Annotated in this window: 56 protein-coding genes and 3 pseudogenes; 28 read left to right on the plus strand and 31 right to left on the minus strand. The window is 53.7% G+C overall.

The features are described from left to right. Positions 1–248: 248 nt before the first annotated feature. Both CUC55_RS23020 and CUC55_RS00345 read left to right on the plus strand, forming a co-directional pair. Positions 249–734 (plus strand): annotated as a pseudogene (locus CUC55_RS23020) (IS5 family transposase); the annotation flags it as partial. Between the two features lie 159 nt (positions 735–893). Continuing rightward, complete coding sequence (locus CUC55_RS00345) at positions 894–1,904, plus strand: sensor histidine kinase (RefSeq protein ID WP_103086643.1); 1,011 nt, start codon at positions 894–896, stop codon at positions 1,902–1,904. A 27-nt stretch (positions 1,905–1,931) separates the two neighbouring features. Here CUC55_RS00345 and CUC55_RS00350 read toward each other — a convergent pair whose 3' ends face one another. Together CUC55_RS00350 and CUC55_RS00355 are read right to left on the minus strand one after the other, a co-directional pair. Further along, positions 1,932–2,258 carry a hypothetical protein gene (locus CUC55_RS00350; protein ID WP_067653827.1) on the minus strand — a complete coding sequence of 109 codons (327 nt, stop codon included), beginning with the start codon at positions 2,256–2,258 and terminating at the stop codon, positions 1,932–1,934. Between the two features lie 190 nt (positions 2,259–2,448). Beyond that, complete coding sequence (locus CUC55_RS00355; RefSeq protein WP_103086644.1) at positions 2,449–3,240, minus strand: PRC-barrel domain-containing protein; 792 nt, start codon at positions 3,238–3,240, stop codon at positions 2,449–2,451. 365 nt (positions 3,241–3,605) lie between these two features. Between CUC55_RS00355 and CUC55_RS00360 the strand changes: the two genes are divergently transcribed. Both CUC55_RS00360 and arsK read left to right on the plus strand, forming a co-directional pair. Beyond that, the gene (locus CUC55_RS00360) at positions 3,606–3,974 is read left to right on the plus strand and encodes an ArsR/SmtB family transcription factor (RefSeq protein WP_103086645.1); all 369 of its coding nucleotides are present in this window, start codon (positions 3,606–3,608) and stop codon (positions 3,972–3,974) included. Beyond that, positions 3,937–5,175: an arsenite efflux MFS transporter ArsK gene (gene arsK, locus CUC55_RS00365; RefSeq protein WP_103086646.1), complete on the plus strand. Its 1,239-nt coding sequence runs from the start codon at positions 3,937–3,939 to the stop codon at positions 5,173–5,175. The genes CUC55_RS00360 and arsK overlap by 38 nt, the downstream gene beginning before the upstream one ends. 4 nt (positions 5,176–5,179) lie before the next feature. On the opposite strand, the gene arsH is transcribed toward arsK, so the two are convergent. The 6 genes from arsH to CUC55_RS00395 form a co-directional block, all read right to left on the minus strand. Further along, positions 5,180–5,890, minus strand: a complete 711-nt coding sequence (gene arsH, locus CUC55_RS00370) for an arsenical resistance protein ArsH (protein WP_280940038.1) — start codon at positions 5,888–5,890, stop codon at positions 5,180–5,182. Continuing rightward, positions 5,883–6,308: an arsenate reductase (glutaredoxin) gene (gene arsC, locus CUC55_RS00375; protein WP_067653835.1), complete on the minus strand. Its 426-nt coding sequence runs from the start codon at positions 6,306–6,308 to the stop codon at positions 5,883–5,885. Before arsC ends, arsH begins: the two co-directional genes overlap by 8 nt. A gap of 3 nt (positions 6,309–6,311) precedes the next feature. Then, complete coding sequence (gene arsB, locus CUC55_RS00380; RefSeq protein ID WP_103086647.1) at positions 6,312–7,370, minus strand: ACR3 family arsenite efflux transporter; 1,059 nt, start codon at positions 7,368–7,370, stop codon at positions 6,312–6,314. Then, positions 7,370–7,897, minus strand: coding sequence for an arsenate reductase ArsC (locus CUC55_RS00385; RefSeq protein ID WP_067653839.1), 528 nt, complete (start codon positions 7,895–7,897; stop codon positions 7,370–7,372). Before CUC55_RS00385 ends, arsB begins: the two co-directional genes overlap by 1 nt. A 16-nt stretch (positions 7,898–7,913) precedes the next feature. Continuing rightward, a complete protein-coding gene (arsN2, locus tag CUC55_RS00390) occupies positions 7,914–8,354 on the minus strand; it encodes an arsenic resistance N-acetyltransferase ArsN2 (protein ID WP_103086648.1) in 441 nt (146 codons plus the stop codon). Continuing rightward, positions 8,351–8,710, minus strand: a complete 360-nt coding sequence (locus tag CUC55_RS00395; protein WP_067653843.1) for an ArsR/SmtB family transcription factor — start codon at positions 8,708–8,710, stop codon at positions 8,351–8,353. The genes arsN2 and CUC55_RS00395 overlap by 4 nt, the downstream gene beginning before the upstream one ends. Between CUC55_RS00395 and CUC55_RS00400 the strand changes: the two genes are divergently transcribed. Next, the gene (locus CUC55_RS00400; protein ID WP_157940878.1) at positions 8,692–8,967 is read left to right on the plus strand and encodes a hypothetical protein; all 276 of its coding nucleotides are present in this window, start codon (positions 8,692–8,694) and stop codon (positions 8,965–8,967) included. The genes CUC55_RS00395 and CUC55_RS00400 overlap by 19 nt on opposite strands. Before the next feature lie 277 nt (positions 8,968–9,244). On the opposite strand, the gene CUC55_RS00405 is transcribed toward CUC55_RS00400, so the two are convergent. Then, a complete protein-coding gene (locus tag CUC55_RS00405; protein WP_103086649.1) occupies positions 9,245–10,018 on the minus strand; it encodes a DUF3108 domain-containing protein in 774 nt (257 codons plus the stop codon). Between the two features lie 252 nt (positions 10,019–10,270). Between CUC55_RS00405 and rpmB the strand changes: the two genes are divergently transcribed. The 9 genes and pseudogenes from rpmB to CUC55_RS00455 all read left to right on the plus strand — a co-directional run bounded on the left by rpmB (position 10,271) and on the right by CUC55_RS00455 (position 15,814). Then, positions 10,271–10,573: a 50S ribosomal protein L28 gene (rpmB, locus tag CUC55_RS00410; RefSeq protein ID WP_067653849.1), complete on the plus strand. Its 303-nt coding sequence runs from the start codon at positions 10,271–10,273 to the stop codon at positions 10,571–10,573. A 110-nt stretch (positions 10,574–10,683) separates the two neighbouring features. Next, on the plus strand, positions 10,684–11,319 hold the full coding sequence (locus tag CUC55_RS00415; RefSeq protein WP_103086650.1) for a VUT family protein: 636 nt from the start codon (positions 10,684–10,686) through the stop codon (positions 11,317–11,319). A 208-nt stretch (positions 11,320–11,527) separates the two neighbouring features. Then, the gene (locus CUC55_RS00420) at positions 11,528–11,962 is read left to right on the plus strand and encodes a helix-turn-helix domain-containing protein (protein WP_103086651.1); all 435 of its coding nucleotides are present in this window, start codon (positions 11,528–11,530) and stop codon (positions 11,960–11,962) included. A 5-nt stretch (positions 11,963–11,967) separates the two neighbouring features. Then, complete coding sequence (locus CUC55_RS00425; RefSeq protein WP_067653855.1) at positions 11,968–12,273, plus strand: AfsR/SARP family transcriptional regulator; 306 nt, start codon at positions 11,968–11,970, stop codon at positions 12,271–12,273. Positions 12,274–12,729: 456 nt separating this feature from the next. Then, positions 12,730–12,900: pseudogene (locus tag CUC55_RS23025) on the plus strand (Lrp/AsnC ligand binding domain-containing protein); the annotation flags it as partial. A gap of 140 nt (positions 12,901–13,040) precedes the next feature. Then, the gene (locus tag CUC55_RS00440; RefSeq protein ID WP_103086652.1) at positions 13,041–14,543 is read left to right on the plus strand and encodes a helix-turn-helix transcriptional regulator; all 1,503 of its coding nucleotides are present in this window, start codon (positions 13,041–13,043) and stop codon (positions 14,541–14,543) included. 174 nt (positions 14,544–14,717) lie between these two features. Next, positions 14,718–14,897, plus strand: a complete 180-nt coding sequence (locus CUC55_RS00445) for a CsbD family protein (protein WP_067653874.1) — start codon at positions 14,718–14,720, stop codon at positions 14,895–14,897. Between the two features lie 63 nt (positions 14,898–14,960). Continuing rightward, positions 14,961–15,302: a BON domain-containing protein gene (locus CUC55_RS00450; protein ID WP_067653875.1), complete on the plus strand. Its 342-nt coding sequence runs from the start codon at positions 14,961–14,963 to the stop codon at positions 15,300–15,302. Next, on the plus strand, positions 15,299–15,814 hold the full coding sequence (locus CUC55_RS00455) for a DUF992 domain-containing protein (RefSeq protein WP_067653876.1): 516 nt from the start codon (positions 15,299–15,301) through the stop codon (positions 15,812–15,814). The genes CUC55_RS00450 and CUC55_RS00455 overlap by 4 nt, the downstream gene beginning before the upstream one ends. Positions 15,815–16,058: 244 nt before the next feature. Here the strand turns inward: CUC55_RS00455 and CUC55_RS23030 are convergent, their stop codons facing one another. The 15 genes and pseudogenes from CUC55_RS23030 to repA form a co-directional block, all read right to left on the minus strand. Then, complete coding sequence (locus CUC55_RS23030) at positions 16,059–16,256, minus strand: hypothetical protein (protein ID WP_082760384.1); 198 nt, start codon at positions 16,254–16,256, stop codon at positions 16,059–16,061. A 77-nt stretch (positions 16,257–16,333) separates the two neighbouring features. Next, a pseudogene (locus CUC55_RS23460) lies at positions 16,334–16,775 on the minus strand (response regulator); the annotation flags it as partial. 113 nt (positions 16,776–16,888) lie between these two features. Further along, on the minus strand, positions 16,889–17,584 hold the full coding sequence (locus tag CUC55_RS00470) for a glycosyltransferase family protein (protein WP_067653880.1): 696 nt from the start codon (positions 17,582–17,584) through the stop codon (positions 16,889–16,891). Between the two features lie 5 nt (positions 17,585–17,589). After that, positions 17,590–19,074 carry a glycosyltransferase family 2 protein gene (locus tag CUC55_RS00475; protein WP_067653882.1) on the minus strand — a complete coding sequence of 495 codons (1,485 nt, stop codon included), beginning with the start codon at positions 19,072–19,074 and terminating at the stop codon, positions 17,590–17,592. Next, positions 19,071–19,742: an HAD family hydrolase gene (locus tag CUC55_RS00480; RefSeq protein WP_425352694.1), complete on the minus strand. Its 672-nt coding sequence runs from the start codon at positions 19,740–19,742 to the stop codon at positions 19,071–19,073. The genes CUC55_RS00475 and CUC55_RS00480 overlap by 4 nt, the downstream gene beginning before the upstream one ends. A 1,998-nt stretch (positions 19,743–21,740) precedes the next feature. Continuing rightward, positions 21,741–22,265 (minus strand): flavin reductase, encoded by a 525-nt coding sequence (locus CUC55_RS00495; RefSeq protein WP_103086655.1) that lies wholly within the window; start codon positions 22,263–22,265, stop codon positions 21,741–21,743. Positions 22,266–22,288: 23 nt separating this feature from the next. Continuing rightward, complete coding sequence (rutD, locus tag CUC55_RS00500) at positions 22,289–23,083, minus strand: pyrimidine utilization protein D (RefSeq protein WP_103086656.1); 795 nt, start codon at positions 23,081–23,083, stop codon at positions 22,289–22,291. Between the two features lie 6 nt (positions 23,084–23,089). Next, positions 23,090–23,479, minus strand: a complete 390-nt coding sequence (gene rutC / locus CUC55_RS00505; protein WP_067653891.1) for a pyrimidine utilization protein C — start codon at positions 23,477–23,479, stop codon at positions 23,090–23,092. A gap of 27 nt (positions 23,480–23,506) precedes the next feature. Next, complete coding sequence (gene rutB / locus CUC55_RS00510) at positions 23,507–24,247, minus strand: pyrimidine utilization protein B (RefSeq protein WP_067653892.1); 741 nt, start codon at positions 24,245–24,247, stop codon at positions 23,507–23,509. Then, a complete protein-coding gene (rutA, locus tag CUC55_RS00515) occupies positions 24,244–25,335 on the minus strand; it encodes a pyrimidine utilization protein A (RefSeq protein WP_103086657.1) in 1,092 nt (363 codons plus the stop codon). The genes rutB and rutA overlap by 4 nt, the downstream gene beginning before the upstream one ends. Before the next feature lie 332 nt (positions 25,336–25,667). Then, positions 25,668–26,657, minus strand: coding sequence for a Bug family tripartite tricarboxylate transporter substrate binding protein (locus CUC55_RS00520; RefSeq protein ID WP_103086658.1), 990 nt, complete (start codon positions 26,655–26,657; stop codon positions 25,668–25,670). Positions 26,658–26,767: 110 nt separating this feature from the next. Further along, complete coding sequence (locus tag CUC55_RS00525) at positions 26,768–27,382, minus strand: biliverdin-producing heme oxygenase (RefSeq protein WP_103086659.1); 615 nt, start codon at positions 27,380–27,382, stop codon at positions 26,768–26,770. A 94-nt stretch (positions 27,383–27,476) separates the two neighbouring features. Continuing rightward, on the minus strand, positions 27,477–28,751 hold the full coding sequence (repC, locus tag CUC55_RS00530; RefSeq protein WP_103086660.1) for a plasmid replication protein RepC: 1,275 nt from the start codon (positions 28,749–28,751) through the stop codon (positions 27,477–27,479). A gap of 193 nt (positions 28,752–28,944) precedes the next feature. Next, positions 28,945–29,958 (minus strand): plasmid partitioning protein RepB, encoded by a 1,014-nt coding sequence (repB, locus tag CUC55_RS00535; RefSeq protein WP_103086661.1) that lies wholly within the window; start codon positions 29,956–29,958, stop codon positions 28,945–28,947. Continuing rightward, a complete protein-coding gene (repA, locus tag CUC55_RS00540) occupies positions 29,955–31,169 on the minus strand; it encodes a plasmid partitioning protein RepA (RefSeq protein WP_103086662.1) in 1,215 nt (404 codons plus the stop codon). The genes repB and repA overlap by 4 nt, the downstream gene beginning before the upstream one ends. A gap of 334 nt (positions 31,170–31,503) precedes the next feature. On the opposite strand from repA, the gene CUC55_RS00545 reads away from it, so the two are divergent. After that, entirely contained in the window at positions 31,504–32,916 is a 1,413-nt protein-coding gene (locus CUC55_RS00545; protein WP_425352695.1) for an FAD/NAD(P)-binding protein, read from the plus strand. Positions 32,917–33,072: 156 nt separating this feature from the next. Here the strand turns inward: CUC55_RS00545 and aptA are convergent, their stop codons facing one another. Then, complete coding sequence (gene aptA, locus CUC55_RS00550) at positions 33,073–34,407, minus strand: omega-aminotransferase AptA (RefSeq protein WP_103086664.1); 1,335 nt, start codon at positions 34,405–34,407, stop codon at positions 33,073–33,075. Positions 34,408–34,555: 148 nt separating this feature from the next. Between aptA and CUC55_RS00555 the strand changes: the two genes are divergently transcribed. The 4 genes from CUC55_RS00555 to CUC55_RS00570 all read left to right on the plus strand — a co-directional run bounded on the left by CUC55_RS00555 (position 34,556) and on the right by CUC55_RS00570 (position 39,826). Next, positions 34,556–35,104 carry a cupin domain-containing protein gene (locus CUC55_RS00555; protein ID WP_067653908.1) on the plus strand — a complete coding sequence of 183 codons (549 nt, stop codon included), beginning with the start codon at positions 34,556–34,558 and terminating at the stop codon, positions 35,102–35,104. Positions 35,105–35,497: 393 nt separating this feature from the next. Next, positions 35,498–37,567, plus strand: a complete 2,070-nt coding sequence (locus tag CUC55_RS00560) for an exopolysaccharide transport family protein (RefSeq protein WP_170063791.1) — start codon at positions 35,498–35,500, stop codon at positions 37,565–37,567. A 36-nt stretch (positions 37,568–37,603) separates the two neighbouring features. Further along, positions 37,604–38,869, plus strand: a complete 1,266-nt coding sequence (locus tag CUC55_RS00565) for a lipopolysaccharide biosynthesis protein (protein WP_103086666.1) — start codon at positions 37,604–37,606, stop codon at positions 38,867–38,869. Positions 38,870–38,911: 42 nt separating this feature from the next. Further along, on the plus strand, positions 38,912–39,826 hold the full coding sequence (locus CUC55_RS00570; protein ID WP_103086667.1) for an ATP-grasp fold amidoligase family protein: 915 nt from the start codon (positions 38,912–38,914) through the stop codon (positions 39,824–39,826). 1 nt (position 39,827) lies between these two features. Here the strand turns inward: CUC55_RS00570 and CUC55_RS00575 are convergent, their stop codons facing one another. Together CUC55_RS00575 and CUC55_RS00580 are read right to left on the minus strand one after the other, a co-directional pair. Further along, entirely contained in the window at positions 39,828–41,126 is a 1,299-nt protein-coding gene (locus CUC55_RS00575; RefSeq protein WP_067653918.1) for an O-antigen polymerase, read from the minus strand. A gap of 106 nt (positions 41,127–41,232) precedes the next feature. After that, positions 41,233–42,468, minus strand: a complete 1,236-nt coding sequence (locus CUC55_RS00580) for a glycosyltransferase (protein WP_103086668.1) — start codon at positions 42,466–42,468, stop codon at positions 41,233–41,235. Positions 42,469–42,806: 338 nt separating this feature from the next. Here CUC55_RS00580 and CUC55_RS00585 point away from each other — a divergent pair, with 338 nt between their 5' ends. From CUC55_RS00585 to CUC55_RS00600, 4 genes are all read left to right on the plus strand, one after another. Further along, positions 42,807–43,886: a glycosyltransferase gene (locus CUC55_RS00585; protein WP_425352696.1), complete on the plus strand. Its 1,080-nt coding sequence runs from the start codon at positions 42,807–42,809 to the stop codon at positions 43,884–43,886. Positions 43,887–44,377: 491 nt separating this feature from the next. Continuing rightward, positions 44,378–44,950, plus strand: a complete 573-nt coding sequence (locus CUC55_RS23465; RefSeq protein WP_425352697.1) for a glycosyltransferase — start codon at positions 44,378–44,380, stop codon at positions 44,948–44,950. Between the two features lie 92 nt (positions 44,951–45,042). After that, complete coding sequence (locus CUC55_RS00595) at positions 45,043–46,290, plus strand: glycosyltransferase (RefSeq protein ID WP_103086671.1); 1,248 nt, start codon at positions 45,043–45,045, stop codon at positions 46,288–46,290. Positions 46,291–46,414: 124 nt separating this feature from the next. Beyond that, the gene (locus CUC55_RS00600; RefSeq protein ID WP_157940879.1) at positions 46,415–48,244 is read left to right on the plus strand and encodes an alpha/beta fold hydrolase; all 1,830 of its coding nucleotides are present in this window, start codon (positions 46,415–46,417) and stop codon (positions 48,242–48,244) included. A gap of 115 nt (positions 48,245–48,359) precedes the next feature. Here the strand turns inward: CUC55_RS00600 and CUC55_RS00605 are convergent, their stop codons facing one another. The 4 genes from CUC55_RS00605 to CUC55_RS00620 all read right to left on the minus strand — a co-directional run bounded on the left by CUC55_RS00605 (position 48,360) and on the right by CUC55_RS00620 (position 50,804). After that, complete coding sequence (locus CUC55_RS00605) at positions 48,360–48,596, minus strand: hypothetical protein (RefSeq protein WP_067653926.1); 237 nt, start codon at positions 48,594–48,596, stop codon at positions 48,360–48,362. 122 nt (positions 48,597–48,718) lie between these two features. After that, positions 48,719–49,408 (minus strand): TfuA-like protein, encoded by a 690-nt coding sequence (locus CUC55_RS00610; protein WP_103086673.1) that lies wholly within the window; start codon positions 49,406–49,408, stop codon positions 48,719–48,721. Continuing rightward, the gene (locus tag CUC55_RS00615) at positions 49,408–50,577 is read right to left on the minus strand and encodes a YcaO-like family protein (RefSeq protein WP_103086674.1); all 1,170 of its coding nucleotides are present in this window, start codon (positions 50,575–50,577) and stop codon (positions 49,408–49,410) included. Before CUC55_RS00615 ends, CUC55_RS00610 begins: the two co-directional genes overlap by 1 nt. 2 nt (positions 50,578–50,579) lie before the next feature. Next, a complete protein-coding gene (locus CUC55_RS00620) occupies positions 50,580–50,804 on the minus strand; it encodes a hypothetical protein (RefSeq protein ID WP_067653932.1) in 225 nt (74 codons plus the stop codon). A gap of 251 nt (positions 50,805–51,055) precedes the next feature. On the opposite strand from CUC55_RS00620, the gene CUC55_RS00625 reads away from it, so the two are divergent. From CUC55_RS00625 to CUC55_RS00645, 5 genes are all read left to right on the plus strand, one after another. Continuing rightward, positions 51,056–51,295, plus strand: a complete 240-nt coding sequence (locus CUC55_RS00625) for a Rossmann-fold NAD(P)-binding domain-containing protein (RefSeq protein ID WP_067653934.1) — start codon at positions 51,056–51,058, stop codon at positions 51,293–51,295. Further along, positions 51,256–51,789 carry a YbaK/EbsC family protein gene (locus tag CUC55_RS00630; protein WP_157940880.1) on the plus strand — a complete coding sequence of 178 codons (534 nt, stop codon included), beginning with the start codon at positions 51,256–51,258 and terminating at the stop codon, positions 51,787–51,789. Before CUC55_RS00625 ends, CUC55_RS00630 begins: the two co-directional genes overlap by 40 nt. Positions 51,790–51,912: 123 nt before the next feature. Then, the gene (locus CUC55_RS00635; RefSeq protein WP_103086675.1) at positions 51,913–52,674 is read left to right on the plus strand and encodes an isocitrate lyase/PEP mutase family protein; all 762 of its coding nucleotides are present in this window, start codon (positions 51,913–51,915) and stop codon (positions 52,672–52,674) included. Positions 52,675–52,778: 104 nt separating this feature from the next. Then, positions 52,779–53,513: a helix-turn-helix transcriptional regulator gene (locus CUC55_RS00640; protein ID WP_103086676.1), complete on the plus strand. Its 735-nt coding sequence runs from the start codon at positions 52,779–52,781 to the stop codon at positions 53,511–53,513. After that, positions 53,513–54,565, plus strand: coding sequence for a bifunctional transcriptional activator/DNA repair enzyme AdaA (locus tag CUC55_RS00645; RefSeq protein ID WP_067653942.1), 1,053 nt, complete (start codon positions 53,513–53,515; stop codon positions 54,563–54,565). Before CUC55_RS00640 ends, CUC55_RS00645 begins: the two co-directional genes overlap by 1 nt. Positions 54,566–54,645: the final 80 nt, after the last annotated feature.

Genomic DNA, 54,645 nt, shown 5'->3' on the forward strand with positions numbered 1-54,645 from the left:
ACGCTGACAATCATCCGGCCAAGCCCGGAATACGCCGTGGATGTCATAAGCTACACCACGCTGCGGGACACGATCTGTCTTATCCCATGGCGCCAGCTATGCATCATGAGTTATCGTGAACTGTCGAGGCTAATTTGTCTACGAATTCAGTCCTGTTAAAGAATGACAATCGAATTTCGACATTTTGATATCGCTTTCCTAAAGCCAGTATCACTGTGTTCAAATTTCTCACGAAAGTTGGTTGTCTGTTGATGATCGACGCCACCCATTTGAAAGCCCATCGCACCGCAGCCAGTCGGCTAAAAAAGGGGATGTTNCCCGACGTATCGGACGCGCCAAAGGCGGGTTGAACTCCAAGCTGCATGCTGTTTGCGATGGTCCGGCCGACCGCTGATCCTGATTCTAAGCGAAGGGCAGATGAGCGACTACAAAGGTGNCGCGCGGATGCTTCAGGCCTTCCCCAAGGCAAAGTCGCTACTGGCCGACAAAGGATATGACGCCGACTGGTTTCGAGACGCATTGGCGCAACGCTAGATAACTGCCTGGATTCCATCACGGGCAAACCGCAAGGTGCCAATCTCACATGATCCGGCGCTCTACAAAAAGCGCCACAAGATCGNAAACATGTTTGGCAGGCTCAAGGACCGGAGGCGAATTCACACTCGATACGATCGATGCGCCCACACCTTTTTCTCAAGCATAGCATCGCAGCCGCCGTAATCTTCTGGCTGTGATTTAACGAGTCCTGAGCCTAGCTTTCCGAAAGAAATATCGCAAATGTTACCATTGCAAACTATTCTGACATTCCGGTCGTATTTTCGCTATAGAGCTGGAATTCAAGAGCGTGACGACGAAGGTCCTTTCGCTTGAACGTAAGACAATTTGGAGTTCCAATGACGACGACGCCGGAGACACTCAAGCCACTTCTGTGGGAACCGAAAAATCTGGTGCGCGCCATTGAAGCTGCAGGCGTCACTCTTTGGTCCTGGAACGTCAGCACTGACGCCTTCGCTATGGATGATCATTCTTATGAGCTGTNGGGGGTTCCCAAAGGCAAGGACGTCACATTCGAAGATCTCTCCGCACACATTCATCCGGCCGACCGTGACCGAGTTCGTGCAGCCTTCACAGCGACTCGCTCCATCATCGGTGCCTATGAGATTGANTTCCGGATTATGATCGGTGATGAACTCAAATGGATTTCGGCCCGTGGACAGGGTGACGACGTCGGCATGATCAANGGGATCATGTTCGGCATTTTCATCGATGTCACAGGACGCAAGCAGGCCGAAGAAGGCCGTGAACTGCTGGCGGGGGAAATGAGCCACCGCGTAAAAAACCTTCTCGCCATTGCCTCTGGTCTTACAGCCATTACCTCGCGGTCAACGACAACGGTTGAGGATATGGCCCGCGAGTTGACGCTCAGGCTGACAGCGTTGGGACGGGCGCATGATCTCGTCCGACCGGTGCCCGGGCAAACGGAGGCGCCATCCGCTTTGCTGGGTGATCTACTGACCGTGCTTCTCGCACCTTATGATGATCTCGGCGCTTTCAGCGGGCGTATCCGTGTTTCCGTGCCACGAATGAGCGTGGGCGAAGGGGCAACGACCGTTGTCGCGCTGATCGTCCATGAGCTTGCCACCAACTCCTTGAAATACGGCGCCCTGTCGGTTGATACGGGAACCCTTGACGTTTCATGCTCGGCGCAAAACGAGGCTGTCACGATTGTCTGGACTGAAAACGGCGGCCCGAAAGTCGTCCACCCACAGTCCAAGTCTGGTTATGGCAGCAAGCTGGTAGAACGTAGTGTCACGGGGCACCTGCGCGGCTCGATCGACTATAACTGGGCTCAGGATGGCCTCGTCGTTACGCTGGTTGTCGATCCGGAGCGTCTAGCAAGCTAAAATCTTGATTCGGATGCCCCGAATGTATCAGATGAAAAGCATCAGCTCGGCTGCAGCCGCATTTGCCTCATCCATGGAGGCATCCAGAGTAGCCTTGAGAATCCGCAGCTCGGCCAGAAGACGTGGGCTGAGTTCCTCCTGTTGCCAATTTGTCAATTTCTGCTGCCATTCGGCAACTTCAACTATGAGCTGACGCGACCTGTCGGCTGTTTCGGGATTGACGGCACGGGCCGCCCGCTCGGCGTTTTCTGCAAGCTCGACCAATTCGACCGTGCTTACAATCCATGTCGGGAGCGCATCCCTCAACGTCACGATTTCAGCAAGAACGGATTTGTCGGCGGCATAGTGGGTCATGTTATTTCCAATCTTCGCNAAAATGAAATGTGAATGAGCGTCTTGTGTGAAGGTGTGCGGCACAATCAAACTTAGCCTACGGTCAGGTATTCGACCTCGGCAGCGTGCCTCGCATTATCGCTGTTTAACAAATTGGGTGTGCAATGCATTCGAGACATTCACGGCTATAGGGCTATTTGCGTTTTGAAGATCACTTCGGATCCAACCTCTGTCCAAGGGTCTTTTCTATACTAGCAACGTTGGAAACAAGGCTCTGGAAAATCGCGTCGTTCTTGGCACGCCATTCCTTGTCGTCCAGCCAGAGATAATCCTGATCCGGCATTAGTGGTACGGATTTCACCTGATCATTGGTGATGGGCAGGAAGAAGCTGGTTCTTGCGCGGTCGATCACCAGCGATAGAAGCGGCACCACCAAACTGTCTTTTCCCGGGACAAAAAAGCCGCCGGACGCGACAATGACATAGTCTTTCTGGTCTTTGGTGCCGATGACGACATTGCGAACCTCGCCGACGATTTTGTCGTCGGACGTTCTGACTTCTGCCCCGACAATTTCGTTGACCAGAAGACCCGGATCAAGGGCACTGATTGGCACGAGAGGTCCTTCGTTGAGCGTACCGCGACTACCTTTGACCTTGCCCAGCCGTTGTTGCAGCGGTTGACCTGCAGCCTGTTGCTGATCCACGGCATCTTCGTCGCTTGTGCCACGTTCACCCATTGAGGGTGAGGCGATCAGCTCCTTGATGTTGCCGACTAGACGCTCGCAGTCATCTTCCAGCCCATAGGTCCACAAAAGGAAAGCCGCATCGCGCAAAGTTCTAAGGTCGAGGACGAGATATCGGTTCTCAGGATCACGCAACTCAGGCNTTTGCNAAATTGCCTCTTCCAGCTTGGCGTCGGAGATGTTGCAGGCCGCCATCACCGGCGTCGCACACAGCGCAACGGCAAGCCCAACGGCAACAGCCGCTTTTTTAAGGATAGTCATGAGATAGGTCCGATCGGCGGATTTTGCTTCGACCTCGTGGTGTAAAGCACGTCAATCCGGAAAGAGCGTACCGCGTGACGCCTCGATCATGATGGCACAACGGTCTAGGTCCTGTTTCGTTCCATCTGCGGATCGGATTTGATAAAGGAAACCCGCGCATCGCGATAATCCATGACTTGTCAGCATGAAACTGCAGAATTGCTGCTTGGTAAGAATGTGCCGACGACGGGCGAAGAGGACAATAAAGTATATCTGAGCGGCCGACACGTCGATGCGCTCAATGCATGGAAGGCGGCAGAATTTGTCTTGTCGATCGCGTTCATCTAGGTTATGTAATAATACAATTATTCAAGGATTATTGAATTATGGACGACCGTCAAGCCCTGACTTCNTTTGCGGCACTGTCCCAGGAAACCCGGCTCGCCATCGTGCGCGCGCTTGTGGTTGCCGGCCATGATGGTCTTGCCGCTGGCGTCATTGCGGAACGCATGGGCGTCTCGCCCACGAATGTCTCCTTCCACCTCAAGGAACTGGAACGGTCAGGCCTTATCACTCAGAGACGGGAGTCTCGGTCGATCATCTACAGCGCGAGCTACGATGCTCTGGCAGACCTCGTGAAGTTCCTGATGGACGATTGCTGCGCTGGCCATCCGGCCATCCGCGAGAACGTCGAGCATTCCAGAGCGTGTTATTCTAATGACNAAAAATCTTCCGAGGGCCCCGTCGTTGCATAAGACCAGCGTACCTGCGGGGATCGTCTCCGCTCTCGGCCTTACACAAGTCATCGGTTACGGCACCCTCTATTACAGCTTCAGTATTCTAGCGCCTGGCATGGCGACGGATCTCGATCTGACGCTGGCTGAAGTGTTCGGGGTGNTTTCGGCGTCGCTTTTCATTGGCGGCCTGTCTGCCACCTATATCGGCAGGCAGATGGACAGGATCGGCGCCGCAACCATCATGACGATCGGCTCCGCACTTGCCGCTTTGACATTGGCGCTCTGCGCATGGTCGCCGTCCATCGCCATCTTTGCCGTCGCCGTTATCCTCATCGAGATATCGTCGGGAATGGTCCAATATCAGGCAGCGTTTGCGGCACTTGTCGAAAGCGATCCCCTATCTGCATCGCGCAGCATCACCTATTTGACCCTGATCGGCGGCTTCGCATCGACGATCTTCTGGCCCATCTCGGCAGCACTTTCCGTATATCTATCCTGGCGCGAGATCTACCTCGTCTTCGCAGGCTTGAACATGTTCCTCTGCATGCCGCTTCACTACTGGATCATGCGCGTCGGCAAAACGGCATCGAATGCCGATCTGGCGATCCGCACGCGTGAGACCATCGTCGGCGCGATCCCGCCGCATGCGAGACGCCGAGGAATGATCCTCGTCTCATTCGCATTCGCGTTGCTGGGCTTCACGCTCGCGGCGATCCTCGCCCACATGGTGCCGATGCTCGGATCGATCGGGCTGGGCGCAGCAGCCGTGGTGATCGGGTCGCTCTTTGGTCCCGCGCAGGTTTTGAGCCGCCTGATCAACATGGTCTTCGGAAAGAACCTGTCTCCACCAGAGCTTGCCGTCCTTGCCGCGGTACTGATCGTGCTCGGCGTTCTGATCCTGCTGGCGACTGGCAACTGGCTTCCCGGGGCCGTCGCGTTCGCGATATGCCTTGGCTTGGGTTCCGGCATCAACAGCATCGCGCAGGGAAGCCTGCCGCTCTATCTGTTCGGGTCGGACGGCTACGGTGCGATCACTGGCAAGATGGCGGCAGCACGGCTTGCAGTCGGAGCGGGCGCTCCCTTCGNTTTTGCAGCAGCCATGGAGAATATCGGCCTCGACTTCGCACTCCTGGCAAACGCTTGCCTTGGAGTGATCAGTATCGCGGCGTTTGTCGCGGTGGCGGCCTCCAGCAGGCAACCCGCCACCCCGACAGGCTGATCGGTCAGATCGATTTCAGCGAAACCCGCTTCTCGAGTTCCGCCGCCTGTTCTTTCCGCTCGCTGTAGCGCTCCGTCAGATAGGTCGAAGCATCGCGGGTCAGCAGCGTGAACTTGACCAGCTCCTCGCACACATCAACGACCCGGTCGTAGTAGGAGGATGGTTTCATCCGGCCATCAGCGTCGAATTCCTGATATGCTCTGGCGACCGAGGACTGGTTGGGAATGGTGATCATCCGCATCCACCGCCCCAGAATCCGCATCTGGTTGACGGCATTGAAGGACTGGCTGCCGCCGGACACTTCCATGACCGCCAGCGTCTTGCCCTGCGTCGGCCGCACGGACCCGATCGACAAGGGTATCCAGTCGATCTGCGACTTCAGTATCCCGGTCATTGCTCCATGGCGCTCGGGACTGACCCACACCTGACCTTCTGACCATTGCGACAGCTCACGCAGCTCCTGTACCTTGGGATTGCTGACGGGCGCCTCGTCGGGCAGCGGGAGGCCCTTCGGATCGAAAATCCGCACTTCGCATCCCAGCCTTTCCAGCAGGCGCTCAACCTCGAAAGCGAGCAGCCGACTGTAAGAGACCTCGCGGAGCGATCCGTAAAGGACCAATATCCGCGGCTTGTGCGTCGAGAAGGTCGGGCGCAGAGCGTCGAGGTCCGGTTGATGCAGATGCGGCTCCTGCAATGCGGGGAATGTATCAGACAATGCGTTTTCCTTCCTCGTCGAGGATCTGTTCGCCGCCTTCCTTGCTGAACGGACCCTTGAACGCGTCCGCCGGCAAGATATCGAGGACGACCTCGGAGGGGCGCGACAGGCGCGTCCCCATCGGGGTAATGACGAAAGGCCGGTTGATCAGAATCGGTGTCTCGATCATCGCGTCGAGAAGCTGGTCGTCGCTGACGTCAGGGTTGTCGAGGCCAAGCTCGGCATAGGGCGTGCCCTTCTCACGAATAGCGACGCGCACTGACAGCCCGGCATCCGAGATCATCTTTGAAAGCTGTTCACGGCTTGGTGGCGTTTTCAGATATTCGATGACAGTGGGTTCGATACCAGCATGCTGAATAAGCTCGAGCGTGTTGCGCGAGGTGCCGCAAGCCGGGTTGTGGTAGATTCTGACGTCCATGATCTAGGTCCTTTGGGATTTTTCGTTGCGGGAAACGGTGGGGGACGATTCGTACCATCCCTTTGAGCGGTTCACGATCCAGACCACCGAGAGCATGACCGGTACTTCGATCAGGACGCCGACAACCGTTGCAAGAGCCGCACCGGATTGAAAGCCGAAAAGGCTGATCGCGGCAGCGACGGCAAGTTCGAAGAAGTTGCTGGCGCCGATCAGTGCGGATGGCCCGGCGACGCAATGCCGCTCGNCCGACATGCGATTGAGGATATAGGCGAGCCCAGAATTGAAATAGACCTGGATCAGGATCGGGACGGCCAGAAGCGCGATGATGGTTGGCTGAGCAATGATTTGCTCACCCTGGAAGCCNAAAAGCAGAACAAGGGTTGCGAGAAGGGCCACAAGGGAAAGCGGCTGCAGGGTCTCCAGTATCCGGTCAAGGCGGGCGGACGTCCCGTCCGCGGTCAGCCAGCTTCGCAGGATCTGCGCGATGATGACGGGCACGACGATATAAAGGGCAACGGAGATGGCCAGCGTGTCCCAGGGAACGGTGATGGCCGACAGACCGAGCAGAAGTCCGACGATCGGCGCAAACGCAATGATCATGATGGCGTCGTTGAGCGCCACCTGGGAGAGGGTAAACAATGGCTCGCCACGCGTCAGGTTCGACCACACGAACACCATTGCGGTACAGGGCGCCGCAGCAAGGATGATCAAACCGGCGATATAGGAATCGATCTGGTCAGCCGGCAAGTAAGGCCTGAACAACCAACCGATGAACAGCCAGCCGAGAAGCGCCATCGAAAACGGCTTCACCGCCCAGTTGATGAACAGGGTGACGCCGATACCGCGCCAATAGCTACCGACTTGCGCCATCGAACGGAAGTCGATCTTGATGAGCATCGGAATGATCATCAGCCAGATGAGGATTGCGACAGGAATGTTCACCTTTGCCACTTCAGCTGCACCGATGGCCTGGAAAACGCTGGGAATGAAATGGCCGAGCGCAATCCCGACCACGATGCACAGACCGACCCAGACGGTGAGATATCGTTCGAAGGTGGACATCAGGCGGTCTTCCCTTGGCCGTTGGTGGTTCCCTCCATCGTCCCGATCTGCCGCAGCCGTGTTTCGAGGGCCAAGCGATCAATGGATTCGAGCGGAAGGCTCAGGAATGCCGTGATGCGGTTCTTCAGGAACCGTGCGGCCTGCGCGAATGCGCGCTGGATTTCGACTTCGGTTCCGGTCACTGCTGCCGGATCTTCGACACCCCAATGCGCTGTCATCGGGTGACCGATCCACACCGGGCAGGCTTCACCTGCTGCACTGTCACAAACGGTAAAGATGAAATCCATCTGTGGCGCACCCGGTTCAGCGAACACGTCCCAGCTCTTGGACGAGAAGCCTGTCGAAGGGTAACCGAGGGCCGCGAGTTCCTTGAGCGCGTGGGGATTGACTTCGCCCTTCGGCTGACTGCCAGCCGAGTAAGCCTTGAAGCGACCGCCACCTTCCTTGTTGAGGACGGCTTCGGCAAGGATGGAACGTGCGGAATTGCCCGTGCACAGGAAGAGCACGTTATAGGTCTTTTCGGTCATGTCAGTGATCCGTGTGTTAGGTTNGGGGGCNGGTAAGTTTCATGATGGTCGCCGATGATGGGCAGAGAGAGGAAAGCTGCCGTGTCGCGAGCACTGCGGCTGGCAGATTTTCCCGTTGAACTTCGATGAAGCTGAGGCGGGCAAAAAAGGGCGACGCGTTCGTGGTCACAAGAAAAACGTCGCGGCCCGGCTCAACATGTACAAGAGCCGCCGAGACGGCTGCATGGCCGAAACCTTTCCGTCTTTGACCCGGCAGCATGACTACCGATCTCAGAAGCTTGTCATCCTCGCATGCTTCAAGACCAGCGAAGCCAACCGTCTGATTGTCGTCGGACACAATCCTGAAGAAGGTCCGCCCTTCATCCTCGATGTCATCCGTTGGCAAATCGGCCTCCAAAAGCGCTTTCTTGAGATCAAGGTCGCTCCCGTGCACTTGTTCGACGCTCAGCGCGCTCATGCCGGACTTTCCTCTGGTGTTGGGATACCGCAAGGCGTAAGTTCGGCGATGAGTGGCGCACACAGTTCCGCCGATCCACCGCAGCAATCTTTCAGGAGAAACAGCGTCATATCGCGAAGCTGTTCGAGCTCAGCGCGGTACATGATGATCCGGCTGTGTCGTTGCGAGGACACGAGCCCTGCCCGCGACAGAATGTTCAAATGCGCCGACATCGTATTTTGCGGCACCACGAGCGCACGCGCTATATCGCCGGCCGGCAACCCTTTCGGCGCATGCTTGACAAGCAGCCGAAACGTTTCAAGACGGGTTGGTTGCGCGAGCGCTGCAAGAGCGAGAATTGCCTGTTCTTGTTCCATATATCCAGATTACTGGAAGTGTGAGAGAAGTCAACACGTTTGTGAAGCTGCACAAGCCTGATCTTTCCAAGAGGAAGGCCCATTCTGGAGTTGATGGTGCATACTACATAGAGCTCATTGCAGCCCGCGATAAGTTCTGCCGGACCCATGGTGCGCTCCTCAAAAACAAGATGATCGCCCACGGGCATCTTGAGCACTGGGACGTGCTGGGCCATGAGGTCGCCGCAGCGAGCGCCCTTCAGACGACGAAATCGTGAAGAGGTGGATCATGGTTTATTTGTTCGTTGTCTTCGGCGTAGCCATCGGTGCGCGCAGGCTTGGCTTCGGCCTTCCCTATCGCACGCTGACCGTCAATATCTTTGTTCTATCCTGATAGGCATGCTGACCGAACTTCGTCATCATCTCGGGAGGAAATCTGGCGACGACGATGCCATTCATGGGACCGTCGAGCACGAAGGGTGCCACCGATGAACTTGAACCATAAATACCGCCGAAGGAGAATCCAAAATCGATTCCGCCTAGCGCTGACAGACTCTAGCCGCCATANTTTGTAGCCGTGATATAGACTTGGCCTACCTTGGTGGGGATGCGTGCGTAAACCGGCGCGTAGACATCCATGTTGCCTGCCTTGGCAAACCATANTTCCATGGAAATCGACTTCAAATATTCGATATCCTTGCGACCCTTGCGAAAGCCCGATTTCGGCACGTAGCGCGCATTGCAAACGATGGCATCACCGGTAAAGCCATTCGTCGTAAACGGCTTGGTTCCACCAGAACTCAAAACGAGATCAAGGCGCGACTCACCGTCATAGATCGGCAACCGGCTGGGGCATATACGTCCGCCCACGGGGNAAATAAGCCCGGAAATCGGATCGAGCACGGAGCGGAGATCGCGGTCTTTGACATCGACCCAATTGTCAGGCCTTGCTTTGGGCTCAGGTTTGACCGTGGTTGAGGTCACATTGCCGTTGCGGTATTGCACATCATAAGTCCGTGTGCGCTTTCCATCTTTGTAGACCAGAGAATATTCGTTGGCCTGCATGCGGTTTCCACGCTTGGCGCCCGCTACATCGGTTCGCCCGGAGATGTCTTTCAACACGCTGGCAATGCCGGCCGCGCTGAAAGAACCTGTAATCGAGTAAGTGGAGCCGTTCATGCGGGTCGAAAAATTTGCGCGTGCAATCGGCAAAACGCCCAGATTGATGCTGTATTCGCTATCGTGACGCGTTTCAGCGGCCGTAGCGGTTGACAGGCTTGCCAGCGTAAGGACAGTCGCCGCGAAAAACCTCTGTACTTTGACATTCATTCAGGTAACACCTCGGCTGACAGAAAAAGCTGCCCTCTGCCGCGATGATATACGCCGACTTATGGCAATNAAAAAGCAGAGTATCGGCGAAATCCGGTGAAATCGCTCACNAAAAAGAGCGAGCGGCTTGACGGGAAGTTCCTGTCTGACTATAGAACCGCAACTTTCCAATCATTGCCAGTTGGATTGCTGACCGGANTTTGCCGGGTAGCGAGCAGTTGGTGAAACAGACGACAACAAATAGGTGTACCCATGTCCCGTGTATGCGAATTGACCGGCAAGGGCGTCCAGACGGGCAACAACGTCAGCCACGCCAACAACAGAACCAAGCGCCGGTTCCTTCCGAACCTCTGCCAGGTTACGTTGATTTCCGATTCTCTCGGCCAGCGCTTCCGTCTGCGTGTTTCCGCAGCTGCTCTGCGTTCCGTCGAACATCGTGGCGGTCTGGATGCTTTCCTTCTCAAGGCAAGCGAAACCGAACTTTCGATGCGCGCCCGTCTGCTGCGTCGTCAGATCGCCAAGAAGACCGTTGAAACAGCTGTCGCTGCTGCTTAATAGCGGTTTCAAGATCACGAACTTTCAAAAGGCTTGACTGGCAATTGCCGCTCAAGCCTTTTGCTCGTTATCCCTTCGCTCTAACTGGTGGCATCACCCAGGATNAAAAAATGCCCAATCTGCGCTTCACACTTGTCTACGTCGGACTGATGACCATCGTCGTCGTCGCATCCAATATCCTCGTTCAGTACCCACTGTCGGGCACTTTGTTTGGTATTAATCTAGGCGATCTACTGACCTGGGGAGCCTTCACCTACCCCATCGCATTTCTGATCACCGATCTTACCAACCGTCAGTTTGGTCCCTCCATCGCGCGACGCGTGGTAATGGCGGGTTTCGTCGTTGGCGTTACTCTGTCCTTCTGGACATCTATTCCACGTATCGCTGTCGCCTCCGGTACCGCCTATCTGATCGGGCAACTGCTCGACATAGCTGTGTTCAACCGTCTTCGCCAACAAAGCTGGTNGCGCGCGCCACTTGCCGGTTCCATGTTTGGCTCAGCTTTGGATACGGCTCTGTTCTTCTCCATCGCCTTCGCCACCACTTTCGCCTTCGTTGGGCCCAATGACGCATTCGCGATCGAACAGGCTCCAATCCTGGGCATCTTCTCTTCTGATGCGCCACGCTGGGTTTCGTGGGCCTTGGGCGATCTATGCGTCAAAGTGCTTGTCGGTCTCGTCATGTTGCTGCCTTACGGCGCACTCATGGGCAAACTCAAGCCGATGCCTTCTGTCGAAGTCCGTTAACATGAGAAGCCCGCAAATGCTGGCTCATCGACGCTTCGACAATAATGCCAGGATTTTTCAGAGTCTTGATGAGAATACGACGTGCTTTCGCTTCTGAAGCGCACACGAAATAAAGTGTGTCTGCGATTCACGCTAATCACCGATTGCGAACGGCTAAAGTTTCCGGCAATCATATGTAAAGTTTTACGTTCTGGAGTTTCGCATCATCATGAAAAAGTCGCCCAATTCAATTGATATACACGTNGGATCGCGCATTCGACTGCGCCGTGTCATGCTTGGCCTGAGCCAGGNAAAACTGGGAGATGGGCTTGGAATAACATTCCAGCAGGTTCAGAAATATGAAAAAGGCACCAACAGGGTCGGCGCCAGCCGCCTGCAGCATATTTCGGAATTGCTGGATGTTCACATTTCCTATTTCTTCGAAGGCGTTCCAGACGCGTCGCAAGATCGGGCACCGGTTGCGCCGAGCGCGCTGTCGCAATTTCTGAATTCGAAAGAGGGCATCTCGCTTGCCAAGGCGTTTTCGGCTATTGAAGACACGCGTGTTCGCCGTCGCGTTCTCGAACTTGTGCAGTCCTTGGGCAACCACACCGATGCTGAAACACAGNAAATGACAGAGATTTCCACCACTGCGTTGAACTGATCGACATGGTTTTTAGATTGGCCACATTGGGCCGTTGTAATCTGGATGATGAGACTGGAAACGTCCTGAACGTTCCGACCCAGGCTTTGCTCATCTCTGCCTATCTGTTTGATATCGGCAGACCGGTTGCACGACGCGATGTCGCCAATCTTCTCTGGCCCGGCAACGCGGAAGCAGCGCTGAGGAATTTGCGTTCTACATTGCGCCGCTTTGCGCTTGCGATGAAGAATGCCCCTGCCCCTCTGATCATTGCCGACACCAACGCTTTGTCCTTGAACCGCATATGGTGGCATGCGACCTCGACTTCGTGACAATATCCAAGCCGCTGGAGCGCCTCGATACTGCCTGAGGTGCCGTCGCCATGCAATTTCTGCCTTTTGCTGGCGTGGGNAAAACTGCATTCGACATATGGGTAAGGGATGAGCGGCTGCGGCTTCTGAGTACGCTTGGATCGCTGTTCATGGACATTTCAGACTCTCCACTATTGCGGTCGAAAGCCCATGCTGACCTGAAACGCGCCGCCGTCCTCTTGCTCGAAGCGAATCCCCTGGATCACTGTGTCAGACAGCAATTGTCATCCGGGCTCGGCGCAAAAACAATTCCTGCTACGCCACATACGGTGGTGATGATACAACGGGACACCTAAACCATTCGGTACAGCCCCGTATCGCTCTGCTTCCCCCTTACACGTTTAGAGCAAGTCCTGTGATCGATGAATCGATTGTGAGGTGACTGGCTGATCCGAAGCTGATTCAACATCCACAGGAGTCACGAATGGCTACTACGTCACCCGAGATGCCGACTTCGTCCTCATGGTGACGGTGCAGAGCATTGAAGATTAAGAAGCCTTCACCGGGAAGTTCTTTTATGAAAATCCCGATATCAAGGGCTTCAAGACGATGGTCATCATGGACCGGGTCAAAACGGGTTTCACGGTGCGATTGACGTGGGCAACTTTACTTAGTGGGCCGGAGGCTCTGGATTGGGTTGCTCGACTGCGTGAGATCGTACGATTCCGCNTTTCCATTCTATGGAAGAATGCGACATATAGAGTCATAATCACATTTAGAGATATGGCATGAGTGATATTTCCGAGCCTCCCAGGATCAACAGAAGCAGTCTTCAGGAATTGATCGGCGGCTTGAGTGATGGGATCATCCTCTTGAACCCGGATGGCGGTATCGCCTGGGCGAACGTCTCAGCACTCGACATGCACCGCGTGTCTGATGTCGAAGAGTTGGGCGCGGATACGAAAGAGTATCGCCGCCTGTTCACGCTGCGCTATCGCAACAATCACCTTCTGGAGGAAGGCCAATATCCGCTCGAACGTTTGTTAGCTGGCGAAACGATCGATGATGTGACGGTAGAAATCTCGCCGACGAGCGATCTCGATCTAGTCTGGGTGCATACGATGCGCAGCATGATCATTTCAGATGGCACCGGCAAAGCGGATGTTCTTGCTTTGATTTTGCGCGATGAGACGCCGCGCTTCGAAGCGGAGGAAAGATTCGAGCGCTCGTTCAATGCCAACCCCGCGCCGGGGCTCATCTGCCGACTGGATGACCACCGTTTTATCCGTGTCAACGAAGGCTTTCTGGAGATGACGGGCTTCACCAAGGAGGACGTCGTTGGAAAGACGGTGGAGGCGATCGGGCTTTTTTCGAATTGCGAGACGGGCGAGGATGCGCTCACCAAACTGGGCGATGGCCGGGTGATCCGTCACCGCGAAGCTCTTGTTCCGCTGCCAGATGGCGGCGACCGGCTGGTCATCGTTGCTGGTGAGCCGATTTCCGTAGTCGAGGAGCCGTGCATGCTCTTCACCTTTGCCGATCTCGATGCCAGACGCAAAGCTCAAAACGCATTACGCCAGAGCGAGGAACGCTTCTCCAAATCCTTCCGGCTCTCACCGGCACCGGCTGCGGTCTCCCGGCTGGATGATTTCGTTTTCACCGAGGCCAACGATGCCTTCCTGCAAGTCTCCGGCTACAGCGTGACGGAAATTACCGGTCGCACCGCAAGCGATCTTCGACTGTGGGAAGATGTGGCGGCACGACGCGCGCTGGAGCAAAAGCTGCGCGACAATGCCTTCGTTCGCAACGAACCCCTGCGTATGCGCCAGAAAGACGGCGGCACGGCTGACTGCCTCGTTTCTGCCGAACGGGTAGAAATCAATGATGAGCAATGCGTGATCTGGGCGCTTCAGGACGTGACGGAGCGCAGACGCAGCGAAGCGCAACTGGTGGAGGCGATCGAGAGCGTGATGGCGGATACGTCCTGGTTCAGCCGCTCCATCGTTGATCGGCTGGCAACGCTCAAGCACCAATCGACTGCGGCACCCACCGCTCGGCTGATGGAGTTGAGCGACCGCGAGCGCGAAATTCTGGGCTTGATCTGTAACGGCCAGAGCGATGCAGAGATGGGTGAAACGTTACATCTGTCCAAAAACACGATCCGCAATCACATCGCTTCTCTCTATGGGNAAATCGGCGTCAATCGCCGTGCAGCCGCTGTCATCTGGGCACGTGAGCGCGGATTTACCGGCACGGCCGATCCCAAGGCCAACTCAAAAGCCAAAAAATAAGTAAAAAACGGACTGATTTTCACAAAAAAGGTCATTTTCTACCAATTCAGATAGTATTTTTCGCTCTGCAAAAGCTTCCTTTGCAGCTGTATCTCCTATGGCGTGGCGCTGGTTCCTGTCCGGAACGTCCCACTGCGCCAGATAAGACAAACACAGTTTTAGGAAGGATACATCATGGATAAGAACCGTATCGAAGGTGCCGCCAAGGAACTGAAAGGCACAATCAAGGAAGCCGCCGGCAAGCTGACCGGCAACAAGAAACTGGAAGCCGAAGGCAAGGGCGAGAAGATTGCGGGCGATGTCCAGGGCAAAGTTGGCAAGGGTGCCGATGCTGTCAGGGACGCCCTGAAGTAAGCATCGATCCAGCAATCTGGTTCGCCTGCATTGGCGAACCAGATCAAAGGAGGCAATTTCCCCATGCTCTTTCTCGATTTCTCAACGCCCGAAGTTTCGTCTTCCGGTCACTGCGCAACTTGTGCTGCGATCAGGTCTTTGCTTGCCTATGCGCAAGGTCTTGAAGGCTGCCGGATCGATGTTGAGGTCTCGCAGGGCATTGTCATGCTCACGGGTCACGCGTCCTGCGACGCGGCGGTGGACAAGGCGATTGAAATTGCCGCTGATTTCTCATCCAAGCCCGTTCACAGCACCATAGATGTTCAAGAGACGTGCTTGCCAATGCCCACTCAGCCTGCCTGCGAACCTTTGACGGATGGTCAGGCATCGGGCAAAATTCTTTACATGAAAAGAGACTTGATATGAACAAATCAATCATCCTCGCCATCGCTGGCGCACTGACGATTACATCCGCAGCATCCGCAGCAAGCACGCAGCATAACCGAAAGTCCGCAGAGCGTGTGGCGTCGCAGCCCAAGGAACGCTTGGGAACGCTGTCTTGTGAAGTCGCAGGCGGCATCGGCCTTCTGGTCGGCTCCAGCCGGGCTGTAGAATGCCAGTTCAAGCAACGCAGCGGCAAGGTTGAACGCTACACCGGCACGATTGGCAAACTCGGTCTCGACGTCGGCGTAACCGGCAAGTCCTACATCACATGGATCGTTTACAACACTGAACCGACAACCATCGGCCGGGGCAGTTTGGCCGGCACTTACGTCGGCGCGTCCGCCCGCGCCTCGCTCGGCATCGGACTTGGCGCCAATGCGCTGGTTGGCGGCAACGCCAAGAACTTCGGTTTGCAGCCGCTGAGTGCCGAAGCAGGCCTGGGTGTAAATGTGGCAGCTGGCGTTTCGCGCCTGCAGCTGCGCACCGCAAGCTGATACTCACGCAACGCGCACATGGCTCAACGGGGCCATGTGCATTCCTCTGAGACAAAACCCACCACTGATTTGGATGTGTAAGCACGCTGGGCGAATTTGCGAAAAATGCCTGATGCTTATATTTTCGAACACCATGTCCCATAAAATGTTTGGTGTCGGCCCCTACCAAGCGCTGTCTACGCCATAGGCATAAACATCATTACACTATCAACACGTCCTGTTAGCCAAATCCAAGCGCACCAGTTCACGAAGCGCCAGCAGGGTCGCCGATAGGCAGCAATGCCGGATTGAGGGTCGGATCGTTCGGGTTTTTGCTATCACCAGGGTCTTTGATGGGCGGTACAGGCGGCTTCTCTTGCACTCGGTCGGGAATGCCCGGTGTAGAGATTGGACCCCGGGGAGTTTCCACAGGGCTTATAGGCTGTTGGTCATGACCAGTCATTGTACGGTTCCTTTTTGGAAGACGAGGAGCAAACGACCAGTCCGCATTAGAGTTCCCTAATGATACCATTTTGACTGCTACCTACCGATCAACTCTTTCACCTCTCGCGCAAAAGCGTCCATCTGGAACGGCTTTGTCATAACGTGCATACCTTGATCCAGATGACCGTGGTTGAGGACAGCGTTCTCCGCATAACCCGTGATAAACAGGAGTTCGAGGCTTGGGCGAGATAGCCGCGCAGCTTCTGCCCGTTCCGACGTCTCATTGAAGATCGAAATCACACCGACACAGGTCCCGTCATCGCTGACGACCGGTGGATAATCCAGGTTCATCCACACCTGTTCAGGTCTGCCATAGCGATGAAGCGGGAGCTCCTGATCCTTGTAGGACAGTGTGCCGCAAGACAGGCTGTTTCATGACATTGTCGTTGAAATCGGCAACCTCGGGCCAGCCTTCGCGAACTTTGGACCCGAAAAGTTTCGGGTGACGTTCGCCTGCAAAAAGCGAATAGGCGTCGTTATTTCCCATGCTTGGGCAACGATGTCGCTTATGGAAAATGAAGACCGCTACAGAGGGCTCAAAAGAACACCGCTCCGCGTCAACGCCTCCGCGAGTGTGCATCGTTTAGCACCCTATTTCTGGTGGAAAATTTTGCCTACAGGCTGGCAATCATCAATGTGAGGGGCCGCCACCGCATGACCGTCAGCGATAACGCCGTTGACCATGGGGCAGATGAAAAGTACGCCACGGTGGCTTATTGAAACGCGTTCATCTATATTGTGAACGGCTGCGCGCAGAAACACTTGCATGTTTCGGAACATGTACACGCCAGCAGATGCGTGGTCGGATATGACGTCCTTTTCGCGCGCTCGTGTGACCACGCCTTCCACGATCTCGAGATAGCTGTAGCAGCTTTCGGTGGAGGTGAAGACTGGAACGATGGCTCCGTAACCCTGTGTCGAAAACAGCGCCTCCGGATCATCAGGCCCATCTGAAAACAGAATATCCGCCAAATCGATGATCACCGGTTCGTCTGGCGCAACGAGGGCCATTGCCGCCAAAGCCGAAAACAGCGCTCCACCTGTGAGGTTCGACAACGTGACGATCTGGCACCTGGGCCATGTCCGCTGGAGATATCCTCGGAGATCATCAAGCTTGTCGACCTCGCGGACGACGAATATGTAATCTGCACCTGAGAGCCGATCTGCCCACGCTCGTCTGCCGAGGGCAGCTTCGATCAATGGCGTTCCGTTCAGGTCCACGCAGGGTCTGAAGCCGTATTCATTTGTCCACAGATCGGGTCCGGCCAGCGGGACGATACATTTCATGGCGGTCAGATCAGCTCCAGATAGGCTTCAAGATCGGGAGGCGTCCCTATTCCGTGCATGGCTTCGGGAGCGACATGATAGACGCCGATTCTTGCGCCCTGCCGGATCAGGTAATTGTAGACCGGGCAGACATAGAACTCGTTGTTGGACCGGTCGTTATGCGAAATCATATCCGTTGCCGCGTCGATAAAGTCACGGGCACGCCTGAAGTAGTAGATGCCGACCGTCGCGTTATCTGAAATCGCGACCTTTTCCTTGACCTCATCGACCAGCCCGTCGTCGTTCACATGCGCAAAGGACCATTTCGGATCGCGTACCCTGTCCTTGAAGCATAGAATAGAGCCGTCCAGATTACGGTCCACGGCGTCGCGCAGATACTCACTGCAGTCGAAATCGACAATCTGATCGCAATTGGCAATCAGGAGCGGCGCATCGGGATCAAGGTGCTGGCGCGCTGTCAGAACAGTACAGGCAGCCCCCTCCGTGACGAAGTTGATGGAGGAAAACGCCAGATCACCGTGAGTCTTCAATTCTTCAACGACGTCGGGTTCCGCATCAAGATGCTCTTCCCTTGCGATCAGCACAAACCGCGCATCGGTCAAACGCAGGTTATCCATGACCCGCTCGATCATGGTCTTGCCCTTGACGTCGATGAACGGCTTTGGCTTGGTGTAACCAACCTTGGCGAACCGGCTGCCGAGGCCTGCCATGGGAATGACCACCTGCACCTGTCTCGCAGGGTTGGCGATGGCAGCTATCTTGCTGCGCAGTTCATTTTGATAAAGTTCGATGCGTTTTGGCGAATAGAACGAAATGTAGCTGTCGGAAGAAACCTCGTGTTTCACGATCTTTCCGCCCATGAGAACGACCTCGTTCAAGACGGGTGAGAGATAATATTTTCCACCGATCAGACTGGCTTTCAGAAGGTAGGTTTGAGCCGCTTGGATGAACAGGTTGCCGCTCCGGAAATAATAGTAGCCGGCGATCGCCTTACGGCTCAAAACGCGCTTTTCGGCCGTCTCTATGACTTCGCCCTTCTCGTTCTCACGTATATAGGACCAGCGTGGATGCACGGAACTGAATGTCACAACGCCAGCATCCGCGCCAGAACGAACGAAATCCCGCGCAATTCCTGACAGATCCGCATCGATGATCTGGTCGCCATTGCAGATAACCAAAGGCTCATCGTCAGCGATGTGATCGATAGCCATCAAAGCGGAGCAGACAGCGCCCATCGTCGGATTGTTCAACTCGATGACCACGCTGTTGGCGCCTGCAAGCAGTTTCAGAATAGAGTCGAGGCTGTATTCGAGCGCATCCTGATGGAATACGATGAAAATGAATTTCGCAGAAGCGTCGCGATTGCGAATGCTGTTGATGACGAGAGAGATCATCGGAGATCCGTCCACCTCGATCAGAGGTTTAGGAAAATGAAACTCTTCCTTGGGAAAGAGATCGTCCTTAGACGCTATGGGGATAAGATATCTCACTGGGCGACCGCTTCGATGGAGTTAANTTTTTTCATGATGCGCTCATACGTGACGTCATTGGTAGAACCAACGACCAGTACATGCGCGCCGGATGACCGTGCAGCCTGAATGCCGTGGTCATTGTCTTCAAGGATCAGGCATTCCTCAGGGCGCAGTTTCAACCGCTCTATAGCGGTCAGATAGATTTCCGGATCTGGCTTCGCCTTGGCGACATCCTGATTGGACAGAAAGAAGTCCAGATACTTCAAAAGGTCGGATTGGCGCATCATCGCTTCGACACTCGACCGGACGGAATTCGAGCACACAACGATACTTTTCCCCTCCCGCTTCAGCCGGGAAAGAGCGTATTCGTGGTGAAAGACCGGAAGGCANTTTTCGACGATGACCTGGTAGGTCATCTTCTGTTTGAGCGTGTTGAGAAAATCATGCAGCTTCGGCGGCAATCCACGGGTTTTGCTCAACATTTCAAGCTTCTTGCGCGTGGGCAATCCGTCATAGACAGCAAGATGCTCCGTGCGGCTGATATTTAATCCAAACAGCGCCAGAGCATCATTGAGTGTCTCATAATGCCATTCCTTGGCGTCAATCAGAACGCCATCCATGTCGAAAAGTACTGCCTTGATCATCGTATTCTGTCCGTCCGGTTCATGGCTGACGTTTAACCCCATTTTTCCGCGGCAAGATGCGGCAAATCCGTGCAAATCGAGATGTCGTCACCATTGAGATCCCCCCAGGCATCCCAGGCTGCAGCATGGTCGCGCCCGTGTAGTTCGGGTGAAACAAGGGCGACCTGTTTGCCAGCGTCGCGATGTTTCTGAATGACGTCGGGCGTGATCCAGTCCGAATAAAAGGCGTCCAGCCAAACACCCTGTGCCCTGTCGTAGTAGGGTGGCACAGGCTCGAGTTCAGAATGGCGAGTATAGGTGACGAAACCCTGGTTGAAATAGCCGAGAGCATCTGGAACAGCCATGTCGAAGCAGAACAGATCCGCAATGCCTGCGCGGTCGAGTGAGGCGCGGAGTGCTTTTTGTAGACCGTCCGCTTTGATATTCATGGCGATGGTGCCCGATCCGACACAGCTTTTATGTAGAGCCAGAAAATAGTCGAGGTCCATCACCTCATCGCCCACGGGCATATCATGGGCGATTTTCAGCACACCATTCTGATCACGCGTGTCGGTTTCGACCCCGAAACCATTTTCNAAAGCGCGCTTGAAGGCTACCTCACTGNTTTTTTCGTGAGGTTCCAGCCACCAACCCCTATGCGCGAGAATTTTCATGACGTTTCCATTCAGTCTTGGCGAAAGTTTTGCCTTTCAGGCGTTGCAGCCCAATCCATCAATCCGGATTGAATTGCGGAAAGGTCTTTCTGTCGATGTGATAGAGCGCCAGATAATCGTTTTGTTTGAAGAATACCGGGTCCTGCGTGTAGGCGAGCGCGTTTGTCCATTTCATCGGGTTTATCTGCTGGTGAACACGAGAAACGATATTGGCGTTGCAGAATTCCAATGAATGCGTCACGCCACCGACGAGCGTGAACGAGAATCCACCATGCAGGGCCATGTAAAATTGATAGGTGATATGGTCGAAGACACTGTGAACCAGCCGTTCCACAAATTGCAGGCTCGCATCCCAGCCGATCCATTCAAGAAAGCCCGGGACGCTTTTTGCCGAGTAGACCGGTAAGTCCCACCACCAGGTATAGATGCTCCAGTTGCCGGAAACCGTGCGGATGTTCTCGCGCTCTTCGGCAGGGGCGAGGATGAGGGATGACGAATACATGATCTGTCGCTCGTTGGTGTGGGCAGCGGTCAATCCGCCACCATACCAGCGCGCCGCAGACACGATCTCTTCCGAAGCTTTGGTCCAACCCGTTGGATTGAGCACGAAGGTTTCGGCATCGACGCACAGAAGATAATCGTAGAACTGATGTGTCAGAGACAAAGCGAGGAATTTCTTGACCGTTGGCCAGGTGCGCCGGTCGGCGACCACCGACAAGGCACTTCCGGNAAAGTAATCGGATAGCACGATGGAGGAGTAGCTGAGGAACGGCGAGGCCTGATGCATCTCCCGAAATTGCAGACGGTCGGCGTCGGTCGAGAACACGAAGACGACATCGTAATCGGCTCCGATGCTTTGAAACAGAAAATTGATTCCGTAAGTGAAGTAAGCATCGTGGATGGGAACGATCAGCGCCGTTCTATTTTCGNTTTTTTTACGCTGGCCGCATTCACTGAGACGGTGAACAGGATTATCGCCAGGCAGGCGCCCCTGCCCTTCCATTTCAAATCGTCCGTCTACGGATTTCAGAGTGTCGAAGCGTGTGGTGACTGCATTGTTCTGGCTCAGAAATTCGACACAACCGCCCTTCACTCTCCAGGAATGTTCGTTCGGATGAGCATATCCCTGCAACCAGCCGCCGCTTTCGAAAGACANTTTCGGTGCAAAGACTTCGTCTGTGCCAGCCTTGCCGAAAGTCCACACCCGCTCCTTCATCAATCTCTCGAGCGCCAGGTCATCGAGGTCAATGTTCATACTGCTCTCCTATCCGTATTTGCCGCAACGGTAGGATGGTAAACTTGTATGAGGCTGTCGGTTCACCCCTGTATCAACAACTGTTTATGGTTCTCTGCTTTCGCGGTCAGTCCGCAATAGCTTCGCCTCCCCTCAAAGCTGCCGGTAAGCTCGCTTGAAATACATCAGAGCTTCTTCCCCACCGCCAATGACGGTATCCAATACTTCGCACATCAGAATATCGTGCGTCACACCATCATGAATGGTACGGATGCGGCAATCGAAGGAGACAAGCGCGCCCTCCAATACAGGGGCGTTCGTTTGCAACGTTGTCCATGTGCCAGAGGCAAACCGGACATCCATCGGCGTCTTGCCACCGAAGATACCGCTCAACGCTTCCTGCTCGCCAGCCAGTGTATTGATGCAAACGACACCATTTTCGACAACGGATTTGTGCGCCGAGGAATTCCGGTTAAGGCAGACCAGCAATGTTGGTGGATTGTCGGAGACGCTGCACACTGCGGTTGCCGCAAAACCAGCTTTGCCCGCAGGCCCGTCAGTCGTGACGATGTTAACCGCACCGGCCAATCGGGACATCGCGTTGCGATAGTCCAGGCTGCGCTGTTCCACAGTCTTCGTCTCCATTGTCACATCCNTTTTGAGAGACAATATCTGCATCTAAACAAACCTTCTCTTCTAAATCATAAAATTCGAGCTGATGCCGAGGGCAGCAGGAATTTTTTCAACGTTTCATTGAAGCCACTGATATCGACAGCATTGACGGCATGTGCACCCGTTTCAAAAATGACAAGCTCTGCATTTGGCAAGTCCCCTGCCAACAGCAACGAGCGGGTAAAAGGCACGAGAAGATCATCTTTCGCCGTCAGAACCAGCGTCTGGNTTTCGATTTCCGATAGCCGNCCCTCCACATCGAACGCCCTGAGCGCTGCGATGCGCCGCAAGACATTCTGCTTGCCTTGAAAATGCGCCACACCGTGGGCGTCGTCCTTTGCCAGCCGTTCGGCGTTCTCGGACATCCAAACCGCCGGGTAGAGAAACAGCGGCTGGGCTTTCACGAAAGCTTCCACGCCGGAATTTTCAAGAAGCGCTATGCGCGCGTCGAAGCACCGACCGGAATGCGGATCGGCTTTGCTCCAGGCGTTGATCAATATTAGCTTGTCGATAAGGCCCGGCTTTCGCAAGGCGATATCAAGCCCAATCAAACCGCCAAGGGCATGACCCATGAAGTGAAATTTTTCGAGATTCAGGGATGACGCGATGTCCAGCAAATCGTCGGCCATCGCGGAAATGCCGCCTGTTTCCGGCACCTCACCACCAGTTCTGCCGGTGCCGCGATGGTCATAGGTTACCACGCGGAAATGCTGGCCCAGTATCTCCATCTGCGGTGCCCAATAGCTGCCTGATCCGCCCAAACCGGAGGACAACAGAATTGTTTCTGCATCCGGTCGCGTCTGTCCATGAACCTCGAAATGCATGGCGTCCTACTTTGTGCCGATGTGGGCGACTGTGGCGATTTCCACCAACGCATCGGGCTTTACCAAACCGCACTGGATGCAGTAGCGCGCCGGTTTATCGCCGGGAAAATACTCGGCATAGACAGCGTTGATGGCCTGATAATTGACCCAGTCGGTGATGAAGATATGGTTCATGGTAACATCATCCATGGTGCCGCCTGCGGTTTCGATTACCGATTTGATCGTTTCCAGAACATGTCGGGTCTGCGCTGCGGCATCACCCACATGCACCACGTCGTTATTTTTGTCGAAAGGGAGTGTTCCCGACACGTAAACGACGCCGTCCGCCAATGTTCCTGGCGAAAATGGAGCAATCGGCTTGGCTGTGCCTTCCGGTACAATGATTTTCTTGGGCATATCGTTTTCCTCTTTGTCGATAGTGGATCAATCTTCGATGGGTGCGGCCTGCGAAATGACCGCGCAGAAATCATTGACCGTCGCCACCCAGCCGAAAAATTTCTCGACATTGTAGACGGTCGCCTGCTGGATGAAATCAGGGCCGAGATGGTGCGTGGCATCTTCCAGCATCACACCGAAATATTCGAGATGGAAGGCATCACGCAGCGAGCTTTCCACACAGACATTGGTGGCAATTCCGACAAAGACGAGATTTCGGATACCCCTTGCGCGCAGCACGCTGTCCATATTGGTGTTGAAGAAACCGCTATATCGCGTCTTCGGCACCAGAATATCCCCTGGCTGCGGCTGTAGCTCATCGACAATGGCATAATCCCAGGTGCCTTTTGCCAACAGTTTCCCTTGCAGGTCAGGACGCGCGCGCATGGTCTTCAGTGCGTTGGACTTGTGCCAGTTGGGAGAGCCGGGGCCACCCGCCTCGACATAATCGCTGTCCCAACCATTCTGGAAATAAATGACCTGAACCCCTGCCCGGCGTGCCGCATCCAGCGTCCTCCCAATATTGGAAATGGTGGATTTCGCACCGGTAATGTCGAAACCGGCCAGATCGACGTAACCGCCTTCTGTGGAGTAGGCATTCTGCATATCCACCACCACGACGGCGGTTTCGCTGGGCTTCAACGAGATTGGTTCGGGTCTTGCCGGAAGAGTGACACTTTCCGAGCGGCTCTTTGGTGCCTGATAGCCCGTCACAACGGCGTCAGTCATTCCGCGGCCTCCAGAGCAGTAACCACATGTTGCCTGCTCTTCATCAGCGGCTGCACGTATTGACCAAATTTCTCGATACCATCCACGAAATCATCGAATGTCAGCATGACGCCGCCGGTTCCCGGCACTTCACTCATTTCATCCAACATGGCGGCAACCTCTTCATAGGAACCGATGATGGTGCCCATGTTGATGTTGACGGCTGATACCGGGTTGGCCATGTGGCGCACATTGGTATCGGCACCGGACTTGGTATCGACCGAGCTTTGCAGACCCAGCCATTTGATCGCTTCCTGGTCTGCACCTGCCTTGTAGTGTTCCCACTTCGCCCAGGCATCCTCGGATTTTTCCTCGGCAAGCACCATGGTCAGCACGAAGGAACGCACATCACGCCCCGACTTTTCAGTAGCCGCCAGCAAACGTTCATTGGTGGGTGCAAAGGCCTTTGGCGTATTGACGCCCACGCCAAAACAGAAGCTGTAATCAGCAAATTTCGCCGAAAATTCCATACCTTTGTCGGATGAACCAGCGCAGATCAGCTTTACATCCCCCTGCGGCACCGGCTTCATGCGGCAATCGTCCATCGTGAAATATTTGCCTTTGAGGTCAGACTGGCCGGTCGTCAATAGTTCCTGAAGCACCGTGGTATATTCGCTGAGATAGGTGTAGCGGTCGGCAAAATATTCATCGCCCGGCCAAAGGCCCATCTGGCTATATTCCGGGCGCTGCCAACCCGTGATGAGATTGATGCCGAAACGGCCTCCAGAAATTGAATCGATGGTGGTGGCCATGCGTGCAACGATGGCAGGGGGCATCACAAGAGTAGCCGTGGTGCCGAAAAGCTTGANTTTCGAGGTGACAGCAGCAAGCCCAGCCATTAGCGTGAAGGATTCCAGATTGTAGTCCCAGAATTCCGTCTTGCCGCCAAATCCGCGCAGCTTGATCATCGACAGCGCNAAATCAAATCCATANTTTTCAGCCGTCAAAGTGATCTGTTTGTTAAGTTCGAAGCTTGGCTTGTATTGCGGCGCGNTTTCCGACAGCAGCCAGCCATTGTTTCCAATTGGAATGNAAACACCGATTTCCATATGCATCCTCCGTATCAAGTGACTGTATCAAACTGATGAGAGATAAAATGCAGGTTCTGTGCCAGTCTCGTATGATCAGCNAAAACAATGTCTTATACGCTAAAGCAATTTTTANTTTTATCNAATGATNAAATATTTATCGTTTGATNAAAATATTGCTTATTTCTTCGGCAGATGCTTCCAATCAAGTGAAATGAAGACGTCATAATTTCGAGGAGTTATTTGCGCGTACGATCGACTGGACCCTGTCGAAGGGCGAACATGCGCAACCGGAACCGCTTTGTCAGCTACCAGGACGATCGGCGTGACAACCGATCGTCCCGAACTTTAGTTCAGTCCATCTGGACATTGGCACTTTTGACAACCGGTTCCCATTTGGCGATTTCCTCCGCCACATGCGTTTTTAGTTCATCAGGCGTAGAGCCGACGATTTTTGCACTGAAATCTGCCATCCGAGCGGCGACGCTTGTATCGGCAAGCGCNTTTTTTGCAGCTGCATTCAGCTTGTCGACAGCTTCCGCCGGCGTTCCCGCAGGCGCAAACAGCGCGTTCCAAGTGTAGGTCTCATAGCCTGGGACCGTCTCGGCAATCGTCGGCACGTCTGGGAAGGACGATGCGCGCTCCGCAGTTGTCACGCCCAGTGCCTTCAATGTTCCCGATTTGATGTGTCCGGAAGATGAAGGCAGATTATCGAACATGATCGAGACCTGATTGCCAAGAAGGTCGTTCAGAGCCGGACCCGATCCCTTATAGGGCACATGCTGCATGCTGACCCCTGCCATGGCCTTGNAAAGCTCGCCAGACAGATGAAGAGGGGTTCCGTTACCGGATGATGCATAGGCATATTTATCCGGTTCGGCCTTCAAGAGAGCAATGAGGTCTGCGACTGTATTGACGGGCAGTTTAGGATTGACCACCAAAACGTTGGGAACCACGACCAGCAAAGAGATCGGGGCGAAGTCCNTTTCGGGATCATAGGGTTTTGTTTTGAGAATAAGAGGATTAAGCGCGTGGGTAGCAACTGTACCCATCAGAATCGTGTAACCATCCGGCTCAGCACGAGCGACCCGGTCCGCACCGAGGTTGCCCCCAGCGCCTGCGACATTTTCCACGACGATCTGCTGGCCGAGTTCATCACCCATTTTCTGCGCAATGACACGGGCAACCACATCGGTGGAGCCTCCGGCCGCAAAGGGAACGACCATTGTTATCGTTCTGTCCGGAAAACTCTGGGCCTGTGCTGTATTACCAAGAGCGAGAAAAGTCGCAGCAGATGCAGCTAGTGTCAGCGCAGTGCGCCGCTTGAAAAGTCGATATGTCATTGAACCTCCTGTGGAGTGGCCTCCCCGCCACCGAAACAATGTAGCTCAAACACATCTGAGGGCAAGTCGCGCGATAGCCTATGCAACTAGCCTTCTCAGACNAAAGGTGTTTAGGACATCATGCGCCTAGCGTGACCATGCACTGCGTGAAATGCAGCTTCGGCACCTTGAATCACCCGGTTTTCTTCCTCAGGGGTCAGTTCGACCGCGTCGAGCGCTGCGACGAATGTTTTCCAATGCAATCCGCGTCCTTCCGGTGCCCCTGCGAGATGGCGAGCACCGAATGTTTCATCAAGACCAAGCTTTGCGGCGTCTTTCAATAGAAACGCTGCACCAAGATTGGAGCCTTCGACCACATAGAGCCAGCCCAAAGCCTCTGGGAGATCAAACGCAGCAGCATCCTCGCTNAAATGGATATCTGCGGTGTCAGGCGCCGCGATTGTCAGGTCTGCCAAGTCTTGGGCGATGAAGTCAAGGCGTCGACGTCCTTTTAAATCCGGCAAGAGGTGGTCCAGTGTTCCATTGAAAAAGAACGCGTCGAGATCTCTGTGAAAGAGATATTGGCTTTGAACAAATTTGCCGAAGTTTTCGCGATTTTCGAATGGNTTTGCAGACGTGATAAAGCTGTCCAGAATTTTGTGGGCTTCGTGCGTCGCTGCTCTCAAACGTTTTGTCCGGCTTGGTTCAAGCTCGGATGTTCCGANTTTCAATTCAGCAGCGGTCATTCAGTCATTCCTTTCAGCCATCACTTCAGCGCACATAAAAATCTTTCCTCAAAAAGTCAATTTTATTGCGACGATACNTTTTTCAACTCTGNTTTTAGCAGAAGGCATGGGAAACCGGGGGTGTTGATAACGTGCGGGCTTTCAAAAGAGCCATCAGCATGGGCTTTATCGAGAATTGCTTGGTTTGCGCCTTCTCCGTCAAGCTTCTGAGATAACCACCGGCCGACTGAATTGCATCAGCGCGCTCCAAAATACACGCTATGATTGCGTCTGTATGCTGTGTTCCCATAGNTTTTTCGGCCGCTTCATAAGCGGAATGGCTGATGGAAAGCATTGCGCGAACGACATTGGCTGCCTGTTTGAGGTCGCTCCAGCTCCTGACTTCACTGTTAGGGCCATAGAGAATGATCTCGGGGCAGGCTTTTAGAATAGTTTGAAGATCAAAACCTTCACTCCTGATCCGAGTGGTGTTGATTGGTTGGTCCTTTGCGACATTCGTCTTTTCCAAAGCAGTGTTGGTGTCTGCTTGCGCCTTCGTTAGCCTGCTTTCCTGTTTATCCACATCGGATGTTTCNAAAATAGATTCGGATTCTGAATTCTGTATAAGCCGCTCATTTTGATAGGCATTGCCGCTAATTTTTTGTTTTTCTATGTGCTTTTCCAACTGGTTAGCCATCTTATCGCGCAAATTTCTCAAATCGTCCAGAACGATTGCGAGATAGGTGGCCTTTGACTTGCGATCAAGCGTGGATGTGATGACGTAATACTGCNTTTGGTAGGCGTCCCAATCGCCTTCGATGCCATCTGCCAAGGCTATTTCACAGAACTTGGTAATATCTCTGCGGCAAAGGCTGATCTTTTCGCGCAGTCTTTGCAGCTGCAATCGCTCTTCCACGACCTGATCGGCTATCCTCTGGATGTCGTCAGCGCGTGCAATGAGTGGTGCGAGTGAGAAACCATATGCATCGCTAATGCTGCCGGTCCTGTCCTTACGTGCATAACGTTTTCCATTGGGACTGTCTTTGCGCAGAATGAGACCAGCGTCTACCAGCGCTGAAAGATGGCGACGCAACGTCTGTTCTGCCATCCCATGTGCGCGCAGGGAAAGCTGCTGGTTTGATGGAAATACGACCAGGCCGTTTTCTTCGGATAGTTCTGCTTTGGGATAGAAACTGAGCAATGCGTTCAAGACGGCCAATGATCGGTCTGAAATTCCCAGCAGAGGACGAGCTTCGCATGTTGCGCGAAACAGTTTCCATTTGTCTATTGACCGCGCAGGATCAATGTTTCTTGACGCGAACTGGCTTGCGAGACGGCCAATAGAAAGCCTTCGCCGCCCAAAGGACGTCGTTACAATATCACTATTCATGTCTTTCACCTTCAAAAAGGCAAAAGAAAATCGCCCACCGACCAAATATCGATGCCAAGACTCTTGACTATGATTCGCGGAAATGAGATTCTTTGGGTGCTTAGATCAAAGAAAGCTTCCGTGCGGTAACGTTCGGGGGCTTTTTTCTTTTGGGCTTGCTGCTCCTGTTAATGTTTCAATCGAAACGTGGTGATCACTGNTTTGAGCGATGCTCTTCGAACAGTGTTTGTAGATGTTCCAGAACGAAGGCTGCGAACTCAGGCGCCTGCCGACGATCAATGGAAATGTCGAGCCGTTGGTCGGTCTCTACGANTTTTGCGAGTTTTTGACCGCTTTCGGTCGACATGACACCCATCTTCTTGGGCTCTGCCTTCGGTTTCAAGAACTCCAGAACGGATTTGAAACGTTCTTCCGAGGGAAGCCTGGCAACACTCTCATCGTTGAGATATGCCCGCGCAGCTTCGTTGACCTTCGATGAGGAAAGCTGTTCAGCAAGGTCCATCCAGCTGCGACGACCGACACCCGGGGCAGGGCCAATGCTATCGACGATGTCATCGGGGATGCGACCCACGACCGAAAGCATGTTGGATAGGTCACCCTTATAAAGCGACATCGCGGCCATGATTGTTTCCCGCGAGAAGCGCATCTGGAGCTTTTGAGCAAAGCGCGCCTTTTCAATGTAGCTGAGATCGCGACGCTCGTTGTTTTCCTGGCCCTGTGCCACGACAAGCTGTTCATCCGTAAGATTACGAACGACTGCGCGAACCGGAATACCGATTTCAGCCACAGCCCGCAAACGACGGTGACCGAACGCGACCTGATAGCGGCCGGGATGATCTGGATGGGGGCGAACGAGAATTGGAACTTGCTGGCCCTGTTCGCGAATGGCCTCAACCAGTCCGAAATCAGCTTCGATTGATGACGGCATGCGGTCAGGAATAAACGACGGATCAACATCTGAGGCGTCGAGCGCGACAATGGTCAAACCTTCGGCAAGTTTGCGCTCAATTTCCTCGGCCCTTTTGGAGCGCTCCGACACCTCGTTCAAGGATTGGCCGATCATTCCCACCGGAGAATTTATAACGTCGGTGACCAATTCAGGCGAGCCGAGAATAGGGCGAATGCGCGGACGTGCTCGCTCGACTGGAGCGTCTGCATTTTCGGCGTTCTTGCCGCCGAGATTGGCGAATATTTCTTTTCTGCTCATACGGTTCTACCCCAGGCTTTCTTAATTAAGCCTTCAATTTCGGCGTTCACATTCGTCATGGCTTCCAACGCACGGTCATAGGTCGTTCGCGTGAATTGTGTCCGCTCCACCTCAAAAAGTGTCTGATTGGTTAAACCGGCATCGGATACTGCTGTCGTTTTCAGCATCGGATGGTTCAACACGTGCTCGCCGAAAATCGAGCGCAGGAAAGCCACCATCTGANTTTGAGGGCCATCACTTGGTTCAAAGCGGGTCACGAGATAGCGCATCCAGTGATAATCCGAACGTGCTCCCGCTCTGCCTATTTCCGCAAGAAGGTCACCTGTCATGGCAAGAAACTGGTTCATGGACATGACATCCAGCATTTGCGGATGGACTGTTACCAACACTGATGTTGCTGCGGTTAACGCCGAGAGCGTCAGGTAGCCAAGCTGTNGGGGGCAGTCGATGACCACGACGTCATAAAAGTTTTGCGCCTGCGCGATAGCCTGGCCAATGCGAGCGAAAAACAACGTATCTCCAGGCGCGCGACGCATTAGAGCCCGTGGCGTATCATGTTCGAACTCCATCAGTTCCAGATTGCCCGGAATAATGTGAAGATCGGGAATGTAAGTTCCGCGAACGATTTCGGCGATAGGGCGTTGTTCGCCATCGTAACGGATTGCGCCATATAAGGTTTCATTAGGCCCAACGTCCAGCTCGGGCTGATGTCCGAACAGGGCGGACAAGCTTGCCTGAGGATCCAGATCGATGGCGAGAACACGGTAGCCACGCAGTGCGAGATATTGTGCAAGATGTGCCGACGTCGTCGTTTTGCCCGATCCACCCTTAAAGTTCATGACTGCGATGACCTGCAGGTCTTCCCCTTCGCGGCGATNGGGAAGATAACGACGCGTGCCACGAGCACCCTGATCGAGGAACTTACGGATCTCGTGAATGTCTTCCACGGAATAGCTGCGGCGTCCGCCACTCTGCGAAGCGCTAAGCTCTGGTTGCTCAGCTGCGATCTGGCGCAGATAGGCTTCTCCAATGCCAATCAGTTTGGCAGTCTCTGACGGAGAAAAATTCCGCATGCNTTTTTCCGCAAGTGGTGCGAAAGTATTTGCGTTGTGCGCTTGCAGTTGCGCAGACAGCGCGGCCGAATGCTGTAGGATCAGCTCCGTAAGATCGGGTGCCTTCTCAGCAGATTTCAGATCGGCGCTTTGGGTCATATCAAGTGTTTTCCGCTTGTTGGATCAGTTGCGNTTTTTTCCGCTGAAATCGGNTTTTTCCGCAACTGAGATATAAGCGCCGATTCTCNTTTTTGCGCAATAGGCATTATCGAGGCCTAAACATGAATCTTTTCAGCCAGCTAAGCATCGNTTTTCACATGAAATCCGAGACGTTCACTAAAATTGCCGCTGATCATCCGCAGTGGTGNAAAGAGTTAGCCGCGGCTAACAGCAATTCTTAATCAGCTCACCTGTGGCCTGATTGGATTCTCAGTCATCGTTAATCTGATTCCCGTTTGCCTTTGGCCCTCAGTTCAGGTTTGTTTCCAGCGCAATGAACGGAAGGAGATTCTGTGTGGTTTATGATGTCGCTGTTGTTGGATCGGGTTTTTCCGCGATCAGTCTGGTGAACAATCTTCTTGAGCTGCTTCCGGCGTCTGCCTCGATCGCTATTGTTGGCGATGATTCCGCGTTTGGGCGTGGCACTGCTTATAGAACGGAACTGCACCTGCATCGGCTGAATGTGCCAGCTGCCCGAATGAGTGCGTTTGCGGACAGGCCGACTGACTTTCTGGATTGGCTGACAAAGCGCGGACGTACCGTCGATGGCGGAAGCTTTGCGTCGCGTCATGATTATGGACTTTATCTGCGCGACACGCTTGCTTCTTCTTTGCGGAGCAAACAGCAACGCGCGCGCGTGGATTTCGTGAAAGCGAAGGCTGTCTCTTGCTTAGCATGCGAGAATGAATGTGCGGTCTTTGGCTTGAGTGACGGCAGAGAGTTGAAGGCAGCAAGTGTCGCGCTTTGTCTCGGCGTCGGAACTGCAAGTTTGCCGCGGCTAACTTCTGATGCTGATATCGCGCTTTTGCGGCGGGTGGTGAGGAATCCCTGGCGTTTGGGTTGGCTCTCGCGGGTCAAACCGGATGATACCGTCGCTATTCTCGGGTCCGGCCTGACGATGATCGATCAGGNTTTGTCTCTTCGTAATGCGGGACATCGCGGCAAGATCCACGTCTTATCCCGCCGAGGTTTGACGCCGCACGCGCATAGTCATGTTCCTGTGCAGTCGGTAGAGCCCGCATTGTCTGAGGGGCGTTTGGAGATAAGTGAAATTCTGGCTGATCTCCGAACTCAAGTTAGGAGAGGGCAGGACTGGCGAGCCGTCATGGAAGGATTGCGGCACAACACGCAAGGTTTATGGCAGAGTTTAAACCAGCCGCAGAGATCGAGATTTCTCAGGCATGCATTGGCGTGGTGGAATATTCACCGGCACCGGGTGGCGCCGCAGGTGTATGAGGTTTTTGATGCGCTATTNAAGGATGGGACTGTTTCTGTTCATGCAGGGTTTGTCTCCAAGATCGCGCGCATCGATGGAGAAAACCGTCTGACCTTTCGTCAGCGCGGAACGTCTGTAGAAACCTCCCTTGCTTTTGACTGGCTGGTGAATTGTACAGGCATGGAGCGCGCCGGAATTGGCCACTCGCCGCTTTTGCNAAACATGCACGAACAAAACATGTTAGAGATCGACGCTCTTGGCCTGGGAATTCAAGTTGACGAAGAGTCTCGCGTTTTGTGTTGTGATAAAATACCGCGACAAGGCCTCTTCGCTGTTGGAGCCTTGACAGCGGGGCAGTTTTGGGAAATTACTGCTGTGCCTGATATACGTAATCAGACTCGCGACGTTGCAAAGCGCATTGCAAAACGTTCAACGCGGAACATCTCCGATTTAAACGATAACCAGACATAATTATCTGTACGAAGTGGTGAAACACAAGTACGACTTGGCTTTCTCTTGCTGNTTTTTATGCAACAAAAACAGACGCATAGATTTTTTNAAAATTGAGTATAATTGAACTGTTTCAACACCAGAGCGGCGCGTGGCCGCTCTGGTGTTTTGACAGCATCAAGCCGTTGTCTTCAGCGCATCACCAATGATTGAGGCGATATCTGCAATCTGGTGTTCTTCTATGATCAGTGGANGGGACAGTGCAATGATGTCGCCCGTAACGCGGACCAAAAGACCTTTCTTGAGGCACTCTACGAACACGTCATAGCCACGGGTCCCCGGGGCACCTTCGCGTGGCGAAAGCTCGATTGCGCCCACGAGGCCGAGGTTGCGAATATCGAGAACGTGCGGCAGTCCTTTCAACGCGTGGAGAGCGTCCTGCCATGTCTTTTCGAGATCCGCTGCGCGGGTCAGGAGATTTTCTTCCTGATAGATTTCGAGCGTAGCAATGCCCGCAGCGCAGGCTACGGGGTGGCCTGAATAGGTATAGCCGTGGAATAGCTCGATCTGATTTTCAGGTCCTTGCATCAATGCATCATACACGGCGCGTTTGGCGAAAACTGCACCCATCGGGATCGCGCCATTGGTAATGCCTTTTGCCGTGGTGACGAGATCTGGGACGACGCCGAAGTAGTCGGTGGCGAATGGTTTGCCGAGGCGGCCGAAACCTGTGATGACTTCGTCGTAAATCAGTAGAATTCCATGCTTGTCGGCAATCGTCCGCAAACGCTGCAAATAGCCCTGAGGCGGAAGGATAACCCCAGCGGAGCCCGACATGGGTTCAACGATGACAGCCGCTATGGTTTCAGCGCCATGCAGAGCGACAAGACGCTCCAGGTCTTCAGCCAGTTCGACGCCATGTTCGGGCAACCCTTGTGAGAAGGCATTACGGTCCAAATCCAGCGTATGGCGCATATGAGCTGCGGGGATCTGCGGAAAGACACGACGATTGTTGACGAGGCCACCAACGGAAATACCGCCGAAGCCGACACCGTGATAGCCTTTTTCACGACCGATAATGCGACTACGAGTCCCTTGGCCAATCGCCCTTTGATAGGCAATCGCGATCTTCAGCGCAGTATCTACGGATTCTGAACCGGAGCCGGTGAAGAAGATACGATCCAGTCCACCCTCTGGTCCGCCCGGTGCGACAGCCGCCAGCTTCTCGGCAAATTCGAAGGCAATCGGATGGCCCATCTGGAAAGTGGGAGCGAAATCGAGAGTGGACAGTTGGCGCTCTACAGCTTCGGTAATGCGTCTACGTCCGTGCCCGGCGTTGACGCACCACAAGCCTGCCGTACCATCCAGAATTTTCTTACCGTCGATATCGGTGTAGTACATGCCTTCTGCGCTGGCCAACAACCGTGGCGACGTCTTGAACTGTCGGTTCGCCGTGAACGGCATCCAGAAATTGGAAAGATTTGGCATGTTGGATTTACTGCTCTGATCCATCGGATTCCCCATGTTAGAATGATCCATCAATCCTGCACTTGCCGCTATCGAACAAGTCTATTTCTTGTAGCCACTAAGGCATTGATATTTATAAATTTGAGTGTCACAGTTTGCGGTATATCGAACATATGCAACGGAGAGGTCCAAGATGGTCGTCGATATTGGCAACAGGTTGCGGCATCTGCGGTCCATTCACAAATTATCACAACGTGAGTTGGCCAAACGTGCAGGGGTGACCAACTCCACCATATCTTTGATCGAGTCCAACTCCACAAATCCATCGGTGGGTGCTTTGAAACGCATATTGGATGGCATCCCGATAGGCTTGGCTGAGTTTTTTGCATTCGAGCCAGACAAGCCACGCAAAGCATTTTATGCGGCTGACGAGTTGGTGGAGATTGGGAAAGGTCCCGTCTCCTACCGTCAGATTGGGGAAAACCTGTTCGGCAGAAGCCTGCAGATTTTAAAGGAATGCTATCAACCCGGCGCAGGAACAGGCCGTGTTCCTTTGGTCCATGAGGGAGAGGAGGGCGGTATTGTGCTCTCTGGCCGACTGGAAGTCACGGTGGACGATGAGCGACGCATTCTTGGTCCAGGTGACGCGTATTATTTTGAAAGCCGACGCCCGCACACGTTTCGTTGCGTGGGACCGATCCCATGCGAAGTGATCAGCGCCTGTACCCCTCCGAGCTTTTAACCGAAGGCCTAACTCCAATGGAGCGTCTTAAAAAATGTTAGCCGGATAATAATATTGTCCGACGTTTTTCGTTGCGGGTACAAAGGGAGAAATGGTGTTTGAGACCAAATGCCAACGACAAGAGGATACATTCATAACGCCTTAGTACAGCCGGAATAATGGCTCATGAAAAGCGTGTTTTCGCAAAACGGTATATTAACAGGTCCGCCCTAGACTGAGGCTTGTCAAATGCTGGGCGGTCGTTCCGCGCTTCATAACCAGCCAGGGCATATCTATGCAGTCAGTATGCATCGATCTGGCAAACACAGTAAGCAGACGTTCGAGAGCATGGCCATGTCGGGAAATCGTAAGACGCAGCTTTCGCAAGAGATGGGATCGTAAACCGGTATGGCGATGAACGAGACGACATCTTACGAGCCGCATTATCGTGAACAGACAAGCCGCCCGAACAATCTCATTCGTTTGGCGGCACTGCTGTGGCGCAACGCTCTGTTCATCTTGCTCATCGGCATCATCTGTGCGGCACTGGCTTTCGGCGCGTCGCTGTTAATTCCGAATTATTATATCGCGACGTCACAAATATTACTCGATCCCGAGGGTTCACGGGNTTTGGAGAGTGATCTGCCGGGACAGCCGCGAGCNGTGGATTCGCACGTTCTTAATCAGCAGTACATCATCACATCCGCACAGGTTCTTTCCCGCATCGTGGNAAATGAGAAACTGTACGACGATCCGAAGTTCGGTGCCGCGGATCCGGTTTATCCAGACAAGGAAAGCCGCAGCAATCTGGCTCTTGATGCGCTACGCAAGGCAACATCCGTTGCGGCCGTCGGTAAAAGCTTCATCGTCAACGTGTCGGTTAAGTCCGACAGCCCTCAGCGGGCCGCTGAACTCGCCAATCTCATTGCCACGACATATTCACAGGTGCGTGTCGAAATGAACAGCGATGTGCTGCGACGCACCGGCGGCGGACTGGCGGCCCAACTGGATCAATTGCGAAAAGCCGTGGAAGATGGTGACCGTGCGGTTCAAGCTTACAGGGCAGAGCATAATCTCGCTGACATTCAGGGCCGACCCGATATCGAGCAACGCGTCGCAGATGCGAATACGGAGATATCCAGACTATCGGCAGCGGTTGCGGNAAACGAGGCTCTTGTCGCTGAGCTCAATCGGGCCAGAAACGACCGACAGTATTTGCGATCCATTCCCGATACCTCGTTGACACCAGCGATCATTTCGCTCCGTGCACGTTATCAGGAAAGTCGAGAAGAGGAATCGGTTCAGGCGACTTCGTTGGGTGCGCAGCATCCATCTTTACAGGCNGCACGTGCACGAACCCAATCGCTTGCCAGTATTCTCGATGAGCAACTGCGAAATTTTTCGACAGCGACCTCGAGCAATCTGGCGCGGCTGAAAAACCAACTGGCGCTTTCGACCTCCAATGCCGACGCTTTGNAAACCAACCTGAACAGCGACGAGCAGACGATGGTGCGGTTGCGGGAATTGCAGCGAAAGCTGGAAAGCGACCGCGCTGTCTATGAAGCGTTTCTGTTGAGAACCAAGCAGCTGTCGGAGCAGCAAGGCACATCGAGCGAAAACCCGCAGATCATCTCCAGTGCCGAACCGCCCTTGCGCAAAGCTGGACCTCCACGCGCTCTGATGTTGGCTGGCGGCGGTATCTTCGGACTTATTCTCGCCGCTGGTCTTCTCATCCTGCGCGACCAGTTTCGTGACGAGCCAAGTGAACTGCAGATGGTGCGCGCACCTCAGAAGTTGCCCGCTCCAGATGCTGATAGCGACCGTGAAGCTGCATTGTTGCCAACGTCCGATAAAACGAACGCGCCGCCAGTTCCTCCGGTTACGAAATCCAACAGGATCGTTCGCGAGGCTGACACCAAGGCACTGGCTGCCGCAGCGGGTGAGGGCTTTGACGGCCTGGCGCGCTTCGTCTCGTCTTCGCTCAAACCTTCAGCCAGCCACACCATCATGGTTGTTTCTGCCGGTCCAAAAAATCGTTCGCCTTATTCGGCGTTCAATCTGGCCGCTGATGTTGCCAGACTCGGTCGCCGTGTTCTTCTCGTTGACCGCGCGACACATGATCCATTGTTGACGGCCATGCTTTTACCCGAGCACGGACCGGGTGAAGCTGGTACACGTGAATTCTACGACGTCGAATCCACCCCTTACCTTCAGTTTTCCCCGGCAGATGATCGCGAAACCAGCAAAGCCTTGCGCGATGCGGTGGATGAAAACGGCGAGGCTTTCGATCTTATTGTGATCGACGGCGGTGTGGCGGCGAAGTCGAGGATACATTCAAGCCTGCGCCGCGATCTGGATGACGTTTTTCTCATGCAGCACGAAGACGACACCGGCAGTATCGTGATCGCGCTTGTCACTCTCGAAGAGAGCGGCATGGAAAATATCAAAGTGATACGGATGACGCGTTCCGGCTTGCAATATTGAGGACTAATTTTGGCTGNAAACAACCATCGGACAGCCATGCGTATTCCTTTTCTGCGAGGCCGTTCTCTTACCGGAATCAATGTCATCTTCAACATGGGCCTTCGCGGCTCGACGCTTGTTCTGCGCTTTGCTTTGTCTTTCTACATCGTCAAGTTCATGGGCCTCGAAGCCGCGGGCATCTATGGTCTCGCGCTGGGTGTGGTGAACGCCGCGCCGGCGGCCCTTGGCTGGGGCCTGAATTATTTCATTGCGCGCGATGTTAGCGGCAAAACATCAGGCGTTGCCGGTGTTTACATGAAAACGCGATTGCTTGTGACGGTCACGTCGCTTGCGGCGATGACGGCAATCGCCTTGATAGCAGCCTATTTCATGGGTCATGCAGTCGCGCCCTTGTACTTCCTTATTCTTCTTGTCGTTTGGCTGGAAACGATTTCCTGCGACATCCATGTGCCTCTCATCGCGCAGGAAATGTCGAGCCAAGCCAATGTTCTGNTTTTTTTGAGAACATCATCCTGGATACTGCCGGTGATTGGCCTGGGCTTGGCGTCTGAAGCCTTCCGCAATATCGAAACGATCATGGTTGCATGGAGCCTCGGCTACATTCTCATGCTTGTGGCACTTGTCAGTTTCCTGCGGCAATGGCCGTTCCGACGGATTTTGCAGGCGCCGATGCGGATGCGTTGGGTAAGAAAGCGCATGCGAAAAGCATGGCTGATCTACATCAGTGACATGAGCAATGTCGGACTGGTTTATGCGGATCGATACATCGTCTCGCTGCTGCTCACGCTGTCCCTGACAGGCGTCTATACGTTCTATTGGTCGCTCGCCAACGCCCTGCAAACATTGATATCGACTGCGGTATTACAGGTCGCGATCCCTGCTCTCTTCAAGGCTTACAATACAGGCTCCATGAAGGAGTGGCGGGCAGTGATGATCTGGCAGTTCACCAAGACCGCGGCTGTTGCCTTCGGATTGGGTGCGGCCATTTTCGTCAGCGGCAATATTCTCGTGCACCTCATGAACATGCCGGAACTTGGTCAGCATCAGGGTATTTTTGCGCTTCTCCTTCTGACAGCCGTCGTTCGCTCCTGTACCGATTTGATGGGGCTTGGCCTCAACAGTCTGCGGAAAGACGGGCATTACGCATTCGTCAATTTGTCGAGCGTTCTTCTGTCGATCGGGATGAGCTTTCTCTTGATCAGCGCATTTGGTTTTATCGGCGCCNGTCTATCAGCATTTTTCACGGCGCTTGTTACGGCGTCTATATCGAGCGCGTTGCTCTGGCGCGCCTCAAGATCATAAATCCGGTAATAATTGCGCAGTTTTTTAAAGGCGATTGAACCCATGGCATCGAACCAGCCCCGGCATTCACCAGGACGCAGTATTTTCAAAAAGCTATACCACGCCGCCATTCAAAGCTTGCCAATCAAGCAGGCGACGAAATTGCAATATTATCGCTATCACAAATTATGGGCTGATCTCGACAATCCCNAAACATTGAACGAGCATCTTGCCGCACGTAAGATCGCCTGGACAGGCCCGCAATCCGACCCGCGTCTCATCATGCTCAGCGACAAGATTGCGGTAAAGGCGCACGTCGCCAAGGTTCTGGGAAAGAAATGGGTAACGCCAACGCTTTGGCGTGGCAAAAACCTCAATGATTGCCCACCGCTGCCTTTTCCCTATGTCATCAAGGTCAATCACGGGTCAGATCGTAATATCTTCGTCTACGGTCCCGAAGATTTGGTCGGTGCGAAAGAGCAGTGCGACATCTGGCTTGCGGGGCGCACCGCGTGGCGTTTAGCGGAAGAATGGTACAACCATATCGATCCGGAAATCTTTATCGAACCGTTTATCGGGGAGGGCGGAGAAGCACCGGTTGATTACAAGCTGTTCTGCTTCGAGAACGATATTCCCTGCATTCAGATCGACACGGCACGGTTTACCGACCATCGGCGCTGTTTCTATGACGAGCATTGGAAAAAGTTGGATTTCGGACATTATTATCCGCTTGAGACGGAAGATCTTCCCCGTCCGCCGCATCTGGATGACATATTGGAAGCTGCGCGCACCCTAGCGCAGGGTTTCGAGTTCGTCCGCATCGATTTCTATGACAAGCCATCCGGTCCCCTGTTCGGGGAAATGACGTTCAGCCCAACCTCCGGTTTTGGCGCCTTCAGGCCACCATCGACTGATGTCTGGCTTGGAACATTCTGGAAAGATCAACCCAAAGGCCTATTTCGGACCGGAGAAGAGTGATCTAGCTTTTGGACGTTGCTGCCTTGCTTTGATGTGCAGGTGTATCGAGAAGGTAGGACAGGACGATGCCGCCCGTCAGCCAAGCGACCAAGACGTAAACATAATAAAATCCGGGCGTGAACACGGCGTTGAACAGAAACAGGAAGGATATATAGCCGCACGCGACTTTCCGTAGGCCCATGCGATTGGGCTGTAGATTGCCGTGAACCCACATTTGAAGCTTGCCAAAATAATAGCCGAACAGGGTCGCGATGAAGACGACGCCGGGAACGCCGAAGTTCAGATAGGCCTCACCAAACAGGGTCGGGCGCAGACCGGCGTGAAACTGTGGATCAAGCCCCGCAAGTGTGCTGGTGATGATGCCCATGCGAAAGTCGTTTCTAAACTCGCTGATGAAAGACGGCACCAGCGCCATGTAGCCGGCGAGGTAGGTCATGCCATGATAAAAATGTCCATCGAAGCCGCTCAATATCCAGGCGTAGTCGCGGAAATCCGAGAAATTGTTGCCGTAGAATATTTGATAGGAAACGGTTTGCAGGATATCGACGCTGTCGTTCCCATCCGCTGTGGAGCGTAAAATGCCGATGACGATCGCAATCGTTACGAAGCCAACGATGGATAAGGTGAAGGCTGCAAGATTTTTGTAGCGGTAGACGATGATCAAGCAAACGACGAATATGAACAGTGTTTCGATGCTGGCTCCGCGCGTTCCTATCATCAGACCAAGCGCGCTGCACATCAGACCCGCACCGATAAAGAAGCGGCTGTAGCCAAAGCCGTAGACCAGAAGGCTCAATGTTATCGTTGGCAAGATAACGGAGTAAAGATTGATCGCAGGACGGAGCGAGGTGTTTTCGAACGAAAACTGCCGACCTTCGAATGGTCGAACGCCCAGCGCAATCAGGCCCAATGTGGCGAAGATGATGACGATCAGAGAAATCCAGACGCCCGGCTTGGTTTGCCAAAACGCGTAGCCTTTCTCCACGAAGGTGAACATCACGCTTTTTCCGGAGCTGAATGTTGCCAGTCCCATCCCGACCAGAACGAACACCACGCCGAGAACCGAAAGATAGAACGCTTCATCTATGTAGTCGCGGATGATGTAGATGGAATCCCCTACCGCTTCCATATTCTTGTCGGATGCTGCGAAGGGAGACATGACCAGAATGGGCAGGACGTTATAGCGGATCCAGAAATAGGAGGAGAAGGTCAACACACCCCATTTGTAAAATGAGCTGACATAATAAATTAGGAAAACCAACCAGCCGATGATGAATATGAGCCAAGCCAGATGGGACATGTCAAACCTTATAGCCCACGCACCGTGCAGGAAGCAGTGTAAAACCGGTTGAGTGACCGTCGCAGAAATCGGTTAAGAAGCTGTTAGCTATATTGAGCGCGGCACTCTACCGCATGGCTGCTTTCAGCAGGATTTGTTCAAGGCGTTGGTAATAATTGGACTGCTCAGCTGTACCTTTAAAACTGGCGATACCAGGAAAAATCTCGTCCCTGTTTTCCCACCACGCTGTCTGTCCAATGGACAAAGCTTTTGCCATGAGGTCCTTGAGGGCCTGTGGCTTGTCAGGGTCGTAAGCCCAGCCTGTTTGATGATCTCTGATGATTTCCGTTGATCCACCCCGCGTGGTGCCAATGACCGGAACGCCGTAAACAGGTGCTTCCACCAGAATGCGGCTCTGCGGCTCTTGCCATCGCGACGGTACGATAATCGCATCGGCCTCTCGATATACGTCTTCAGGTCGGACAAAACCTTTGAATTCAACAGGGGCGCCATTTGAAAGACGCTTCATCTTTACGACGTCGCGATCGCGACCGCGCCCTGCGATGATGAGTTTGGCATTTTTGCTGTGCGCAAGAGACACGAATGCCCGGATCAGGTCGCTTACACCTTTTTCTTCAGAGACCGCACCGAGATAGCCGAAGGTGAACACGGGCGCGGATGCCTTGCGTCTGCCAACCAAGGACCGATCGAAGATATTTTCGTTCGAATTGGTGTTATGCATCACATGCCAGTTGGCATCCTGCAAAACGCTGTTTTCCAAAAACCGTCGCCGCAGAGCATCGCTGACGGCAATCACCGTCATGCCTGCGCCACTCCTTTCACGCATGCGCTTGGTCAAGATCGAGCAGTCTAGACAAGGTTGCTCGCAATTATCGCCATTGCGGTACATACTGGTTTTGGGACAGAGCAGCCCATAATCTCGCAAATGCAGGCAGATCGGGATGTTTGCCGTGCGCGCAGCAATAAACAGGGCTGGCTGCATATAGGCAGAGTTCTGGGCATAGATAAGATCAAACTTTTCCTTCAAAAGAAATTGTGTGAGTTGTTCTGGACAGAGAGCGCCCATCGCCGTGCGCAAATGCCAGCTTGCACGGCGCAGNAATCCTGCGGAAGATTTACGGGGTAGCGGGAGATAACTGTTGTTCCAAGCAAGGCGCATGACGCGAATACCACCCCGCAGACGGGTTTCGCCCGGCGGTGCAACGGCGTCACCCTCNTTTCCCAATGCCAGCACGGTAACATCGTGGCGCTGGCCAAGCTCCATCGCACCCAGACGCGCGGAGATTTCAGCGCCGCCTTCCTCCTGTGGAGCGAATGTTTGCGATACGATGCAGANTTTCAAGTCCGCTTACCTTTATCCGCGAGACGGGCGGGGTCCTTACCTTCGTCCTACTTATGTCTCCACAACCATTTAAATATATTGAACACCACTCTATCGGAATTCGTAGTTCGTATAGGTGATATCAAAATAAAATGATTGCCGGAGACGCGCCGATAACGTTCTTAAGTTGCACGATGCTCAATATAATCAAGTCGAGTGAAGGCATTCGGTCTTTTTCATCGTGATATTCCGTCTTGATTAAGGAATTTGAGATTTAAGGTTTTTCGAAAGGGCAGGTCGTAACCGATCCAATGCCGTCAATGAGGTGGATCATGAAGATTCTGCACGNTTTCGAGACCATGCCTGGCGGGCCTGCGACCTATTTCAATGAGATAGTGCCAAGCCAGATCAGCGCTTTGGGTGCTGATAACGTCAGGGTCATCGTGCCTGACGCACATGTGGCTTTCCTCAAAAACACTCCGTCATCTTCAATCGCCACGTTTGTCAGACGCAAGCGACTGACATCGCTTCCGGCACTGGCCCGCGCCGTGTTGAACGAAGTGAAGGTCTTTAAGCCCGATCTCGTCCACGCACACTCTACTCTTGCCGGAGGGATCGTTCGCGTCATCAACGCAATGCCTGGCAAATTTCCACCTGTCGTCTATTGCCCACACGGGTGGGTGTTCGACATGGAAACGCTTGGTTATTTTCGTCACCCCGCTCGTTGGGCGGAGCGGATTTTGTCCCCGTTTGCCGACAAGATCGTGGCGATATCCGGTTACGAATATGAGCAAGGCCTGAAAGCGGGCATACCGGCAAAGCGGATGGTCGTCATAGNAAATGGCATATCGTCTCAGCTCCCGGCTGTTACGCCCACGGAGTGGGCCGACGCACGCACGAAAGTTCTGTTTGTCGGTCGGCTGGATTGGCAAAAGGGTGTCGATATCCTGTTGCGAGCGGCAGCGGAGTTGAAGGACGAGGCGGTGTTCCGCGTCATCGGTGCACATGTCACGACCAAGAATGATCTGACGGACGCTTTGCCGGCTAACGTTGAATTGCTGGGATGGAGATCTTCCGAAGATATCACTGGCCAAATGGCCGTGTGTGACGTTGTTGCAATGCCTTCGCGGTGGGAAGGTTTCGGCCTTGTCGCGCTGGAGGCGATGCGGTCGCGCAAGCCTGTCATCGCATCTGCTGTCGGCGGTCTGCAGTCGGTGGTGAGTGACGAAAAAACCGGACTCCTTTTTCCCCCTGGTGACCACAAGGCATTGGCTGCCGCGATTGCGTCTCGCAGTTCCGAGGACTGGGCGCAGATGGGGGCAGCCGGATATGTGCGTTTCGTGGAACGTTACAGAAGCGAGCGGACAGTTGAAGAGCTCATGCAGCTTTATCGCCGCGTGGTCGACGATTGGCCCGTTGAGAAACGCAGGATCGCATGACAAACTTTATCAATGGCCGTTTCCTCACTCAGAAAATCAGTGGTGTTCAACGTTTCGCGCGCGAGATCGTCAAGGCGCTGGACCGACACCTTGTCTCGACCCGTAGCACGGACGAATGGGTTCTGCTTGCACCTGAAAATACAGTGCTGAATCTCGAACTGTCTGCGATCAAACAGCGCCACGTTGGAAACCTGACCGGCCACCTGTGGGAACAGACGCAGCTGTTCAAAGCATCGCGTCGCGGCAAGTTGATCAATCTTTGCAATAGCGGACCTGNTTTGCATGGAGAAAGCCTGACTATCATTCACGATGCGATGATTTTTCGCACACCGGAGAATTTTTCGCGTTTCTATCGCGCAGTCCATGGCACGCTTGGACACCTGCTGGCACGACGGGGTCATATCGCGACCGTTTCGGAGTTTTCCAAACGCGAGTTGGTTGAGATGATCGGCGCTAAAAATGTCTCCGTCATCGCCAATAGTTGCGAACATATGGCATCCATCGTTCGTGATGAGACGGTTCTGCAACGTTTGAATCTGACGCCCAATGCTTACCTACTTTTTGTCGGATCGCCGACGCCGAACAAGAATATCATACGGGCTATCGAGGCAATCAGTCTGATGGCGGACAGCGCGCCGCACTTCGTGGTGGTGGGCGCCGCGGCATCGGCTGTTTTCAAGTCGCAGCAAGACCTTACTCCCGTATCCGATCGCGTTGTAGTGACCGGACGCCTGACCGACGAAGAGATTGTAGCACTTTACGCAAACGCCGCCGCACTGCTATTTCCAAGCCTGTATGAAGGGTTTGGTATTCCTCCTCTTGAAGCAATGTTTCTGGGTTGCCCAGTGCTGTCATCCAACATTGAACCTGCACGCGAAGTCTGTGGCGATGCCGCGCTGTATTTTGACCCGAATGACGCTCACGACATTTCCCGTTCCGTGGAATACCTTCGGGCCAATCCCGATCTCCGCTCCACGATGATAGAACGCGGCCATGCGCGCGCTGCCGAATTTTCGTGGGACAGGAGTGCCATCGCTCTGCTTCGTGCGGTGTCCCGTGTTTGATCCTATGTTTACCCTTGCTGGAATAAGTGGGATATCACTTGGGCCCGCGCTCTGTGGAATGATGACTGCGTGATGGAGAAAAAGCGAAACCGATGAAGATCTGTATCGTCGCTCAGACATTCGCGCCCCAGGAAGAGGGCGGAGCAGAGATTGTGGCACGCATGTGCGCGGTCGAGCTTTCGCGCTACCACGAGGTCATCATTCTCTCTCTAGGTCTTGAGGGCAACGACATCGCGCCTCCCGGTGAAATGGTGAATAGTGACGGAATCCGGGTGATCCGTGTCAATTGGCACAACAGTTATCTTCCTGGACCACGCAAACCGGCCGTCAGTAAGCTGGCAAAACTGGCATGGCATGTTCGTAGCGCGCTTGGCGCGACATCGATTGATGAAGTCAAGGAATTGCTCACGCGCGAGCGTGTGGACATTGTTTATGCGCATAATTCAGCAAGAATGCAGCCTGCGATATTTGAGGCGACCAGTGCACTTAATATTCCGCTCTGTCTGCATTTGCATGATTATGCCTTGCTGTGTCCCAAATCGAGCATGTTTCGCAGTTCCGGTAATTGTGNAAAACCGTGCCTCGAATGCCGCGTTCTGACCTCGCGCATTAAGTCCAGCAAAGGTGACGGCGTCACCGCGATTTCCGTCAGCGACGCGTTGCGTCAGCGTTTTCTGCGCAACGGCGTCCTTCCCAAAGCGGATTGGCATGTGCTTTTGAACGCCAACCGCAGTGAAACCCTTTTTCATGCTCCATTGGTGGGTCGGAAAACCAGTGCAAGCGAACACTTTACCTTCGGATATCTTGGGGCCCTTGCGGAAGAAAAAGGTATCGAAGATCTCATTCGTGCATTCTTAACATTGCCGCAGTCCGAAACGGTGACGCTTCTGGTCGCAGGGCGTGGGCGAGAAGACTATGAGCGACATCTGAAATCGCTTGCGGGCAATGCCCCCATCCGGTTTCTCGGCTTCGTGCCACCGGAAGAGGTCTATAAAGTCTCCGACGTGATCGTCCTGCCATCACGTTGGCACGAACCGCAAAGCCTGATCCTGATGGAGGCCGCGACCTATGGTGTCCCCGTTATAGGAACAGAGCGCGGCGGCACGCCTGAAATTCTGCGCGACCTGGGAACAGGCTGGTGTTATGATCCCGATCAGGAAAACGGCCTTGCCGACACTCTGAACCGAGCCATTTCGATAGGGCATGACCGTTGGTGGTCGGAGCGAGACATCCATTTCCCCGGTATCGACGGNTTTAGGGGGACGTCCGAGGCATCCGGCTATTATCAGAAGCTCAATGACATCCTGGTTGCAGCAACAGTTCTCAAAAGACCGGCCTGAAGCAAGGTACGCGTCTGAATAGCGAAAATGAAACCTTTGTTTCAAGTGCAAACTCAAGAATTGCTTAACGCCGGTAATGTATTTTACACACCTGTTGCTTGAGGCAGCTATCGTGGGGGCGAATATGAATGCTACTGTTAGTCTGCCTTTCGTAGCGGGAAAAACTAGGCAGATTGCTGCTGATTACCCCGTTACGTTCGCAGATACGGTGGGTCTTTTTCGACCAGCCGACGCGCTGGTCGATGCGTCTCAGCACAACGGTGCATCCGTTTTGACCGACACTGCGGTCCTGTTTGTTGGCTCATGGGGCTTTGAAGAACTGTGTGCGCGAAAATTCTGGCAAAGGCTTGCCGTCGCGTTGTCTCAACGCGGTATGGCCAGCATGCGTTTCGATTATCCAGGAACCGGCGATGCACTTGACCATCCCGATTATGCCGCAGGTCTCAATGTCTGGCTCGACACCACAAGCGCTGCGGTAACGACATTGAAGGAGTTGTCCGGCGCAGACCGCCTTCTGTTGATCGGGCACGGCATTGGCGGCGCGCTGGCATGGCGCGTAGCGGAGAATATGGAGGGAGTGTCAGGCCTTGCTTTGGCGGCACCTGCGCTTTCCGGTCGTCATTGGTTGCGCGAATTCGTCGCCCTCAGTCGAATTGCCAACCAGGGTGCAATATTAAACACCAGCGCCTCATCCGGTCCGACCATGGGTGAACAGGTCATTCCTGATGCGGTGACGGCAGGTTTGCGGACGCTCAACATCGCATCGGCAGTCAAAGCACCAGCGCCCAATATTCTTCTGCTCCAGCAGGAAAACCGCCCCGCCGACGCAGCATTCGCAGAGCACCTAGAGACACTTGGCGTCGATGTTCGGACTGTGCCTTTCGAAGGCTACGACCGTTTTATAAGCGATGTCATGNTTTCGGTGCCGCCCATGGGTGCGATTGCAACTCTCACCGAGTGGGCCAGCGGTCTTGCCAATACGGTGCCAGTCGCGTCACATCTTCAAGCCAGGGGAATGGTTCCGTCCCCGTCTGCGCTCGACGGAGATTATTTCCGGGAAACACCGGTCCGATTTGGTGAGCAAAGTCGTCTTTATGGTGTGTTGTGCGAACCGAAGGGTCAACGCAAGGGTGCCACTGTCTTGGTCCTCCCCACCGGCTATGAACGTGCCTCAGGCTGGGGTCGCATATCAGTCAAATTGTGTAGGGATCTGGCCCGTTCAGGCCACGCCAGCCTGCGCTTCGACATGGCCAATATCGCTGACAGCCCGCCGGTTCCAGATCAACGAGACCAGATTATTTATGGCGAGGGTCAATTGGCCGATATCGATGCCGCCATGGATTTTCTGGAGGAAAGACAACTTTTCCCGGTTGTTGTGACAGGGCGATGCAGCGGCGGTTGGGCGGCTTTCAAGAGCGGTGTGAAGGACAAACGTTTCAGTGGTGTCGTGCCCGTCAACGTGTTCGACTTTTACATTCCCAAAGATACCGATGTCGAAGCTTTGTTGGTGTCATCTCGGCAGCCACTGGCAAGTTACGGCGCGAAATTGTTTTGTGGCGGCTTTTGGCGCAGGGTTTTGCGCGGCGAGGTGCGTATCAGAAATGGCATCACTAATATGTGGGCGATGATCGCTGCAAAAGTCGTCTCTTTCACGACACCGATTATGGTGCGCTTTCCGTTTCTGTCCCCCAGGTTTCATGCACTTTCACAGGATTTCACGTCGATTGTCGCCAATGATACCCGGATGTCGATCGTTTTCACGGACGGTGATGTTGGGGCAGCCATGCTTGAGACCAATTTCGGTCCGCGTGGACGGTTGCTGACGAACCGCTATGGAAATCCACGCATCGTCTATATCGCAAACGCCGATCACAATCTGACAACGGCCGAAGCGCGTCACGCCTGGGCCGACGAAGTCAGGGCAATAGCGCTACAATTTCCTCCCTCACAATAGACGAGGCTCTTCCCGGCGATCCTGAGAGAGCGTTCGTCGGTAAGATAAAGGAAAGCCAGGACAAGTGGGAAATCCTCGTCCTGGCCTAGGAGATAGGTCGATTGCAGATTGAATCTCAGCAATGACCAACGCGAGCCGAAGCCAGGTTCACGATGTCGGCAGTTGAGAATTCCATTTCCATTTCGCTCTGCAAAGCGGATTGGAGCGCCTGTTTTGCAACGTCGATATACCAACTGGCTGACGGTGCACCGAGAGATTCGGCAACGCCTTCGGCATAGGTCAGCATGTTGATGAGGGTCAGAAAGTCTTCCTGGCGTTCATCGATCTGGGCGTCAGTTCTGAGTAATGTCATCGTAATCTCATCGTATCGGTTGCGATGGCTCGTTTTATGCCAAGACAGCCCGCTTTGCGCGTTGCAAAACCGTTGCACACGCAGTGCTTGATTTTTGGTGATGTAATTCACCTTTTGCGAAACTAAAGATACATTTTACGGAACAGGGCAGTTGCATTAAATTGCCAAACGTCAATATCGACTGGATGCTGATCTTGTCCCATTGCCTGAAGCAATGCCGTGGCATCCGNTTTTTTCTGATCCACCCAACACATTTCAAGAACGGGCTTGAGCGATTCGAGTTCAATACCAGCCGTGTTTGCGATGTTTCTCCAGTTTCTGCGCTTGAAAAAGAGTGCGCCTGCAGCATCCTTGAGTTTGGCGCATAAAGCTTCATTCAACAGGCCGAGATCGCATATCCTGGCGATTGTTGCTTGAGCATTCACCAGTGGGATACTTAATGGCGGGTATCCTAGCTCGGCAGGACCGTAGGTCAGTGCAACGTCGGCATCATCGACACGTGCGCCTGACATATAGTCCTCGAATATCGTGCCAACGCCAATCATGCCATAGGGGGCACATTCCGCGGCGCGCAATGCGCCCATGCTTGCCGCCCCAAGCACCGTGATTTTCTTCGACAGCGCGAAAAGCAATTCTTTATGCCAGACTGGTGCGGCCATTTCGAACTGACCGTCGATTAAGCCAATTTTGGTTGCACCATCCGCAATTGCTTGCATCACGTCCCCTTGGCAGGCCGGAGGGCGGATTTCGATATCTGTTGCAGCTATTTCATGAGCATTCGGCAAGCTTGGCCCAACGAACACGACTTTCATCACAGAACTTTCGAAAGAGCGCGGTTGCCAAGGCGTCTGTGTCTTTCTCCGTCAGGGTTTTCAAGCTGGGGGGCGAAGACTTTAACCACGCTCGCGGGCAACCAGTCGGGCGCAAGATCAACTGCGAAGATGTCCCGAATGCCGCGATTGCTCAATTGATCCAGCACCATTTGGAGAGATTGCTCTGCCGATGTCGCGCACAGGATGGGAAGATCGCTCAATCGCCGAGAGGCGAGCATGTCCATGGCAGTGAGTGTCGCCGGGTCTGCCCGCTGCGNAAAGATGTTCGGTAGCAGATCGTCTCTTGCGCCGCCAATGAATGTCATCCGTGACTGAGCAGCTTCGGTTATGGCCCTCATTGCCGCGGTTGCTGGCGAAGCCGATGCGCCGGCACCAAGAGTGATGTCGACATAGCGGGCCGTCGTTCTGTTCCTGGGGCCAAGCAACGCTACGATGCAGGGTATTTCCAAATCTGTCGTGATGTCGAACAGCACGATATCGAGACCCGCGCGCGCAATTTTGTCCAGAGTGTCCCGCAATGCTGGTTGCGCAATTGTCTTCGTGTCNATTGCGGATTTGTACCGCTTGGCGGCCGGTGTGACCTGCCAAAGCGTCAACGCATCCCGCTCCACCCGCTCCAGCAAACCATGCAGCAAAGCTTCATCACGTTTATTACCAGAGGCCAAACCGTCGGAGGATTGCCAATATCGAGGCGACATTATTGTCCGGTCGAGGTGTATAGCGTCAAATGGCACCCATATGTCATTGCCCGTCAGTACATGCCGTCCCCGTCCCCAAGGTATGTCTTCGTTCGGAGTGACCGGGTTTGTATGCGGTGAGAGCAGACTATCGAGGGTGTTTGATAAATTTCCGGACGTTTCCAAAGCACGCTGGCTGGTGACACGCAACTCGCAAGCCGGATCTGTGGCCACGGATCGCTCGATGGCTTCCATCGCCGCCGATGTTTTCGCCGCGTCGTCATCCATACCCTTGCCCTGGGCGATAACGATTGCNTTTGCATTCGGAGCAAACGCGCACCAGACGGGAATACCGATATCATCGAGATCCGTCTGTCGGGCCAGTCTGGTTATTCCTAGCCGTCGAAGAAAAGGCGAAACCCTGGAAAGAGTTTCGCCCGGAGAGCATGCGCGGTAATTATCGAGCTGCAAGATCAGTTGTTACCTTCATGAATGCTACCTGTTGCCAAGGTCTCTGCTGAGGTCGCTATGGCAATGTCGACGCCCTTGGTTATGGTAACGCCTGATGTACGCAACGATGCGGCCTTTGCCAGTTCCCTCGCAAGGGGTTCTTTCGCGGGAGTGATCGTACCTGATTGCAGGTCGGCCAGCAAAAGACCTTCTTTACCCTCACCCCCAAGAATAAATGCCTGTGTCATTATCTTCCCTGCCTAAAATCCGGCCTTTTTGAGGCCCTATCTATCCATCTTGGTCTGCCACTGCTCTTTATGAGGAATAACAGAAAACTGCACGAAGAGCTTTCGATGGGATAGATGCGGTCTACATTGTCGCACCGACAAATACGAGCGACCATGGTGCGATCGTCCCACCAGTCCTCGATATTGCGTGCTCCTGCGGTGTCCGGCGCTTTGTCCTGCTCAGCGCGTCGTCGTTGGAAGCTAGTGGGCCGATGATGGGGCAGATCCACGAATATCTTGCAGACCACGTGCCAGAGTGGACGGTTTTGCGTCCCATCTGGTTCTTGCAGAACTTTTCTCACCAGCAGCACCAGATCACCATCCGGCAAGAGAATACCATTTACTCGGCAACTGGACGGGGCCGGATTGGCTTTATTGAAGCAGCCGATATCGCCGAGCGGCTGTCAGCGCATTGCTCGAAGACCAATCCTGGAACCGGGATTTCATTCTGATAGGCCCCGAAACCTTGTCCTACGCGGACATTGCGTCCAAGCTGAGTGGCATTTTTGGCCGTAACTTCCGACATGTGAATCTCGACATCGATCAACTGGCCGAGCGATATCACGCTGATGGCCTGGATAAAGATTATGCGCAGACACTTGCCTCGATGGATAAATGGATAGAGGACGGGAACGAGGATCGCGTCACCGATGGTGTGCTCACGCTGAAGGTGGCGCGCTACTTTGGCGGTATCGATGCGAGGTTTGCAGATCCCGCCACCGTATTTTCACTAACGGGGTGTGTAAGCGGTTGCGTTATGCCGATGTGCCTGCACGACAAGATTCCAGTGATAGCCGATTTTGAGGTGCTAGAAAGGACCAATGTGTGGTTCAATTCGGGGCTGCTGGATCATTCAATCAGGATGCGGACGGCAGACTGGGTGGCCTTTGCGCGGCCTCGGCTGGACGCCATCGCTGAGCGGGCGCCGCTTCTTACCGACGCTTGAGATAATCTGGAATAAACGCCTGATTTTCGACCTTTCTGCATCGCAGACGCCGTTATGAAACAGGCAACTTTAACTAGCAACGCGTTGCATCGATAAACAATACCAATCGGATAAATATAGACCATGATAAATACAGAAAAAGCCAAAATATTTCGCGACCTTCACATTCAAGGCAATCCGGTTATTCTATATAATATTTGGGATGCCGGCAGTGCAAAAGCCGTGGCTGCGGCTGGTGCCAGTGCAATAGCAACTGGAAGTTGGTCTTTAGCAGCGTCCCAAGGGTATGAGGATGGGCAGAATTTGCCTCTTGATCTGGCACTTGATATCGTTGCGCGGATCGTCGCTAGCACTGACCTGCCGGTGACAGTAGATTTCGAGAGTGGTTATGCAGTCGATCCGCAGGACATAACTCGCAATGTGTCAAGCCTGTTGCAGACTGGCGCAATTGGATTAAATTTCGAAGATCAGGTTATTGGTGGTGAAGGGATTTATGATGTAGCGACACAGGCCGTGCGAATTACGGCCGCCCGACAGGCGGCGATCGACTCAGGTGTGCCTGCCGTCATCAACGCGCGTACCGACTTGTTCTTGCAGGAAAGTGATCCGGATAAACATGATGGGTTAGTCGATGATGCCATCAGCCGAGCCATTGCCTACAAAGAAGCTGGCGCCGATTGTTTTTTCATTCCCGGGCTGCCTGATGAAATCCTGATCGCTCGGATTTGTGCAGCTATTGCGCTTCCAGTCAATGTCATGGNTTTGGACACAAATGCCGACCTTTCAGGTTTCTCCAGGGCCGGTGTGGCAAGGGTCAGTTTTGGTCCTGNCCCCTANTTTGCCGCAATGAAATCTGTAGAACAATCAGCTAGCAAATACAAATAGTTAGATTTCCACCAAAATAGATGTGTCTAACTAATCAAGGCGGCTACTGCGCGCAACTGAGATAGGNAAAATCCTAAAAACTTATTAAGTGATGGTTGAAGTACATGTTTTTATCTGAGGCCTTTGAAACAAAATTCCTTGCAAGCCGAAAAAGTGAAATTATTGATGTCGCGCAAGATGTGCTNAAAGATTTTGGTATTGCACATGTTTGCTATTTCACTTCATTGCTGAACGGGAATAATCCAGATTTAGCAACTAACTATCCGAACGACTGGGTGGATCATTATACTAAAAATGGTTGTCATCGTATCGATCCGGTATTTGCGCAGACCTGGGAGGGACACAGGCCCATAAATTGGGAAGAAATTCCGAGGNAAACAAAGAAAATTTCCAATTTCTTTGGTGAATCCAAAGACTTCGGTATTGGTCAATCAGGAATGACAATTCCAATTCGTGACGGCTTCAATAATGCGTATTTCTCGATCTCAAGTGACATGAGTGCAGCTGACTGGAGCAAGGTTACGGCTGAGCATGATCTCGATATTCGCAACTTCACCTTTCTGTTTCACATTTATTGCATGCAATCCNAAAAAAATCAGCCGCCAAAACCCAATTTATCGGAACGCGAATTGCAGGTGCTCAGTTGGGCAGCGGAAGGGAAGTCAGCATGGGAGACATCGCAAATCCTTGAACTGTCGGAAAGGACAGTGGACAGTTATATCAAGAATTGTATGGTCAAAATGGAAGTCAATAACAAGACTCATGCCGTTGCACGCGCTGCACGTTTTAATTTGCTTGCTAGTGAAATTCGGCGCTCTGGACTGCAAGAGGGCAGGTGATGTTGTTTGCCATTCCAAGCCACGATACTCTCTATCAAGCACTGGTTGCACGCGATCAACGTTTCGACGGGCAAGCTTATGTTTGTGTATCAACAACCGGGGTCTTTTGCCGCATTACTTGTCCTGCGCGTAAGCCTAATGCCGTGAACTGCACGTTCTTTGGCACGATTCGGGAATGCATTGAGGCAGGTTTTCGTGCTTGTAAGCGCTGTCACCCACTAACCCCCGCGGCCACAGCCGACCCGTCGGTCAGCCAGTTGCTAGCTGCGTTAGACAATAATCCGCAAAAACGCTGGTCAGAACAGCATATCGCCAACATGGGTTATGATCTGTCGACCGTGCGCCGTGCATTCAAACGGCAATTCGGCATGACATTTCTTGAGATGGCGCGCCAAAGGCGGCTGCGAGAAGGTTTTGAGAGTCTTTCAGAAGGTGCTAAAGTCATTACCGCCCAGCATGACGCCAACTTTTCGTCCGCCAGTGCATTTCGCAGGGCGTTCGCCAAGCTATTGGGCTGCCCGCCTGCTACGTTGCACAAGAAAGGGCTCTTGTTGGCGAACTGGATTGCGACGCCATTAGGTGACATGATCGCGGTCAGTAGCGCTACGCATCTGCATTTGCTGGAGTTTGTTGATCGCAAAGCCCTTCCCATGGAACTGGCCAAGTTGCGTAAGGCCTGCAACGATGATCTAGGTCTGGGCAGCTATGATCCGACAGAACAGATTAGGGTAGAACTGCATGCATTCTTTGCCGGTGAAAAAGCGGTGTTCAACACGCCGTTAGCGCTTCAGGGCAGTTCTTTTACTAGAGAAGTTTGGCAAGAGCTACGCACAATTCCCGTAGGCCAAATTCGTAGCTATTCGGATATTGCAAAACGCATAGGTCACCCAACCGCCGTGAGGGCCGTAGCGCGCGCCAATGGGGCCAATCAGATCGCGCTAGTGATTCCTTGTCACCGGGTGGTCGGGGCCGATGGATCGTTGACCGGCTACGGCGGAGGGCTATGGCGCAAACAACGTTTGATCGAAATCGAACAACAGTTTGGAAACTAGCCCAATTAGGTGTTTGGTCCCAGCATGTCATGGCTTGGGGTTTGAGTGAAGANTTCAGGTTTTTTCTCACTCAGTTGCCG

Source organism: Agrobacterium bohemicum (genome assembly GCF_002896715.1).
Taxonomy (GTDB): domain Bacteria; phylum Pseudomonadota; class Alphaproteobacteria; order Rhizobiales; family Rhizobiaceae; genus Agrobacterium; species Agrobacterium bohemicum.

What these genes read in the sequence shown, in the direction of transcription:
- arsC (WP_067653835.1), bottom strand. Translation starts at nt 6,308, where the DNA reads ATGGACGTCAGAATCTACCACAACCCGGCTTGCGGCACCTCGCGCAAC.
- CUC55_RS00455 (WP_067653876.1), top strand. Translation starts at nt 15,299, where the DNA reads ATGAACAAATCAATCATCCTCGCCATCGCTGGCGCACTGACGATTACA.
- CUC55_RS00620 (WP_067653932.1), bottom strand. Translation starts at nt 50,804, where the DNA reads ATGACACAGGCATTTATTCTTGGGGGTGAGGGTAAAGAAGGTCTTTTG.
- CUC55_RS00645 (WP_067653942.1), top strand. Translation starts at nt 53,513, where the DNA reads ATGTTGTTTGCCATTCCAAGCCACGATACTCTCTATCAAGCACTGGTT.
- CUC55_RS00470 (WP_067653880.1), bottom strand. Translation starts at nt 17,584, where the DNA reads ATGAAATGTATCGTCCCGCTGGCCGGACCCGATCTGTGGACAAATGAA.
- CUC55_RS00445 (WP_067653874.1), top strand. Translation starts at nt 14,718, where the DNA reads ATGGATAAGAACCGTATCGAAGGTGCCGCCAAGGAACTGAAAGGCACA.
- rutB (WP_067653892.1), bottom strand. Translation starts at nt 24,247, where the DNA reads ATGACTGACGCCGTTGTGACGGGCTATCAGGCACCAAAGAGCCGCTCG.
- CUC55_RS23465 (WP_425352697.1), top strand. Translation starts at nt 44,378, where the DNA reads ATGGCATCCATCGTTCGTGATGAGACGGTTCTGCAACGTTTGAATCTG.
- CUC55_RS00625 (WP_067653934.1), top strand. Translation starts at nt 51,056, where the DNA reads ATGATGGGGCAGATCCACGAATATCTTGCAGACCACGTGCCAGAGTGG.
- CUC55_RS00575 (WP_067653918.1), bottom strand. Translation starts at nt 41,126, where the DNA reads ATGTCCCATCTGGCTTGGCTCATATTCATCATCGGCTGGTTGGTTTTC.
- rutC (WP_067653891.1), bottom strand. Translation starts at nt 23,479, where the DNA reads ATGCCCAAGAAAATCATTGTACCGGAAGGCACAGCCAAGCCGATTGCT.
- CUC55_RS00555 (WP_067653908.1), top strand. Translation starts at nt 34,556, where the DNA reads ATGGTCGTCGATATTGGCAACAGGTTGCGGCATCTGCGGTCCATTCAC.
- CUC55_RS00385 (WP_067653839.1), bottom strand. Translation starts at nt 7,897, where the DNA reads ATGACCGAAAAGACCTATAACGTGCTCTTCCTGTGCACGGGCAATTCC.
- CUC55_RS23030 (WP_082760384.1), bottom strand. Translation starts at nt 16,256, where the DNA reads ATGACTGGTCATGACCAACAGCCTATAAGCCCTGTGGAAACTCCCCGG.
- CUC55_RS00450 (WP_067653875.1), top strand. Translation starts at nt 14,961, where the DNA reads ATGCTCTTTCTCGATTTCTCAACGCCCGAAGTTTCGTCTTCCGGTCAC.
- CUC55_RS00605 (WP_067653926.1), bottom strand. Translation starts at nt 48,596, where the DNA reads ATGACATTACTCAGAACTGACGCCCAGATCGATGAACGCCAGGAAGAC.
- CUC55_RS00425 (WP_067653855.1), top strand. Translation starts at nt 11,968, where the DNA reads ATGGTTTTTAGATTGGCCACATTGGGCCGTTGTAATCTGGATGATGAG.
- CUC55_RS00395 (WP_067653843.1), bottom strand. Translation starts at nt 8,710, where the DNA reads ATGGAACAAGAACAGGCAATTCTCGCTCTTGCAGCGCTCGCGCAACCA.
- rpmB (WP_067653849.1), top strand. Translation starts at nt 10,271, where the DNA reads ATGTCCCGTGTATGCGAATTGACCGGCAAGGGCGTCCAGACGGGCAAC.
- CUC55_RS00350 (WP_067653827.1), bottom strand. Translation starts at nt 2,258, where the DNA reads ATGACCCACTATGCCGCCGACAAATCCGTTCTTGCTGAAATCGTGACG.